Here is a 40,385-nt window from a genome sequence, read left to right as displayed (position 1 = left end):
CGGTTCCGCAACCGGAGGCGGCGGAGGCGGCGGCGCTTCCGCACCGAAGTTGAAGATCACGCTCGCGAGCAGCGAGTGGCTGCGGAAGCGGCCATCATATGCCGATCCGTCCACACCAACAACATCAAGCGCATCCGTGTTGAAGTAGCGATACTTCAAGCCCAGATCGACATTGTCACTGATCGCCTTGCGGACACCCGCGATGACCTGCCACGCAAATCCGGTGTCGCTGTCGTCGACAAAATCAGTTCCTTGATCAACAACTTGATAGATGTCGGCCTTGACGCGGGCGATACCCACGCCGCCACCGACATAGCCGTTCCAGCCATCGTCGTCGCCGAAGTCGAACAGCCCGTTCACCATGAAGCTGAGCGCGCTCGTGGTGCCGCCCGCGTCAGAGAACGATCCGCTGGCTGCCGTTCCGCTGCCCGGAACCGCAAGGCCCGTCAGCGTCACTTTGTCGAGCGAAGCTTTCTTGAAGCCCAGTTCGAACTCGGTACGGAAACCGCCGAAATCATATCCGACGATACCATCGACGTCATACCCCATCTTGTGCTTGACGGTGACGCCATTGCTCGTTTCGACACCCTGCGGGCTGGTCACGTCGAAATCGATATTCTCGATGAGCAGCGCACCGCCCTCGATACCTGCATACCAGGCCTTGTCGCGCGCGAGCGCCGGGCCCGCAAGAGCGGTGCCGGCCAGCGCCAAGACTACGGCGAGTCTACGCATTGAAATCCCCTTTCTCAGTCTCCACGAACTTCCATGGAAGTCGCCTTAACGATCTATATCACGGAAGTATCCCGCGCAACCGAATATAGCCCTGAAATGTTGCATAAATATCGCACATTGCTGCAGATTTTGGCGCTTTGAGTGGGGTCATGACGTCAGTAAACCTTGTTCGCGAAGGTAGCTGAGCAGGCTCGCCAGCACGGCTCGCGCCTCGATATCGATCACGCTTCCGCCCGCCGGTGCCTCAATCGCAACCGGGGGCTCGGTCAGCATCACGGCGCCGCCGATTCTGAGGCCGGCGACCGGCAGGGCGGCGTTCCACACCCCGCCGCCGAACACGGCGAGGACGGCCTCATCCGCGATCCAGCACAGCATCCCTTCCGGCGGCGGCGCAATCACCCACGCGCCGTCCCAGTGCGCGAGCGCGCCGGCGTGCCCCGCCCACGCGCCCGTCGCGTCCGTGCCGACGATCCACGTCGTGTCCGGCGCAGGCAATGCGGGCGGCACCGTAAGTGTGCGACTCTCCGCGCACAGATGGACAAGGCGGTCGAGGCCATGGATCGCGGTGTTGTGCGTGAGTTCTTTCTGGGCCTGCCCGGTGGGCATGACTATGCTGCGCGCCCCGCAGCGCATCCGGGTCCTCCGCCGAATAAAGGAAGCCCTTCGCGCCCGTCGGCCACGAAAGCCGCCGCAGCGAGGGCTCGAACTGCGGGCGCCAATCCGCACGCACGCGGAGCAGGCCGGATTCGCCTTCCACCATCACGGCGCGCGCTTCATGCAGCGTCGTCCCGACAATGGCGATGCGCGCGCCGCCGTTTCGCGCCGCACGCTGCACCCATTCGGCGCCCGTGCGCGTCTTGCCGAAGCCGCGGCCCGCCATCACCAGCCACGTGTGCCAATCACCCGGCGGCATGACCTGCGAAGACCGTGCGCGCCAATACCAGCTTCCGACCAGCGCGTTGCGATCTTCAAGGTGGATCCCCTCCAACGCCTCGGCGAACTCTGCGGGAGACATCGCCTCCAGCCGCGCTTTCAGGTTCGGCGGGGTCATGCGTCGGCGTCTCCGCGCCGCGCCTCGATCGCGGCGGCACGCGCTTCGACGGTGCGATACAGCGCTAGCGCGTCGTCCTCCGCCTCCCCCCCCCTCTTCGCCCACGATCATCGCATAGGCTTGCGGCCTGCGGCGGCTCAGCATGAACATCAGCAGCCGGTCCGAATATTCACGGATCGTCACCGGCGTGCCGCTGCCGCGCACCACGGTTTTTTCCACGCCGTTGCGGATGCGATCAAAGGCGATCGCCTCCAGTTCATCCATCGCGAGCGAAAGCGCGTCGTCCCAGGCCCGCGCGAAGTCGGCATCGCGGCGGCGCAGTGCATAGACACCGCATGTCGTCTTGCCCGTCGCCGCCACGGCGCGGCGCACATTCGCCGTTTCCGCCAGCGTTTCAAGGAAGATGCCGCGCCGCTTCGCCGTCCATCCGTCATGCCGCTGGGATGCGCGGCGCGCCGGCTTTTTCGCCGGTGTCGTTTTCGTCATCGGGGTCTTTCACAGGAGAAGCCGCGCCGAGCCCCGACATGAAAACGGCTCCGAAGGGCCTGAACCCCCGGAGCCGCAATTCCTCAGCGTGTCTGATCTCTAGCGAAGAGCGGTTCGCTCGTCAAGCATTATTTTGCCTATTTGGTTATTTTTGGTCCTTATGGTCGCACCCGGGTTGTAACATCTCGGCGGCTGGGCCACCTCCCGCGTCGATCCTGATATGTCGTTCATCGGATCGTAATTTTATGCGCTGTAAGAGGAGCTTACCGGGGCCGGGCAAAAGAGGTTGAAATGAAAACGATCATCGTCTGCGCCTGCCTTCTGTTCATCGCCGCCGTCGGCGCCATTGCGATTCCGCCGCACGCGGGCGCGATCGCCTCCACGCCGCCTGCCGCCGCAGACGCTGCCGCTCACACCCGGTAATAGTCCGCCACGCGGTCCAGCCCCAGGCACAGCACCACCTTTCCGGCGCGCGCCGGCCCGCCCATCGCCCGTTCCGCCGTTTCCAGCCCCTCGCCCAGGCACACCGTACGCGTCAGCACGTCGGCAAGGCCTTGCCCCGCGTGCGCGAGCGCCGCGTCCACGCGCGCTTTCGCGCCGATCTGCGCCGTCGTCGGATCGGACGCGGGCGCGTTGCGGGCGCCCTTCGCCACCGGCCCCGCGTCCCACGCCATCGTCACGCGCGGGCCCCGCGCGGCGATCATGAAGTCGCGGCGCAGGCGCACGCCCGCCTCGAACTGGCGGTCGCTGATCTTGCCGCGCGCGTGCAGCCACGCGATCGGCTCCTCGGCGCGGTTCGCGTGCCGCGCGCCTTCGGTGGCCGCGCGGCGGTGCGGCGGGCTGTCGATGCTGTTCACGATCATACGGTTACGGGTTTCGGGCATGGCGCTCCCTCGCGTTCAGTTGCGAATCGCCCTTGCCATCGCGTGTCCGCTGTAGGACAGTGAAAAATAACCCAATAGGATAATTCGATGCTCACACGCATCCGCGAGGTTCGCAAGGGCAAGGGCCTCACGCTGGCGGACGTCGCCGAACGCTGCCGCCCTGCGACCACCCCGCAAACCATCGGCCGCCTCGAAACCGGCACCCGCACCGTATCGGTCGGCTGGCTCAACCGCATCGCCGCCGCGCTCGGCGTCGAAGCTGCCGAGCTCGTCACGCATCCCGAACGCCCCGACGTCCCCGTCGCCGCCCTCCTCGCCGCAGACGGCGCGCGTGCGCCGACGATGCCGCAGACGCTGCTGCCGCCCCGCCCCTCCGGCGCGATGATCGCCGTGCAGGTCGTCTCGGGCATCGGCGACTACCGCACCGGCGATTCGATCTGGTGCGAACGGCTTGCCCCGGCCGATTTCGAGCGCGCGCGCAACCGCGACGTGCTCGTCCCCCGCCCCGCCGGGCGCTTCGTGTTCGGCCGCCTCGTCGATCTCGATGGCCAGCGCCTCGCCATCCTGCCGCTGGTCCCCGGCGCGCGGCAGCTCGTCGTCTCCGAAACCCCCTGGCTCGCGGTCGCGGCAACATTGGTACGCCCACTTTAGGGAGTATGCGCCCGAAGGCGCCGCCGCTAACCGCGGCGCCGAAAGGAACCCTTCATGCTCGATACCGCCCGCCGCACCGCGTTCGACGAGGATCACGCCCTCTTCCGCGACAGCGTCCGCAAGTTCTTCGACCGCGAACTCTATCCCAACCTCGACCGGTGGGAGCACGAGGGCATCGTCGACCGCAACTTCTGGCGCGCCTGCGGCGAAGCGGGTCTACTTTGCCCGCAAGTCCCTGAAGAATATGGCGGTCTCGGCCTCGACTACCGCTACAACGCCGTCATAGGGGAGGAACTTTGCTACGCCGGCTCCTCGGCAGGCATCACCCTCCACTCCGACATCGTCGTCGACTACATCATCAACTACGGCTCCGAAGAACAAAAGCGCCGCTGGCTCCCCGGAATGGTCTCCGGCGAGGTCATCACCGCGATCGCGATGACCGAACCCGGCGCCGGCTCCGATCTCCAGGGCGTGAAGACAGCCGCGAAGCGCGACGGCAACCACTATGTCGTGAACGGCTCCAAGACCTACATCACCAACGGCCAGAACGCCGACCTCATCATCGTCGTCGCCAAAACGGACCCGTCGCAAGGCGCCAAGGGCACCTCGCTCATCCTCGTCGAAGCCGACCGCGAGGGCTTTGCGCGCGGCCGCAACCTCGACAAGATCGGGCAACACTCCGCCGACACCTCCGAGCTGTTCTTCAACGACGTCCGCGTCCCGATCACCAACTGCATCGGCGAGGAGAACATGGGCTTCATCTACCTGATGAAGCAGCTCCCTCAGGAGCGTCTCCAGATCGCGCTCTCCGGCCAGGCGGTCGCGCAGCGCGCGTTCGACGAAGCGGTCAAGTTCACCAAGGAGCGCAGGGCGTTCGGCAAGACCGTGTTCGATTTCCAGAACACCAAGTTCACGCTCGCCGACCTCGCGACGAAACTGCAGGTGGGCTGGGCGCATCTCGACTGGGCGCTGAAGCGCCACGTCGAAGGCAAGCTCACCGCCGCCGAGGCTTCCGCCGCCAAGCTCTGGCATACCGAGCTACAATGGGATGCGTGCGACCTCTCGCTCCAGCTTCACGGAGGCGCGGGCTACATGAACGAATACCCGATCGCCCGCCTATGGCGCGACGCGCGCGTACAGCGCATCTACGGCGGCACATCGGAAATCATGAAGGAAGTCGTGAGCCGCGCCATTTAGGCGGCGCGGCTAGAAACTCTCTTCGGCGTAGATCCGCGAGAGATCGCCCCTCCAGCGGCCGTGATAGGCCTCGAGCAAACGCTCGGCGGGAGTTTTGCCGCTTTCGACAATCTCGAACAGCGGCGCGAGGAAGATCGCCTCGCTGTCGCCCGAACTGTTGAGCCGCGCCCGACGTGTCAGCCCGGCTTCGGCGATGGCGAGGATTTCCTTGCCGAGCTGCTGGAACGTGCGTCCGCGCGGCCCTTTCGCCTGCAGCCCCAGTCTCGGCACCTCCTCGCGAATGCGGTGATGATCCTCGATCGACCAGTGCTTTACCGCGTCCCACGCCGCATCGAGCGCGATGTCGTCGTAGAGCAGCCCCACCCAGAAGGCAGGCAGCGCGCAGATACGGTTCCATGGGCCGCCGTCCGCGCCGCGCATCTCAAGGTAGGACTTGAGACGCACTTCCGGGAAGGCGGTCGAGATATGATCGTTCCAGTCACCGAGCGTGGCGCGCTCACCCGGCAGCGCATCGAGCTTGCCGTCCATGAAGGCACGGAAATCCTGGCCCGCGAGATCAACGTAGTTGCCGTCGCGCACGGCGAAATACATCGGCACGTCGAGAATATAATCGGCCCAGCGTTCGAAACCGAAGCCGTCTTCGAACACAAACGGCAGCATCCCCGTGCGCGCTGCATCGGTGTCGGTCCAGATATGGCTGCGATAGCTGAGAAAGCCGTTGGGCTTTCCTTCGGTGAAGGGCGAGTTCGCGAACAGCGCCGTCGCTAACGGCTGCAGCGCGAGGCTGACGCGGAACTTCTTCACCATGTCCGCCTCGCTCGAATAATCGAGGTTGGTCTGAATGGTGCAGGTACGCAGCATCATGTCGAGGCCGAGCGATCCGACGCGTGGCATGTGGCGCAGCATGATTGCATAGCGCCCCTTGGGCATGATCGGCAGTTCGTCGCGGCGCTTGTCCGGCCACATGCCGAGCCCGAGGAAGCCGAGGCCGAGTTCGTTGCCGACCTCCTGCACCTGCCGCAGGTGGCGCCCGGTTTCGGCGCAGGTCTGGTGGAGGTTTTCGAGTGGCGCGCCTGAAAGCTCGAACTGTCCGGCTGGTTCGAGGCTGACGTTCCCGTCGTCCCCCGCTAGGGCAATGACATAGCCGTTCTCCTCGACCGGTTCCCAGCCGAAGCGCGTCATCGCCATCAGGAGGTCTCGGATACCGCCCTGCTCGTCATAGGAGGGCGCGCGGTGATCGCTGGTGCGATACACGAACTTCTCGTGCTCAGTACCGATTCGCCAACGCTCCGCGGGCTTGCTGCCGCGCTCGAAAACGCTCAGCAAATCGTCTTTTGACTCGATAGGAAGGGCATCCCCTTCACCGGCCTTGCGCGTGCTCATGGCGAGCGCTTAGCCGTCCGCGCGGCCGCGCGCCAGAGAGGAAATGAGCGAGGCTCAAGCTCCTCGCCAATCCCCCGCAAGTGCCTGCCAGATCGCGACCGCCGCTGCTGCTGCCGTGTCGGCGCGGAGTATGCGGGGCCCGAGTGAAACGCGCACGCACTGTGGCAGTGCCCGGATGGCCGCGCGCTCCGCATCATCGAACCCGCCCTCGGGGCCGATGAGGATTGCTGCGGGCGCAGCAACGCCGGGCAGCACCTCCGCGACCGATTCGCCACCTTCCTCGTCGCAGAAGATCAGCGCGCGCTCCGCTGGCCAATCCGCAAGCAGCGCCACGAGCGGAACGGGACCGCCAAGCTCGGGCAAGGCCGTGCGTTCGCATTGTTCGGCGGCCTCGATCATGTGGGCGCGGAGGCGGTCGAGTTTCAGGTTACCCACAACGGTTCGGCGCGTGGTTGTCGGGACGAGCCGCGCGACGCCCAACTCGCAGGACTTTTCCGCGAGCCAGTCGATACGCCCTGCTTTCAGCGGCGCGGCGCAGAGCCAGAGGTCCGGCACCACCTCGCGCGGCTTCAGCAACGCCTCGGCGCGCACCACCACCTCGCGCTTGCCGATGGTGGTGATCACTGCCTGCCACTCGCCCGTGCGGTCGTCGAACAGCCTGACACCGTCGCCTTCGCGCAGCCGCATCACGCGCGTCAGATAATGCCCGGCTGCCGAAGCTAGCGGCAATATCTTCCCCGCACCCAGCGGCGTGTCCACGAACAGGCGGGGGCCTGCCTTGCTTGACAATGATCGATCACCCATGCTGACCCGCTAGCATGGAGACCCCGCCCCTGACCACGCCGGAGCCGAACGATCGCGCGACGCCCGATGCTGTTGCCGGAAGCTGGGTCGAAATGCTGCCGCGGTCGTGGAAGCCGTACGCCCGGCTGGCGCGGGCGGACCGGCCGATCGGCGCGTGGCTGCTGTTCTGGCCTTGCGCTTGGGGCACGGCGCTGGCGGGCGGCCTTCCGCAGGAAACATATCTGCTGCTGCTGTTCCTGATCGGATCGTTTGCGATGCGCTCGGCGGGCTGTGTCTACAATGACATCATCGACCGCGATCTCGACGCGAGTGTCGAGCGCACCCGTGACCGTCCGCTCGCCAGCGGTAGGGTGTCGCTGAAGGCCGCTTGGGCGTTGCTCGTCGGCCTGTCGCTCGTCGGCCTCGTCGTCCTGCTCCAGCTCGGCGGGTTCGCACAGCTCGTCGCGCTCGGCTCCTTGCTGCTGGTGAGCGCCTATCCTTTCATGAAGCGCATCACGTGGTGGCCACAGGCGTGGCTCGGCCTGACCTTCAACTGGGGGGCGCTCGTAGGCTTCGCAGCAATCGCCGGCGACCTACCGCCCGCAGCGCTCGCGCTCTATGCGGCGGGCGTGTTCTGGACGCTCGGCTACGACACGATCTACGCGCTTCAGGACATCGAGGACGACGCGCTCGCGGGCATCAAGTCCTCGGCGCGGCGGCTCGGCGGCGATGTGCGCGCGGGTGTCGCGATCTTCTATGCCGTCACGGTCGTCCTGCTCGCCACCGCGCTCTGGCTCGCCGCGCCGGAACGACCGCTCGTGCTTGCGGCGCTGCTCCCGGCAGCGCTCCATCTGCTGTTGCAGGTCCGTGATCTGCGCTGCGCCGACACAGCGGGCGCACTGCGCTTATTCCGTTCGAATACGTTGACGGGCACGCTGGTGTTCGTGGCCTGCCTCGCGGCGGGACTTTGACGGACGCGTGCCGAGCGCCTATGCGCGGCAACCATGCTTGATCCGAACGCCGCGCTCGACCGCCTCGACCACGCCATCGCCCGCGCAAAGGCGCTCGGCGCCGATGCTGCAGACGGGGTCTACTTTGGCGACATGTCGTCGAGCGTGCATGTCCGGCTTGGCGAACTTGAAGACATCGGCCGCTCGGAGGCCGAGGAAATCGGCATTCGTGTTTTCATCGGCCAGCGCAGCGCCAACGTCTCCTCGTCCGATCTCTCCGCCGCCGCGCTCGCCGCTGCTGCCGAGCGTGCGGTCGCGATGGCGCGTGAGGCGCCCGAGGATCGCTACGCGGGCCTCGCCCCCGCCGAGCGGCTGACGAAAGGGCCTTGGCCCACACTGGACATCGACGACGGCGCGGACATCCCGGTCGAGGCGCTAAGGGGCCGCGCGCTTGCGGCCGAGGAAGCCGCCCGCGCCGTGGAGGGTGTCAGCAATTCGCAGGGCGCGTCGGCCAGCAGCGGTCGCGCGGTCTATGCGCTCGCCACTTCGCACGGTTTTGCAGGCGCCTATTCGGGCAGCTCCTACGGCGTGTCAGCCTCGATCATCGCCGGATCGGGCGACGCGATGCAGCGCGACTACGCCTATCACAGTGCGCGGCACGATGCCGATCTCGAAGCGCCCGAAGCCGTGGGCCGCCTTGCGGGCGAGCGCGCCGTCTCGCGTTTGTCGCCCGTGAAACTCGCGACCGGCGCAATGCCGGTGGTGTTCGATCCACGTGTCGCGGGCTCGCTGCTTGGCCACCTTGCGGGGGCGATCAGCGGGTCGACGATCACGCGCGGGACGAGCTTCCTCAAGGATTCGCTGGGGCACGACATCTTCCCGCAGGGCGTTACGGTCGTGGACGACCCGCTGCGCGTGCGTGGGCTCCGCTCCCGGCCGTTCGACGGCGAGGGCCTGCCGACCGCGCGCACGCGGCTCATCGACAGCGGGTGCCTCACCGGCTGGCTGCTCGACAGCGCCTCGGCGCGGCAGCTGGGCAGCAGCCCCTCCGGCCACGCCTCGCGCGGCGTCTCGGGCCCGCCCGGCGTTTCCACGTCGAACCTCTACATGGAGGCGGGCGAGCTCAGCCGCAGCGCACTCATCGCCGACATCCGCCGCGGTGTGCTCGTCACCGAACTCATCGGCCAGGGCGTCAATGGCGTGACCGGCGACTACAGCAGGGGCGCGGCGGGGTTCCTGATCGAGGACGGCGAGATCGCGGGCGCGGTCGCCGAGATTACCGTCGCGGGCAACCTCAAGTCCATGTTCCTGAACCTGACGCCGGCGGACGACCTCGTGTTCCGCTACGCCGTAAATGCTCCGACGCTGCGCATCGAGGGCATGACGGTCGCGGGCGCCTGAGACTTCACAAGTAGAGGAAGTAGTCGGACGGCGGTCGAATCTGCGGCCGGCTTTCCTATTCCAACACCTTCGGGACGCCGAGGCGGGGAATCGCGCGGGCGGGGCAATCGTCCATCACCACCTTGAGACCGGCGGCCTCCGCCTTCGCGGCGGCATCTTCGTTGATGACGCCGAGTTGCATCCACACTGCTTTCGCGCCGATCGCAATGGCTTCATCGACGACCGGTCCGACCGCATCGGAGCGGCGGAAGATATCGACCATGTCGACAGGCTGGGGAATATCCGCAAGCGAAGCGTAGACGGTTTCGCCATGAAGCGTGGCGCCCGCAAGCGTCGGGTTCACCGGGATGACGCGGTAGCCGCGCCCCTGCAGATAGGCCATGACGCCGTGGCTCGGGCGGTCCGGGCGATCGGATGCGCCGACCATCGCGATTGTGCGGGTGGTCGTCAGCAGGTCGCGAATCTCGTCAGCGGCCACGTTCGGTCTCCTTCAATGTATCCAGCACCTGAACGGCGATGCGGCGGAAGGCGTTCCCCGCCGGATCATCGCGAAGGGCAACGGGCGTGCCGGCGTCGCTCGCCTCGCGGATGCCGATTTCAAGCGGGATGCCGCCGAGGAAAGCGATGCCCATCGTCCTCGCGGCCTCCTCCGCGCCGCCATGGCCGAAGATGTGGCTTTCATGGCCGCACGCGGGGCAATGGAAGGTCGACATGTTTTCGATCATGCCGAGGATCGGCACGCCGACCTTGCCGAACATCGCGACCGCCTTCTTCGCGTCGATGAGCGCGAGATCCTGCGGCGTCGAGACGATCACCGCGCCCGCGAGCGGAACCTTCTGCGCCATCGTGAGCTGGATATCGCCCGTGCCCGGCGGCAGATCGACGACGAGCACATCGAGCGGTCCCCACTCGGTTTGCGTCAGCATCTGCATCAGCGCGCTCGACGCCATCGGCCCGCGCCAGACGACAGCACGATCGGGATCGGTCATCGCGCCGATCGAGACGGCCTTCAAACCGTGCACCTCGGCGGGCTGGATGAGCTTCTCGCGCAGCGTCAGCCGCTCCTGCCGCCCCATCAGCATCGGCACGGACGGGCCGTAGATATCGGCGTCGAGCAGCCCGACGCTGAGCCCCTGCGACGCCAGCGCAACGGCGAGGTTCGCCGCGACGGTGGACTTGCCGACGCCGCCCTTGCCCGAGCCGACGGCGATGATGTGGCGGATTTCGGGAAGCGGCGCGGGTGCGGTCGGGTGTGGCCCCTGCGGCGCATCGCCGCGTTCGGCCGTGGTGATGATGCGCGCACCCTCGACGCCCGGCACAGTGCGCAGCGCGGCTTCGACGCGCGCCTCCAGCGTCTTCGCGTCGTGCGGCGAAAGTCCGTCCACGGCAAGCACCAGCCCGGCCTGCGCGCTTCGGAGCACGATGCCCGAAACACGCCCGGCGCTTACGATATCCTTGCCCGATACCGGGTCCGCAAGCCGCTCAAGCGCCGCGCGCAACAGGTCTTCACCCGCCATTTTCACTCCTTGCCGGTCAGCATGTCTCGCAAATGCGCGGAGGCGTCCGTATATAGGCTGCTCATTGGAAGCAATCGACGGGTAGCGAATGCCTTGGGAGAACAACAGTAACAATTCCGGGCCCTGGGGCAGCGGCAGCGGCAACGGTCCGCGCAACCCCTGGGGTGGCGGGTCGGGCGGCGGCTCCGGCGGCGGTGGCAATCGCGGCGGCGGCAGCGGCGGACCCGATTTCGACGAGTTCATCCGCCGCAGCCAGGAACGGCTTCGTTCCGGCCTGCCCGGCGGCTCCAAGGGTGGTTCGATGCCGTGGGGCTATGTGATCCTCGGCATCGTGCTCGTCTGGATCGCGTTTACGTCGTTCTACCGCGTGGTGCCCGAAGAACGCGGCGTCGTGCAGCGCTTCGGCGCCTATTCGCGCACGACGGGGCCGGGTATGCACTTCAAGCTGCCCGCACCGTTCGAAACCGTGACCAAGCCCGCGGTTGAAACCGTCTCCACGATCGACATCGGCACGGTCGACGCCTCCAGCGAGAACCTGATGCTGACGGGCGACCAGAATATCATCGACATCGCCTATGCAATCCGCTGGAAGATCAAGGACCCAGTGCAGTACCTGTTCCAGCTTGCCGAGCCCGAAACCACGATCCGCGAGGTCGCCGAATCGGCGATGCGCGCGGAAGTGGCGCGCGTTCCGCTCGACGCCGCGATCGGCCCGCAGCGCGCGCAGATCGCCGAGCAGGTGCGGGTGCGCACGCAGGAAATGCTCGACAGCTACAAGGCCGGTATCGACATCGTCGGCGTCGACATCAAGCAGGCCGACCCGCCCGCCGCCGTCGATACGGCGTTCAAGGACGTGTCTGCCGCGCAGCAGAACGCCGAGCAATATCTGAACGAGGCGCGCCGCTATTCCCAGTCGCTGCTTTCGCTGGCGCAGGGGCAGGCCGCCGCCTTCGACGCGGTGTACGAACAATATCGGCTGGCTCCGGAAGTGACGCGCAAGCGCATGTATCTGGAGACGATGGAGGAGGTGCTGGGCAAGGTGGACAAGACGATCATCGAAGCTGACGGCGTCGTCCCCTATCTGCCACTGCCGGAGGTGCGAAAACGCGCCGTTGCGAACGCGACGGGAGACGCGCAATGACCCTGCGCAACCCGATCGCGCTCGTCGGCCTCGCCTTCCTCGCGCTGATCCTGATCACGACGTCGCTGTTCACCGTTTCCGAATCGCAACAGGCGATCATCGTGCGCCTCGGCAAGCCCGACAGGATCGTCAACCGGTATAATCCGAACGACCCCTTCGGCGCGACGGGCGCCGGGCTGACGCTGAAGGCGCCGTTCATCGAAAACGTCGTGTGGGTCGACAAGCGCATCCGCGATCTCGACATGCCGCAGCAGGTGGTGCTTTCCACCGATCAGCTTCGCCTTGTCGTGGATGCCTTCGCACGCTTCCGGATCGTCGATCCCCTGCGCATGTACCAGACCGTGCGATCGGAAGACCGCGTCGCCGACGAACTGTCTCGCATTCTCGGCTCCCGCCTGCGCAACGAGCTTGGCCGGCAGACCTTCGCAACGCTGCTCAGCCCCGAACGCGGCCAGCTGATGGACACGATCCAGGAGGCGGTGAACCGCGAAGCACGCCGCTACGGCGCCGAAATCGTCGACGTGCGCATCAAGCGCGCCGACCTGCCGCCTGGCGATCCCTTGCAGTCCGCGTTCCTGCGGATGCAGACAGCGCGCCAGCAGGAAGCCGAATCGATCCGTGCGCAGGGACGCAAACAGGCGCAGATCATCCGCGCCGAAGCCGACGCCGAGGCATCGCGCGTGTATGCGCAGTCCTTCGGCAAGGATAAGGACTTCTACGCCTTCTACCGCGCGATGCAGGCGTATCGGACGACGTTCAACGACGGCAATGCCAGCGTGATTCTCTCGCCCGACAATGAATTCCTGCGCGAGTTCCAAGGGGTCCGCGGTCGCTGATCCGTATGGGAAGCGATCTCCTTGCGGCGATCGGCCTCGCGCTCGTTCTGGAGGGCGCGGCCTATGCGCTGTTTCCCGATGCGATGCGAAGGGCGGCCGCGATGCTGTTTGCGCAGGGAGAAAGCACGGTGCGTATTGCCGGGCTCGGCGCAGTGATCGCGGGTGTCGCGATCGTCGCGGCGGTTCGGTTACAGGGATGAAGACAATAGGGGCTGATTGTATTGACGCCGGGCGGTGCTTACATGGCGTCAACTTGAGGAGACGAGATACGTGCGTATCGCATTAGCCATGACCGGCGCGGCTGTTCTGTTTGCCAGCGCCGCTACACTTGCCCTTCAGGAACCGGGCCACGCCCAGCAGACGGCGCAGGAATCGCTGAGCGCGCAGCCGCTGGCTGCCCCCGGCGGCGCACCCGGCAGCTTCGCGGACCTCACCGCGCGCCTGCAACCCGCGGTGGTCAACGTTTCGACCACGCAGGAGATCGAGGTCGGCCGCCTGCGCGGCATCCCACGCCTTGCGCCCGGCACGCCGCTCGACGAGCTGTTCCGCCGCTTCCAGGAACAGCAGCAGGACGGACAGGAACCCGAGACGCGCGAGGCGCAGTCGCTCGGCTCCGGCTTCATCATCTCGCCCGACGGCTATGTCGTCACCAACAACCACGTCGTCACCGGGCGCGGCGGCACCGAGCCCGTCGACAAGATTACCGTGACGCTTTCCGACCGCACCGAATATTCGGCGCGCATCGTGGGCCGCGATCCGCTTTCGGACCTCGCGCTGCTGAAGATCGAGGGCAAGGACCTGCCCTATGTGCGCTTCGGCCAATCCGAGCGCGTGCGCGTCGGCGACTGGGTGATCGCGATCGGCAACCCCTTCGGCCTTGGCGGCACGGTGACGGCGGGCATCGTCTCGGCGCTCCACCGCAACATCCAGGCGGGGCAGTACGACCGCTACATCCAGACCGACGCCTCGATCAACCAGGGCAACTCGGGCGGGCCGATGTTCGACCTTGCCGGCAACGTGATCGGCGTGAACACGGCGATCTTCTCGCCGACCGGCGGCAATGTGGGTATCGGCTTCGCGATTCCCGCGGAACAGGCCTCCCCCGTGATCGACCAGCTGCGTTCGATCGGCCGCGTGCGGCGCGGCTATCTCGGCGTCAGCATCCAGCCGGTGACGCCTGAAATCGCCTCCGCGCTCGGGCTCCAGAAGGATCGCGGCGAGATCGTCGCCAGCGTCGAGAACGACGGCCCGGCGAAGAAGGCGGGCATCCTTGCCGGCGACGTCATCACACGCGTTAACGGCCAGGAAGTCACCGTCGACAACACGCTGTCTTCGATCGTCGCGAACAGCGGCATCGGCAGCCGCGTGCCGATCGAGCTCTATCGAAAGGGCAAGCGCCAGACCGTGCAGGCGACGCTCGTGGAACGTCCCGCCGAGATCGCTGTCGCGGGCGGCGACGACGCGGCCCCGGGTGACGACAAGGCGGCGAACGAGGCCACGGCCTCGGCGCGGCGCAGCCTCGGCATCACGCTTGCCGAACTGACGCCGGAAGTGCGTCGCCAGCTCGGCGTGGATAGCGATGTCGAAGGTGTCGTGATCGCCAGCCTCAACCGCAACAGCGACGCCGCCAAGCGTGGCCTGCAGCGGGGCGACGTGATCCTTTCGATCAACCAGCAGCCGACGAAGACGCCCGCAGCCGCTGCCGCCGCCGTGGACGCGGCGCGCAAGGCCGGGCGCGATACGGTGGTGCTGTTCGTGAAGCGCGGCGCACGCCCGCCGCAGTTCATCGGCATCGCGATGATGGGCAAGGACGAGGACTAAGCCCCCAACCCTTTGCACGGAAGCGCAAACCCCGGCCCCGACACGTTCGCGGCCGGGGTTTTGTTTTCCGGCTTCCCGTTTTCGCGCGACATGCTTTACTTGACGGCAGGCGGACAGGGAGCTGGCAATGGGAACGATCTTCGTCGGTGCGGCGGGTGAAAAGCGGCTCGAACTCGACCTGAAACGCGCCAACCGGCACGGGCTGATCGCGGGCGCCACGGGCACCGGCAAGACGGTGAGTTTGCAGATCCTTGCCGAAGGCTTCTCCAAGGTGGGCGTGCCCGTGTTCATGGCCGACGTGAAGGGTGATCTCGCGGGCCTCGCGATGCCAGGTTCCGCCACGCACAAGGCGCACGACGCCCTGCAGAAACGCGCCGCCGGAATGGGCCTTGCCGACTATGCCTATGAGGCCTTTCCGGTCGTGTTCTGGGATCTGTTCGGCGAGCAGGGGCATCCGGTGCGAACCACCGTCTCCGAGATGGGGCCGCTGCTGCTCTCCCGCCTGATGGGGCTCAACGAAACGCAGGAGGGCGTGCTCACCATCGCGTTCCGTATCGCCGACGAGGAGCAGCTGATGCTGCTTGACCTCAAGGACCTGCAATCGATGCTGACATATGTGGCGGACAACGCCGCGACGATCGGCACGCGCTACGGCAACGTCACCAAGGCGAGCGTCGGCGCGATCCAGCGGCAACTGCTGGTGCTGGAGAACGAGGGCGGCGCGCGCTTCTTCGCCGAGCCCGCGCTCGACGTGAAGGACTTCATGCAGGTGGCAGGCGACGGCAGGGGCCAGGTGAACATCCTTGCCGCCGACAAATTGATGCAAAGCCCGCGGCTCTATTCAACCTTCCTGCTGTGGCTGCTCTCCGAACTCTTCGAGGCGCTGCCCGAGGTGGGCGATCCCGACCAGCCGAAGATGGTGTTCTTCTTCGACGAGGCACACCTGCTGTTCGACGAGGCCCCGAAGGCACTGCTCGAGAAGATCGAGCAGGTCGTGCGGCTCATTCGTTCGAAGGGTGTGGGCGTGTATTTCATCACGCAGAACCCGATCGACGTGCCCGAAGGCGTCGGCGGGCAGCTCGGCAACCGCATCCAGCACGCGCTGCGCGCCTTCACGCCGCGCGACCAGAAGGCCATCAAAGCGGCGGCCGAGACGTTCCGCGTCAATCCGGGGCTCGACGTCGTGACCGCGATCACCGAGCTGAAGGTCGGCGAGGCGCTCGTCTCGCTGCTCGATCGCGACGGCGCACCCGCGCCCGTGGAGCGCGCGCTCATCCGCCCGCCCTGCTCGCGGCTCGGGCCGCTCACCGAGCAGGAGCGCAAGGTGATGATCGCAAGCTCACCGTTCGCGGGGCGCTACGAGGAGACGCTTGACCGCGAATCGGCGTTCGAGATTCTGAAGGGCCGGGCGGAGCAGGCGCTTGAAGATGCAGAGGCAGAAGCCGAAACGAAGGCCGAAGCGAAAGCGACGGGGGGACGCGGCGGCAGCTGGTCGAACAGCATCCTCGGCAAGATCGCGGGCGCAGTGATCGGCGCCTTCGTGGCGAAGAAGGCGCGCGATTTCGGGGACAGTCTGGCGGGCAAGAAGCCCTCGCGCCGCAGCGCGTCGGCGACGTCAACCGCCGTCGGAACCGCAGGCAGCCAGATCGGCTACGAGATCGGCAAGGCGATCGCGGGCCCGATGGGCGGACGCATCGGCCGCGGCGTGCTCGGAAGCTTCAGCCGCGGGATGGCGAAGAAGTTCGGCTGACGATCAGCCGTTGATCGAGACGTTTGCCGTCGCCGGATCGGTATTGGCGGGCTGCGCGTCGATGATCGTTTTCAGGAGCGCGCCCTTGTTGACGACCTCCGTGGCGGGATCACCCGCCGTGGAGCGCGCCGAGGGATCGGGACGCGCGGCGCCCGCGTCGTCAAGCAGCTTCTGCTCCCCCGCCGATTTCGGCGCAGGGCGCACGCCGGGGCCGAACAGCGCTTCCATCGCCTGCGTCTGCGCATCGGTTTCCATCGGGCGCGGGGCGCCGGGGCGCGGCGGCGCGAGGTTGTAGTCGGGCGGCACGACGAGGGGCGCGGAGCGGCCGATGGCGAACTCGTCCGGCGCGTCGCGCCCGAAGATGCCGCTGCTGCCGCAGGCGGAAAGTCCAAGCGCCGTGATCGCCGCGAGCGCGGCGCGCGTCAGGGAAGACATGCTTTTCAACTCCACTTCATTCTGCTGCCGCAGGCTTGCGTTCGAAGAACGCGCGCAGCAGCAGGATTGCGACACCTATCGTAATCGCCGCGTCGGCGACATTGAAGACGTAAAAGCTCCACGCGCCGACATGGACGTGCACGAAATCGACGACATAGCCGAAACGCACGCGATCGACGATGTTGCCGAGCGCACCGCCGAGCACCAGCGCGAGCGCGAGGATGTCGATGCGGTTCGTTTCCTTGCGCATCCACCAGGCAACGCCCGCCGCGATGAGCGCGGTGACGGCGGTGAGAATCCAGCGCTCCTTGGCGCCGTCCGCCTGGAGGAGGCCCATCGAAACGCCGCGATTTTCCACCCATGTGAGGCTGAGGACCGGCAAGAGATTGATGCTGCCCTTCGCCTGCAGGCCCAGCCCGGCGATGATCCAGAGCTTCACGAGCTGATCGACGACGAAGATCGCCGCCGCGACGAGATAGCCCTTCGCCGCGCTCACGCGAGAACCTCGTCGCAGCGCACGCAAAGCTCGGTGGCTGGATCAACGTCGCCGGTGTGGCGCCAGCAGCGGGCGCATTTTTCGGCCTCGGTGCGAGCAATGGAGATTTGCTCTGTACCGGGTACAAGAAGAACCTTGCTCACGATAAACAGCTCAGCAAGATCGTGGGTCTCCATCCCGGCTAGTATTGCCCGAATGTCCGAGAGCTTCACCTCGGCTTCATTGCTAGAGCGAACAACCTTTTCGCGTCGCAAGGGCTCGATAGCCTCCGTGACTTCCGAACGAATTTCACGAAGTTCGTTCCATTTCTTCCCAAGCGCCGCGTCCAGCCACGCCGCATCGATCTCCGGCCAATCGAGCAGGTGGACCGAGCCATCTTCGCTGGGGAAGCGGGCCTGCCAGGCTTCTTCCGCGGTGAACACGAGCACGGGCGCGAACCAGCGGGTGAGCGCGTGGAACAGCGTGTCCATCACCGTGCGGCAGGCGCGTCGTTTCGGTGACGTCACGGCGTCACAATAGAGGCTGTCCTTGCGCACATCGAAGTAGAAGGCGCTGAGGTCGTGGACGCAGAACGCCTGCAAAGCCGTCACGTAGCGCGTGAAATCGTAGTCGTTCACGCAACCGCGCAGCTCGTCGCTGAGTTCCGCGAGGCGGTGCAGCACCCAGCGCTCCAGCTCCGGCATGTCGGACGCCGCGATGCGCTCGGCCTCGTCGAAGCCGTCGAGCGCGCCGAGGAGGTAGCGGAAGGTGTTGCGGATCTTGCGGTAGGCATCGGTCATGCCGCGCATGATTTCCGGGCCTATCCTGTGATCCTCGCGCCAGTCGACGTTCACCGCCCACAGGCGCAGCACATCCGCGCCGCTTTCGCCGATCACCTTGTTGGGATCGATGGTGTTGCCGAGGCTTTTCGACATCTTGCGGCCCGACGCATCGAGCGTGAAGCCGTGCGTGACGACCGCATCATAGGGCGCGCGGCCGCGCGTGACGCAGGATTGCAGCAGCGAGGACTGGAACCAGCCGCGATGCTGATCCGACCCTTCGAGATAGAGATCGGCGGGCCAGCGCAGATCGGGCCAGCGGCCCGATTCGAGCACGAAGGCGTGCGTGCAGCCCGAATCGAACCACACGTCGAGAATGTCTCCGATGCGCTCGTAATCGTCGGCCTTGTACGCGTCTCCGAGGAAGACCTGCGGATCGGTGCCCGTCCACGCGTCGACGCCCTCGGCGCGAACCGCCGCGACGATGCGGGCGTTCACGTCCGCATCGACGAGATATTCGCCCGTCTGCCGATGCACGAACAGCGTGATCGGCACGCCCCACGCGCGCTGGCGCGAGAGCACCCAATCGGGCCGCCCGGAAACCATCGCGCCGATGCGGTTCGCGCCGCGCTCCGGCACCCAGCGCACGCGCTCGATCTCCGCCATCGCGGTTTCGCGGAGCGTGCGGCCCTCACCCTGCGCGCTGCGGATGTCCGCTTCGGTCTTGCAGAGCGGGATCTGACCGTCGATCGGCTTGTCCATCGGCACGAACCACTGCGGCGTGCAGCGGAAGATGACCTTCGCCTTGGAGCGCCACGAGTGCGGGTAGGAGTGCTTGTAGTCGGCGGAGGCCGCGAGCAGGCCGCCGACCTCTCTCAGAGCCGTGCAGACGGGACCGTCCGGCGCGTTCACCTTGTAGACGTGATTGCCACCGACGACCGGCCAGTCCGCCTGATAGGTGCCGTCCGGCCCCACCACGAACTTCGGCTCGATACCGTTGGCCTTGCACAGCCAGAAATCGTCCTCGCCGTGGTCCGGCGCCATGTGGACGATGCCCGTGCCGGTGTCGGTGGTGACGAAATCACCGGCGAGGAGCGGGCGGGGCTCGGCGAAAAAGCCGCCGAGATGGTGCCACGGGTGGCGGGCGACGGCGCCCGAGAGGGCAGAGCCTTTGCCAGACCACAGCTCTTCATAGCCACCGATTCCGGTCCGTTGTGACACCTCTTCAAGGAGCGGGCGCGCTACAAGGACCACCGGCGGCACATTCGGCGTTTCCGCGCTATCGCGAACTGCCCAAGAAACGCGAAGCGCTACATATTCAACATCCGGGCCATAGGCGAGCGCCCGGTTCACCGGGATCGTCCACGGGGTCGTCGTCCAGATCACCGCATAAGCGCCGACCAGCTCCGGCGCGTTCGGCGCCTCGGTGATCTCGAACGCCACGTCGACCTGCGTGGAGACGATGTCCTCGTACTCGACCTCCGCCTCGGCGAGCGCGGTCTTTTCCACGGGCGACCACATCACCGGCTTCGCGCCGCGATAAAGCTGGCCGCTCTCCGCCACCTTCAGCAGCTCGGAAACGATGGTCGCTTCCGCCTGGAAATCCATCGTGAGGTAGGGATTGTCCCAATCACCGTTGATGCCGAGGCGCTTCAATTGCTCGCGCTGGCGGTTCACCCAGTTCTGCGCGTAGGCGCGGCATTCGGCGCGGAAGGCCTTGGGGTCGACCTCGTCCTTGTTCTTGCCCTTCTTGCGGTATTCTTCCTCGACCTTCCATTCGATCGGAAGCCCGTGGCAGTCCCAGCCCGGAACGTAAGGCGCGTCACGCCCAAGCAGCGTCTGCGTGCGGACGACCATGTCTTTCAGCACGTGGTTGAGCGCGTGGCCGATGTGCATGTCGCCGTTCGCGTAGGGCGGGCCATCGTGAAGGACGAACTTTTCGCGGCCTTTCCGCTCGGCGCGGAGGCGCTTGTAGAAATCCAGCCCCTGCCAGCGCGCAAGCCATTTCGGCTCTGCATCGGCGAGTCCGGCCTTCATCGGGAAATCGGTCTTCGGCAGGAAGACGGTGTCGCGGTAGTCTTTACGGGTATCGTCGTTCATATCGGGCATACGCCCTAGAGGAGAGCGGCGCGCGCGTCCACGATATCCTTGGCGATCTGCGCCTTCAGCGCCTCGAGGCTCGCGAGTTTCATTTCGGGGCGGAGGTGCGCGATGAGCTGGGTCTCAATGGTCTGCCCATAGAGATCGCCCGCATAATCGAACAGGTGGACTTCGAGCAGTTCCTTGGGCGGCGTGAACATCGGCCGGATGCCGAGATTCGCGATGCCATCCACCACGCGCCCGTCTTCGAGCCGGCAGCGCGCGGCATAGATGCCGTAGGCGGGGCGGACGTATTCGGCGCCGATCACGACGTTCGCGGTCGGCACGTCGATCGTGCGGCCGCGCTTGTCGCCATGCTCCACGATGCCGCGAATGGCAAAGGGGCGGCCCATCAGCGCCGCAGCCTCGCGGCAGTGGCCCGCCTGCAGCGCGGCGCGCACGCGCGTGGAGGAAATGATCGCCGAACCTTCATCGCGCACCGGCACGACGGTTTCGGGGATGAGGCCGTGGGCGCTGCCCAGTTCGAGGAGCTTCGCCGGATCGCCGCTCGCGCCGCGGCCGAAGGTGAAATCCTCACCGGTGACGGTGCCGGCAAGGCCGAGGCGCCCGACGAGGACGCCCGAGACGAAATCATCGGCAGGAAGCGCCGCGAAGGCGGCATCGAAGCGCAGCACGACGGCCGCATCCATGCCGAAGGCTTCGACCAGATCGAGCTTCTGATCCACCGTCGTCAGCATGAACGGCGGCAATTGCGGGCGGAACAGGCGTGCGGGGTGCGGATCGAACGTTACGACGAGCGCGGGTAGCCCTTCGGCGCGTGCACGCGCCAGCGCCCGGCCCACGACCGCCTGATGGCCGATGTGAAAACCATCGAAATTGCCGATCGCCGCGATGCCGCCGCGAAGCGCGTCGGGCAGCGGCGCATCCCCCGTGATGCGTTCCATGCGCGCTCTGCTATCCCGCCCGGCTTAACGCGGCAAGGTGGCGCGGAGGACGCGAAGCACGTTGCCGCCCATCGCCTTCTCAATTTCGGCCTGCGTGAAGCCCTGATCGAGCAGCGCCTGCGTGACCGCCGGGAGATGCGCGGCATCGACGCCAACGGTCGTCGCGCCGTCCCAGTCCGACCCAAGGCCGACGTGATCGATGCCGACCAGATCGCGCACGTGCCGCATCGCGCGCGCGGTCGCCTGCGGGGTCGGCTCGCACACGGCGGCATCCCAGAAGCCGATGCCGACGACGCCGCCGGTTGCCGCGATGCCGCGGATTTCTTCGTCGGTGAGGTTGCGGTTGGTGTTGCACGTCGCCTTGACGCCGCCGTGGCTGTAAACGACCGGCTTCGTCACCAGTTTGAGTGCCTCCGCGACGGTCTTGTGGCTGGCGTGGGCGAGATCGACGACCATGCCCTTCGCCTCCATGCGGCGGATGACGTCGCGACCGAGCGGGGTGAGCCCACCCTTTTCAAGCCCGTGCATCGAGCCCGCGACCTCGTTGTCGAAAAAGTGCGTGAGGCCCGCCATGCGGTATCCGGCATCGAAGAGCACATCGACGTTGCCGAGCTTGCCTTCGAGGTTCTGGAGCCCCTCGATCGAGAGCAGCGCGCCGGTCGCGGTCCTGTCGGCCAGCAGCGCATCGAGATCGCGCACGGTCTGCACCAGCGTGTAGCCCTTGGCGCGCTGCATCCGCTCGGCGTGCCAGAGCGAGCGCTGGAGCAGCGAATCCCATGTGCGCGGCGGCTGCAGCTGCGCGATGGCGAGCATCGTGATGGTGTCGGTGTCGGCGCCGTTCGACTCGTAATTCTGGCCCTTCGGCGACTTGGTGACGGAGGAGAAGACCTGCAGCTTGACGTTGCCGTCCTGTAGCCGCGGCAGATCGACATGGCCGCGCTCGGCACGCGCTTCGGGGTCGCGCTTCCAGAGCAGCGTGTCGGAGTGGAGATCGGCGATCACGAGCCGGTCATGCAGCGCCTGCGCGGCGGGGCTGACGGTCCATTCGCCCGAACCCGCGATGCGGTTCATTGACCGCTCCGCGATGCCGGGCGCGAGGCCGAAGAAGAGGATGACGGCGAGCACGACCAGCGCCGCCACGATCCACGGCCAGCGCCGCCTGCGCACCTTCGCCTTTGCCATCAGACCTTCTCCAGCGTCACGAAATCAAAGGCGGGGTGGGTTTCCCCCGCCGGATGAACGTCGCGGAACGTCTCACGCCAGCGCGCCGGATCAAGCTCTGGAAAATAGGTATCGCCTTCGGGCTCCGCGTGGATTTCCGTGAGCTCGATGCGCGTGGCGAAGGGGAGCGCCTGCGCGTAGATCTCCGCGCCGCCCACCACCATGATCGCGTCTGCGCGCGTGCGCGGATCGAGGCCGGCGGCGGCGATCGCCTCGGCGAGATTCGGGACCACCGTCACACCCTGCGGCTGCCATCCCGGCTGGCGCGTGAGCACGATATTGTGCCGACCGGGCAACGGCTTGCCGATCGACTCGAAGGTCTTGCGACCCATGATCACGGGCTTGCCGACCGTGATCCGCTTGAAGCGCTTCAGGTCTTCGGAAAGGTGCCACGGCATCGCGCCGTCCTTGCCGATCACCCGGTTGTCGGCACGCGCGACGACGAGGACGATGTCCGGCCGGTACGCCCTGGTCACACCGCCACCGGCGCCTTGATGTGCGGCTGCGCTTCATAGCCGACGAGTTCGAAGTCTTCGTAACGGAAGCCGAAGATGTCTTTCACGTCCGGGTTGATGCGCATTTCGGGGAGCGCCATCGGGCGGCGCGTCAGCTGCAGGTCGGCCTGATCGAGGTGATTGAGGTAAAGGTGCGCGTCGCCGAAGCTGTGGATGAATTCGCCCGGCTTCAGGCCCGTGACCTGCGCCATCATCTGCGTGAGGAGCGCGTAGGAGGCGATGTTGAACGGCACGCCGAGGAACACGTCGGCGCTGCGCTGGTAGAGCTGGCAGGAAAGCCGGCCTTCGGCGACGTAGAACTGGAACAGGCAGTGGCAGGGCGGCAGCGCCATGCTGTCCACCTCCGCGACGTTCCATGCCGACACGATGAGGCGGCGCGATTCGGGATTGCGGCGGATCATCTCGACGAGGTTCGCGATCTGATCGATCACGCGCCCACCTGGCGCTTCCCAGCGGCGCCACTGCTTGCCGTAGACGGGGCCGAGCTCGCCTTCGCTGTCCGCCCACTCATCCCAGATCGAGACGCCGTTTTCCTTCAGGTAGCGGATGTTGGTGTCGCCGGAGAGGAACCAGAGCAGCTCGTGCGCGATCGATTTCAGGTGCAGCTTCTTCGTCGTCAGCATCGGGAAGCCGTCGGCGAGATCGAAACGCATCTGGTGCCCGAACACGCTGAGCGTGCCCGTACCGGTGCGGTCGCCGCGCTCCGTGCCGTGACGGCGGACGCGGGCGAGAAGGTCGAGATATTGCTGCATGGCGAGAGATATACGACGCCCCGAGCCGCTTGGCGAGAAAAGACACAAATCCTTCAAAAATAAGGACTTGCCAAATCATTGCGAACCGTTTTCATTACGGATGCGTTTCTGAACGGGGGGATCGTTCAGCATTGGTGGATGCATATGTCTGGCTGGCCGGATACTGGCTGCTGACGCGAGAGCTGCTGCTTCTCGCGGCGGCGGGCGTTGCCGTTTCGAGTCTCGACGACCTTCTGTTCGACATTCTCTATTTCGCGCGGGAGCTCTGGCGGCGGCTCACCGTCTACCGCGTCTGGGCGCGCGCGGACGCGAGCTCGCTCGCGGGACCCGAGGCCGGCGCGCCGATCGCGGTGTTCGTGCCCGCCTGGGATGAGGCGGACGTGATCGGCCAGATGCTCGCGACGTTCACGCGCACGATGCGACATTCACGCTACCGGATCTTCGTCGGCGTCTATCCGAATGACGCCGGCACACGCGCGGCGGTGGACGCGGTCGGCGATCCGCGCGTTGAAATCATCGTCGCGCCGTACCCCGGCCCCACGACCAAGGCCGATTGCCTGAACGCGATCTGGCGCGGCATGGAGGCGTATGAGCGGGCGCATGGCGTGCGCTTCAAGGCGGTCGTGCTGCACGACGCCGAAGACGTGGCGCACGCGCGCGAACTCGATGTCATCGACTATCTGATCCCCGCAAAGGCGATGGTGCAGCTTCCGGTCGTGCCCTTCGCGGATCCGCAGTCGCGCTGGATCGCCGGGCATTACCTCGACGAGTTCGCCGAGAGCCACACCAAGGACATGGTGGTGCGCGAGGCGATCGGCGCCGCGCTGCCCGCCGCGGGCGTCGCGTGCGGGTTCGAGCGGGAGATGATGGGCCAGATTGCAGACGCGCTGGGCGGCGCGCCGTTCGATCCCGATTCGCTCACCGAGGATTACGAACTCGGCCACCGCATCCACGCGCGCGGCGGCAAGGCCGTGTTCGTGCGCATTCCGGGTACGCGCGGCGAGCCGCACGTGACGACGCGCGAACATTTCCCGGCGACGCTCGAAACGGCCGTGCGGCAGAAATCGCGCTGGCTGCTCGGCATCGCGCTCCACGGCTGGGACCGGATCGGCTGGCAGGGCGGGATCGCCGCGCGCTACATGCTGCTGCGCGACCGCAAGGCGCTGCTGAACGCGCTCGTCGTGGTCGTCGCCTACGTCGCGGCCATCGCCTACGCGGCGGCGATCGTGCTGAAGGGGACGGTACCCGACGCGCGCGCGCTCCCCGCGGTCGTCGAACGCGGCGCGGGGCTGGACTGGCTGCTGCGACTCACGACCGCGCTTCTCGTCTGGCGGCTCGCGATGCGGATGATGTTCACCGGACGCCAGCATGGGCTTGCCGAAGCGCTTCGCGCGCTTCCCCGCGCCTTCATCGCCAACATCGTGAACGTCCTCGCTGCCCTCCGCGCCTGTCGGCTCTATGTCGGCGGCCTCATCAGCAAGACGCGCCCGGTCTGGGAAAAGACCGCGCACCGTTTTCCGCAAATCGTGGCGGAGGAATAGATGCGCCCCGTTCGCGCATTCGCGGTCATGGCCGCCGCGCTCGCGCTGTGGTCGACGTGGCGCTTCGAGGCGGCACGCGAGACCTTTGCCGCCATGCTCGCCGCGCACGCCCGGCCTGCTCCGGCGGCGCGTCCACGGGCGCTGAAGCGTCTCGTGGTCAGCCCACGCGCAGACATCGCGGCCGCCTCACCGGCCGGGACACCTAGTATGCTGCCGGTTCGCGCGCTCCGCCCAGCCCCATCCGTCGGCGTCTTGCCGGACCCTGTCGCCCTGACAGAAGTTGCCGGAAACGTCGCACAGGTGGTCGCATCTGTTCCGGTGAGACGCGACGCCCCGACAGCCCATGATTTCGCAGCCTCGGGCTACACCGCGCTGGCGCTGGGGGACCGCCGCACCGCGGCACGGCAATTCGACGCGGCGCTCGCCGCCGATCCGGGCCACGCCAATGCCGCGCTCTGGCAGGCTGAACGCGCGGCGCTACACAAGGCGTGGCGTGTCGACGCCTACAGCCTGGTCCGAAGCGGCGGCGCGGGCTTCGCTAGCGACCGTCCGCTGCTCGGCGGGGGCCAAAGCGGCATCCGGCTCGGCTACACGCCCGGTCCGCTGGCGCGGCGACCGATCGAGCTCTTTGGCCGCCTCGCGATCGCGCACGACTGGCTCGACCTCAAAGGCCGCAGCGCCCAGGGCGCCCTCGGCGCGGCGTGGATGCCGCTGGGGCGCGACGGGCCCGCTGTCAGCGGGGAACGGCTGATCGCGATCGGCCGGGAGGGACGGAATGCGTGGGCCATCCGCGTGTCCGGCGGCGCGTGGCGCGCAGCGGACGCGAAGCTTCCGATCGATCTCAGCGCCTATGCCGAAGCCGGTGTCGTCGGCGCGAGCAGCCGGGACGGGTTTGCAGGCGCGCAGGCACTCGCGCTCTACCCGGTCGCAGCGCGCGAGGGGACGCGGATCGGGCTCGGCGGGGCCGTGTGGGGCAGCGTGCAGGACGGGGGCGGCCGCACGGCATCGCGCCTCGAATTCGGACCAGGCGCGCAACTTTCGCAGCGGATCGGCACGGGCACGATCGAGCTGCGCGGCGAATACCGGTTCCGCGTCGCGGGCGATGCCGCGCCGGATAGCGGCCCGGCGCTCACCATCGCGACACGGTTCTGAACCTATTCGGCAGCGACGCCGGCGACCTCCTCGATATTCCTGCGACGCGCGTCGAAATCCTCGGCGATTTTCTCGTCGTTCGCCTGCAGCGCCTCGACATCAACGTTCACATAATCGAGCACACCCATCTGGGCATAGCCGCGCTGCACGGTCTCGCCCCACAGGCCGATGTCGGCAACGACAGGCACGATGCGGTTGAAGAGGTGGTTGCGAAAGTTGCGCGCGCCCTCGCTCTCATCCGCCCAGGCCACACACTCGGCGACATTGAGCCCGAGAGTCTCGTAGACTTCGCGCGACTGGAACCGATCGCGCATGTGGTAGCACGCCTCGACGAGGAACTCCTCGCGCTCCTTCCTCTCGGCCGCTGTCAGGTGCGGATAATATTCGCGCAAGGTCAGGCGGCCGAAGGCGACGTGGCGCGCTTCATCCTGCATCACATAGGCGTTGACGGCGCCGGCGAGCGGCGAAGTGGACATGTCGCGGATGCCCGCGAACGCAGCGAGCGCGAGCCCTTCGATCACCACCTGCATGCCGAGGTAGGTCATGTCCCAGCGCTTGTCCTCGAGCACCTGTTCGAGCAGCGTCGCGAGCGGACCGGTGATCGGATAGCTCATGCCGATCTTCTCGATCAGGCGCTTGTAGGCTTCCACGTGCCGCGCCTCGTCGATGGTCTGCGTGGAGGCGTAGAACTTGGCTTCAAGATCCGGCACCTGCTGCACGATCTTCGCCGAGCAAATGAGTGCGCCCTGCTCTCCGTGCAGAAACTGCGAGACGGACCACGCCTGCATGTTGCGGCGCAGTTCGATGCGCTCCTGCTTCGACATCTTCTCCCACATCGGCGAGCCGAAGATGCCGATGGTCTGCTCCGGCATTCCCTGCGGGTTTTCCCAATCGAGCTCCTGCGACCAGTCGATGCGTTCGGCCGCATCCCACTGCATCTTCTTGCCCTTGGCATAGAGGCTGAGGAGATCGTCCCGATCGTCGGAATATTCGAAATCGAAAACCGTCTGGAACTCCTGCGCGACGTTCCAGGTCGGGCCGCTCGGCGTCAGCTGGTACAGGTCCAAAAAAGCCATGACGTGTCCTCTTCCCAATGGATCATGTGTTATCGTTGGCAATCCTGCGCCGCGCCTCCAGCTGACGGAGGATTTCCCGTGTCCGCATCAGGCTCAGCATTTCGTTGATGGTGGAGATGCCGCGCTCGGCCATGGTCAGCGCTTCCTCGTCGCTGATCTTGCCCGCCGTGTTCTCGAAGAACAGGCGCATCTCCTGTCCCACGAGCCATTCGACGAACTGCGCGTACAGGACGCCGCTGCCGATAAAGCCGCGCTCCTCGGTGAAGCCGATGGCCTTCAGCTCCTTGAGGCAGCGCGCCACAGCGAGATCACGAGGCCCGAAGCGCCCATCGCGATCGGGGCAAAGCACGCCGTCCTCCACCACGCGGCCGAGCTCCTCGATCGTGAAGCCGGTCTGGGCGGCAAGCTCTTCGAGCGTCGCGCCCTCGCCGCCGGTATCGAGCCGGGCGCGCAGCATGGCGTCGAGATCGGGGAAAGCGTCGGCGTGCAGCCAGCGGTCGCCGTCTTCGCCATCGAGCAGCGTGCGGATGATCGCGAGCGGCAGGAAGCGTTCCTCCTGCAGGCGCTTGATCGCCTTCAGCCGCGCGACGTGCATGTCGTTGTAGAAAGCGCTGTTCGCGCTCGCACGATCGGGTTCGGGAAGCAGGCCTTCGCGTATGTAGAAGCGGATGGTTTCCCGCCCCACGCCCGTCAGCCGTTCAAGTTCGCGCATACGCACGCCGTGCATCTCCCTCCTGAGCGCGACTCGGAAGCTATCAGATTTTACGGAGTTGTCATACGCAAAATCTGATAGGGTCGCCGTTCTGCCCTATAGGGCATCGTGGAAGATGATCCCGAGGGTTCGCCGCTCGCCGCGTTCGATGCTGGAAACGCCGTGGCGCAGCTGTGTTCGATACGCGCCGCGCGGACCCTGCCGCGGACGGTCGCGCACCGGCAGGATCGTGATCGCGCCCTGCGGCGCCAGCACCGCCTCGCAGCGCGACTGACGGCGCGGCCGGTTCTCCACGATGACAAGCGCGCCGCCATCGAAATCCACCCCCGGTCGATCGAGCTGAACGACCGCCTGCAGCGGGAAATGTACCGGGCCATAAAGATCCTGATGCAGGCAGTTGTAGTCGCCGGGTCCGTAGCGGAGCAGCAGCGGCGTCGGCCGCATCTGCCCGGCGGCGCGGCAGCGTTCGATGAGTTCCGCGTGCGTCGGCGGCCAGTCAGCCGGCAGGCCGAGGCGCTCCGCCCAGCCGTTCGCGATGCGTGCGAGGTGCGGATAAAGCGCCTCGCGCAGCGACGCGACGGCGGGCGGCAGCGGGTGGGCGAAGTAGCGGTAACTTCCCCGTCCATAACCATGCCGCGCCATCACCACGGTACTGCGGAACGCGGCGTCGTCGTTGAAGCTCTCCGCCAAAGCAGCGCAGGCGTCGGCATCGAGCAGCGGCGGCGTTACTGCGTAACTGCGCTCCTCCAGCATGGCTTCAAGCGCGTTCCAGTCGAGCGCGATCGTCATGCCGCACGGCCCTTCTTCCGCTCGGCGTCCAGAAGCGCGCGCTTCCGCTCCACGCCCCAGCGATAACCGCCGATCCCGCCGTCGCCGCGCAGAACACGGTGGCAGGGGACCAGAACGGCGACCCGGTTCGCGCCGCAGGCGGATGCCGCAGCGCGGACGGCGCTGGGCGCACCGATCCCGGCGGCGACTTCGGCATAAGAGACGACGCTGCCGCGCGGCACGCTGAGCAGGAAGCGCCAGACCTTCATCTGGAATGCCGTGCCGCGCAGATCGACAGGGATATCGGGATGCGGCGCGCCTTCCGCGAGATGCGCCCGAAGCGCATCGATCCAGGCATCGAGCTGCGGCGACGCGGCGGCATCCGAGGGCGCGATGTCGGCGCGCGGGAATTCGGCCCGCAGCCGCGCGACGAGGGCGCTTTCATCGTCACCGAAATCGACCGCGCAAACGCCTCGCATCGTGGCCGCCATCAGCAGCAGGCCGAGGCCGGTCGGGCGGCACGCCCATGCGATCGTCTCGCCTGCGCCGCCCGCGCGGTAGGCGGCAGGGGTCATGCCGAGATGGCCGTCCATCCGCTCGTAGGCGCGGCTCGTCGATCCGAAACCGGCCTCGAAGATCGCGCCGGCAACACCGTCGCCCTCCTTCAGGCTCGCCTTCAGCCGCTTCATCCGGAGCGCGATCTGGAACGCTTTCGGGCTGACGCCGATCACTGCCGTGAACGCCCGCTGCACCTGGAAGCTGCTGAGCCCCGCGATCTCCGCGAGGTGGGCGAGCGGCAGCGGCGTGTCGACGTGCGCCTCGATATAACGGGCGAGCGATGCCATTTTCTCCGCCGCCGGATCGCGCCCCTCGAGCGCGCCGGGGCGGCAGCGCAGGCACGCCCGGTAGCCGTCCGCCTCGGCAGCCGTACCGCTTAGATAAAAGCGCACGTTCTCGCGCTTCGGCGTCCGCGCCGGGCACGACGGGCGGCAATAGACCCCCGACCGTTTCACGGCATAGACGAACCGCCCGTCGAACGCGCGATCCCGCCGCACGACGGCATCCCAGAATTGCGACTGATCGGCCAATTCCGTTTCCATGATCTTCTGCTCCTCCTTTTCGGACAGGCCCGCAAGCTAGGCGAGCCGGAAGCGGCAGACGTTCCGATCCTTGCAGCGATACGCACGGCCCAAATTTTGTCTCGATACAGGCGCATGTTGGCAGCAAAGGTGGTGGCGGGCGACTCCCCGCTGGGTTAGTCAGGACGGCATGGACATCTATCTCCCGATCGCCGAACTCAGCGTCAATTCGCTGGTGATTGTGGGGTTCGGCGTGCTGGTCGGCTTCATGTCCGGCATGTTCGGCGTCGGCGGCGGCTTCCTGACCACGCCGATGCTGATCTTCTACGGGATTCCGCCCGCGGTCGCGGTGGCATCGTCCGCCACGCAGATCACCGGATCGAGCGTCTCCGGCGCACTCGCGCACTGGCGGCGCGGCGGCGTCGATCTCAAGATGGGTGCCGTCCTCGTGGCGGGCGGCATCGTGGGCTCCGGGATCGGCTCCTACGTGTTCAAGCTGCTCCAGAAAATCGGCCAGATCGATATCACCATCTCCCTGATCTACGTGGTGTTCCTGTCGACGATGGGCGGGCTGATGCTGGTGGAATCGTGGCAGACGCTGCGGCGCGCGCGCGCCGGTGAAATCCGCCGCGTGAAGCTGCACCCGCACATCCCGTTCATCGCGGCGCTGCCGTGGAAGATGCGCTTCTACAAGTCGGGCCTCTACATCTCCCCGCTTGCGCCGTTCGGCATCGGCGTGGCTGTGGGCATCCTCACCTTCATCATGGGCATCGGCGGCGGCTTCATCATGGTGCCGGCGATGATCTACCTGCTCGGCATGTCCGTCTCGGTCGTGGTCGGCACCTCGCTGTTCCAGATCGTGTTCACGACCGCCGTGGTCACGCTGCTCCACGCCGTACAATCGAAAACGGTCGATATCGTGCTTGCGCTGATGCTGCTGGTCGGCGGCGTCATCGGCGCGCAGATCGGGGCGCGCATGGCGCAGCGCCTGCCGCCCGAAAAACTGCGATTCGGGCTCGCGCTGCTCGTCGTCGCGGTGGCGATCCGCCTGCTTGTCGGCCTGACGTGGACGCCGAGCGAGCTTTATTCGGTCTTTGCCGAATGAAGCGATTCTGGCTGCCCCTATTCTTTCTGCTGCTGTCGGCGGCGGCGCCGCCGCGGCTGATCACCGATATCAGCCACAGCAAGATCGACATCGTCTACAGCTTCGCGGGCGCCGAACTGCTGATCTTCGGTGCGATCCAGTATCCGGGCGGGCAGACGCCCGACGAGCGTCCCGACATCGCAGTGATCGTGCGCGGACCACCGGAGGCGGTGACGGTGCGGCGCAAGGCGCGCGTCGCGGGCATCTGGATCAACACGCGCGCGGTGCGCTTCGAGACGGCGCCGTCGTTCTACAGCGTCGCAACGACGCGCCCGATTTCGAAGCTGGTCAACGACGAGACGGCTGCGATCTACGAGCTGGGCCTCTCGCACCTGCAGCTTTCGCCGGTTTCGAGCGATGCCAGCGATATTCGCACGTTCGAGCAGGGCTTTCTCAGCCTGCGCCGCCGCGAGGGTCTGTATTCCGATGATGCGCAGGGAGTCGAACTTACCGAAAACGTGCTCTACCGCGCCCGCATCCAGATTCCGAGCCAGGTGCCCGTGGGCAATTACACGGTCGAAATCCACCTGATCGACGAGGGCAAGGTGGTGGCGAGCGCGATGCGCGAGATCAGCATCGACAAATCCGGCTTCGAGCGGCAGGTCTCCGTCGCTGCCGAGGAGCACAGCTTCTCCTACGGGATGCTCGCGGTCGTACTGGCGCTGCTGCTCGGCTGGACCGCCGGGCTCTTCACGCGGCGATAAACGCTTCTTTATCCCTTCGCTGTTACACCGCTGCGGCAAAGCCTTATCGCAGTGAAGGAGTACGTCTTGGATCAGTCGTTCATGCCGGTGAGCGCGTCGTCGGCCGATGGTCACAACGTCTTCATGCAGCCCCAGAAGGCCGCAAGCCTGCCCAGCACGTGCGTGATCGGCCGCGTGCGCGAGATCGCCGGCGGCTCCGCGATCTGCAGCCTCGACCCGACGCAGCTGAAGGCGATCACCGGCCACGAGGACACGACCGTCGCCATGTCCGGGCAGGTCGGCAGCCAGGTTAAGATGCGCGTCGGCGACCTCTGGCTGCTCGGCAACGTCCGCGACATGCGCATGGACGAGGCAGGCGCGACCATCTTCTCGCACATCGACTTCCTCGGCGAAGGCCCCGAAGACCCCGCGACCGGATCGATGAAGGCGTTCCGCCGCGGCGTGACGCGCTATCCCGTGCCGGGCGACGATGTGTTCACCGTCTCGCGCGCCGACCTCGTGCTCGTGTTCGCCGCCGAAGACCGCCCGCACATCGAAATCGGCACCGTCTACCCCACCGAGGACGTGCGGGGCTCACTGCTCATCGATGCGATGCTCGGCAAGCACTTCGCGCTGCTCGGCTCCACGGGTACGGGTAAATCGACGAGCGCCGCGCTGATCCTGCACCGCATCGTCGAGAAGGCGCCCAAGGGCCACATCATGATGCTCGATCCGCACGGCGAATACGCCGCCGCGTTCAGCTCGAACGGCATGATCTTCAACGTCGACAACCTCAACCTGCCGTACTGGCTGATGAACTTCGAGGAGCACTGCGAGGTCTTCATCACCACCGACGGTGCCGAGCGCGAGCGGGATATGGACGTGCTGGCCAAGTGCCTGCTCGCCGCACGCTCCAAGAGCCGGATCGCCGAATCGCTCGGGAAGATGACGGTCGATTCGCCCGTGCCCTACCTGCTTTCGGACCTGCTCGGCGCCATCAACGCGCAGATGGGCAAGCTCGACAAGGCGAGCGATCTCGGCCCGTACATGCGCCTGAAAACCAAGATCGAGGAGCTGAAGGGCGATCCGCGCTACGCATTCATGTTCAACGGCCTGCTCGTTTCGGATTCGATGGCGCCGTTCCTTTCGAAGATTTTCCGGCTTCCCGCGGAAGGCAAGCCGATCTCGATCGTCGACCTGTCGGGCGTGCCCTCCGACATCGTGACCGTGGTGGTCGCGGTGCTCGCGCGCATGGTGTTCGACTATGCGATCTGGGCACGCCGTGAACCGCAACGCCCGATCCTGCTCGTCTGCGAAGAGGCGCACCGCTACGTGCCGTCAGACCGCGAGACGAAGGGCGTCGCGGTTCGCAAGGTTCTCGAACGCATCGCCAAGGAAGGCCGTAAATACGGCGTTTCGCTGGGCCTTATCACGCAGCGCCCATCGGACCTTGCCGAAGGCGTGCTGTCGCAGTGCGGCACGATCATCTCCATGCGTCTCAACAACGAACGCGACCAGATGTACGTGCGCAACGCGATGCCGGAAGGCGCACGCGGCTTCCTCGATTCGATCCCGGCGCTCCGCAACCGCGAATGCATCATCTGCGGCGAGGGTGTTTCGATCCCGATCCGCGTCCGGCTCGACGACCTCGCGCCGCAGCTTCGCCCCGCATCGGACGATCCACTGTTCAGCCAGCTCTGGACCGAGGAAGGTGACGAAGCCGGAATCCTCAGCCGCACCATCCATCGCTGGCGCGGGCAGGGTCGCGGCTAACGAACCTCTTTCATCGCCCGCCAGCACGGGTCCCACGTCGGTTCGGGGCCGAAGCGGGCGGCGAGGAAATCGACAAGCGCGCGCACACGCGCGGTCGCGCTGCGGCCGGGCGGCATGACGGCATAGAGGCCGGTTTCAGCCGGTGCCCAGTCGGCGAGCACGATCTCGACGCTTCCCTTCGCGATCGACGGGGAAGCGATGAAGGTGGGCAGCATGGCGATGCCGAGACCGGCTTCCGCCGCCGCGAGCAGCATCTCGCCGCTGTTCGCACGGAGCCGTGTGCGGCCCTTCACATATTCGCTGCGCCCGTCGATTTCGAACCGCCAGGCTTCCGAGGGGGCGACATTCGCATATTGGAGCACGTCGTGATCCGCGATCTCGCGCGGATGCAACGGCGTTCCCATCCGCGCGAGATAGGCGGGGCTCGCAATCGCGACGGCGCGGATCGGGGCGAGCTTGCGCGCGATGAGCGTCGAATCGGCTAGCTGGCCGATGCGGACGGCCAGATCGAGCCCTTCGCCGATGATGTCGGCACGGCGGTCGTCAAAAGCGATGTCGAACTCGACGCGCGAATGCGCGGCCGCGAATTCGGCGAGCACGGGCGCGAGATAGGCGAGACCAAACGAAAGCGGTGCGGACAGCCGTATCGGCCCCGCGATCTCGGCCATCGCCGCGGCAACCGCATCGCGCGCGGCTTCAAGACCGGCGATCGCCTCCCGCACGCGGCCGAAATAGTCCACGCCGACATCGGTCGGCCGCGCGCCCTGCGCGCTGCGCGTCAGCAATCGTGCACCGAGCGCGGCTTCAAGCCGGGCGACGCGGCGGCTGACGATCGACTTCGAGATGCCGAGCCGCTCCGCAGCGCGGCTGAAGCTGCCGGTTTCGACGACCGCGACGAGCGCCGCGATATCGGAAAGGTCGCTCGACTGTTCCATTTCATGCAACTCCGGTGTTCGTGTTGCTGCGCTATCGGCAACACCGGTCGCACATTAGCTAGGGGTCTGCAACCGAGAACAAGGACCAGACCCATGCAGAATATTCTTGTCGTGCAAAGCAGCGTACTCGGCGACGCATCGGCGTCGCGGGGCCTCATCAATGATTTCCTCACCACCCTGGGAACGCGTGCAAACGTTACGACCCGCGACGTCGGCACCAACCCATTACCGCATCTTTCGGGCACCACGCTCGGCGGTTTCAGCGGCGCGGATGGCCCGGAAGCCACCGCCGAACGCGCGCTTTCCGATGAACTGATCGCCGAACTTCAGGCCGCGGACGTCCTCGTGATCGGCGCGCCGATGTACAATTTCGGCATCACATCGAACCTCAAGAGCTGGTTCGACCGCGTGCTGCGCGCCGGCGTGACCTTCCACTACACGGCGGAAGGGCCTGTCGGTTATCTTTCCGGCAAGCGCGTCATCGTCGTCGAGACGCGCGGCGGCTTCTACAGCGAAGGCGACGGCAAGGCGCTCGACGCGCAGGAACCGCACATCCGCGCCATGTTGAACTTCATCGGCATCACCGACATCACTTTCGTCCGCGCCGAACGCCTGGCGATTTCGCCCGAAGCGCGCACGGAATCGATCGCCGCTGCGGCCGATGAACTCAAAAAACTCGGTGCAGAAGGGTTCGCGCTGGCTGCGTAGCGTTTAGCCAGTAAACCCCACCTCGCTCGGCCCGCGCTCAGCCTTGAGCCGGGCCGAGACCTTTTCGGCCTGACGCATCACGCGCAGGATGTTGCCGCTGGCGATCTTCGCAAGATCGGCCTTCGAATAGCCCCGCTTCTGCAATTCGGCGAACAGCGCCGGGTAGTCCGCGACCGTGCCGAGCCCCTGCGGGTAGCTCGAAAGCCCGTCGAAATCCGAACCGATGCCGATAACGTCGATCCCCGCCACCTTGCGGATATGATCGATATGATCGGCGATCAGCGCCACGTTCGCGTGCGGCTGCGGATTGGCCGCGCGCCAGTCGGCGAGGCCCTTCTCGACGAGATCCGGCCGGTCCGGATGATCGTAGCCGAGCCGCGCCTTTTGCGCGGCCTGCTCGCGTTTCCACGCCGCCACGTTTTCCGCCACCGCATCCTCGGCGAAGAACACCATGATGACGCCTCCATTGTCCTTGAGGCGAACGAGCACGTCGTCCGGCACGTTACGCGGCCGATTCTGCACGGCTTTTGCCGCCGAATGGCTGAAGATAACCGGTGCGGCACTCACGTCGAGCGCGTCGTGCATCACCTTCGGCGTGACGTGGCTGAGATCGACGAGCATGCCGAGGCGATTCATTTCGCGCACGACCTCCTTTCCGAAGGGGGCGAGGCCGTTGTGCCTGGGCGCATCGGTAGCGCTGTCGGCCCACGCCGTCGTCTTGCCGTGCGTCAGCGTCATGTAGCGCGCACCGAGCGCGTGGAACTGGCGAAGCACGCCGAGCGAATTGCCGATCGAATGGCCGCCCTCCACACCGAACAGCGACGCGATCTTGCCCGCCTTCATGGCGCGCTCGAAGTCGTCGACGGTGCTGGTTTTGACGAGCATCGACGGGTTCGCGTCGATCAGGCGCTGCATGATGTCGATCTGGTCGAGCGTCTGGCGAACGGCTTCGGGGCCTTCGGTATCGGCGGGTACGTAAACCGACCAGAACTGGCCGCCGACGCCGCCCGCCTTCATCATCGTGAAATCGGTGACGACCTTGCCGCGCAGCCGTTCCGGCAGGTTGCGAAAATCGAAGTCGCTGGTACGGCTGCCGTTTTCCTGACGCAGCGCCCACGGCAGATCGTTGTGACCATCGACGATGGGTGCCGGCACCGCGGATGGCAGCGATTGGGCGTGGGCGGTGGTGGCAAGGAGGGCGGCGGCGAAAGCGACACGAAGTGTTTTCATCCCGCTTTCGTAACCGCAAAGCCTCAGACGGTGAAGCTCTCTCCGCAGCCGCAACTGCCCTTGGCGTTCGGGTTTTCGAAGACGAAGCCGGCAGTGAAATCGTCTTCCTTCCAGTCCATGCGGCTGCCGATCAGGTAGAGCAGCGAGCCGCCATCGACGAACAGGGTGCCGCCGGGCGTTTCGATGCGCTCGTCACCCGGCTTCGCCTCGGTGACGTAATCGATGCTGTAGGCAAGGCCCGAGCAGCCGCGCCGGGGCGTCGACAGTCGCACGCCGAGCGTGCCTTCAGGCGCGCGCGCCATCATCGCGGCGATGCGCGCGTTGGCGTTCTCGGTGAGCGCGATGGGCGCCGGGCGTTCGCGGACGATTGTGCTCATAGCATTCCAAGCTCCAGCTTCGCCTCGTCGGACATCTTCTGCGGGTCCCACGGCGGATCCCAGACGAGGTTGACCTCTGCCGAGCCGACACCGGGCACGCTGCCGACGCGGATTTCCACTTCGGCGGGCATCGATTCGGCGACGGGGCAGTGCGGCGTTGTGAGCGTCATGGTGACGACGGCGTGATCGTCCACGATGTCGACGCCGTAAATGAGCCCGAGATCGTAGATGTTCACCGGAATTTCGGGATCATAGATTTCGCGCAGCGCCTGGATGACCTGATCGTAGACGCTGCCACCCGGAGCGCCGGGATCGGGCGCAGCGGGCTTCTGGCTGAGAAAGCCTTCGAGATAATCCGCCTTGCGCCGCGCTTCCTGAAGCACGGGGCGTTCCGGCGCCGAAGGCGCGGCGTCGACGTTTTCGACCGTGTAGGGCCGCGTGTCCTCGCTCATCCAAAAATCCTCTTCACCCGCGCGATGCCGCGAAGCAGCCGCTCGACATCGCTTTCATCGCTGTAAACACCGAAGCTGGCGCGCGCCGTGGCCGGCACGCCGAGCGTGTCCATCAGCGGCTGGGCGCAGTGATGCCCGGCGCGGATCGCGACGCCTTCTTCATCCAATATGGTGCCGATGTCGTGGGGATGCACCCCTTCCATCGCAAAACTGACGATGCCGCTGGAATCCTCCGGCCCGAACAGGCGCAGCGAATTGACCTTGCGCAGCTCTGCGCGCGCGAGGCCCGCGAGGTGCCGTTCGTGCGCGTCGATGGCGTCCAAACCGATCACCGACACATAATCCATGGCGGCGGCGAGACCGACGGCGCCGACGATATGCGGCGTGCCTGCCTCGAAGCGGGTGGGCGCGGGCGCATAGGTGGTCTTCTCAAACGTCACCGTCTCGATCATCGAGCCGCCGCCTTGCCATGGCGGCATCGCCGAAAGGATGTCACCGCGCGCCCACAGCACGCCGATGCCGGTGGGGCCGTAGAGCTTGTGGCCGGAGAAGGCGTAGAAATCCGCGCCGAGCGCCTGCACATCCACGCTCATGCGCGGCACCGCCTGGCAGCCATCGACAAGCAGCTTCGCGCCGACAGCGTGTGCGGCACGGGCGATGCGGGCAATATCGGCGACCGAGCCGAGCACATTCGAGACGTGGGCGACGGCGACGAGCTTGTGCGCGGAGGTGAGCATCGCTTCCAGCGCATCCTCGTCGATACGGTGATCGGCGGTGAGCGGCGCGACGTCGATCTCGATGCCGGTGCGGTCGCGGAGAAGCTGCCACGGCACGATGTTCGAGTGATGCTCCAGCCGCGAGAGCAGGATGCGGTCGCCGGCCTTGAGAGTGATCCCCCACGTCTGCGCGACGAGGTTGATCGCCTCGGTCGCGCCGCGCACGAAGACGATCTCGTTCGGGCTCGCGGCGTTGATGAAACGCGCGGCGGTATTCCGGGCCGCCTCGAAACGCTCGGTCATCGTCGCCGATCGCGCGTAGACGCCGCGATGCACGGTGGCGTACTCGGGGCCGTAAGCGGCTGCGACGGCATCGATCACGGCCTGCGGCTTCTGCGCGGTGGCGGCAGAATCGAGATAGGCCCAGTCGCTGACACCGGGAAAATCCGTGCGGCGCGAGACGGTGATGGGCGTCAGCGCGTTCATGCGAGCTGCTCCAGCGCGCCGAGCGCGGCGGTTTCGAGCGTTTCGCGCCCCTCTGCATCGTCCATGCCCGCGAAGGCATCGGCGAGGAAGGCCTGCAACAGCAGACGCCGCGCTTCGGAAGGCGGCAGACCGCGGCTGGTGAGGTAGAAATACTGCGTCGCGTCCAGCTCGCCGACGGTGGCGCCGTGCGCACACTTCACGTCGTCGGCGAAGATTTCAAGCTCGGGCTTGGCATTCGCCGTCGCGGTGCGATCGAGTAGCATCGCCTTCACCGATTGCGCGGCGTCCGTCTTCTGCGCGCCGCGATCGACGGCGACCTTGCCGAGATAGGTGCCGGTGGCCTGGCCCGCGAGCACGGTGCGCACGGTCTGGCGGCTGGTGGCGTTCGGGGCGGCATGGCGGACGTGGGTGACGATTTCGAGCGTGGTCTTGCCGCCCGCGACCTGCGCGGCGCCGAGTTCGAAATGCGATCCTTCGCCGAGCGTGATGTCGAGCGCGACGCGGCCATAGCCGCCGCCGACGTTGAGGATGTGGATGTCGAGGCGGGCGCCGTCTGCGATGGTGACGGTCCAGTCGCGCACCGAGACGGGCTGCGCAGCGTCTGCCACGAGCGTGAGCGCGCGGGCTTCGCCGGCAGGAACGGCGATGGTTTCGGACTGGACACCGGCGGGCCAGACCTCGCCGAGCGCCTCAAGGTCGCTGTAGCGCCAGGCTTCGTCGCGGCGGGTTGGGAGCGCGAGGGCGTTCACGCCGCCAGCTCTCCGTAACCCTCGCGTTCGAGCGCGTGCGCCAGCTCCGGCCCGCCGGAGCGGACGATGCGGCCGCCGGAGAGGACGTGCACCTTGTCCGGCTTCACATAGTCAAGCAGGCGCTGGTAGTGCGTGATGAGCAGGAAGCCGCGCTCGGGCGAACGAAGCCGGTTGATGCCGCCCGCGACCGTCTTCAGCGCATCGATGTCGAGGCCGGAATCGGTCTCGTCGAGCACCGCGAACTTCGGGGCGAGCAGCGCCATCTGCACCATCTCGTTGCGCTTCTTCTCGCCGCCCGAGAAGCCGACATTCACGCCGCGCTTCATGTGATCCATCGTGAGATCGAAGGCATCCGCCTCGGTGCGCGCGAGGCGCATGAAATCGGCGGCCGAAACGTCCGGCTCGCCGCGCAGCTTGCGCTGGGCGTTCAATGCAGTGCGCAGGAAATTGAGATTTGAGACGCCGGGAATTTCGACCGGATATTGCAGCCCGAGGAAGAAGCCGGCGGCGGCGCGCTCGTGCGGCTCCATGGCGAGGAGGTCCTTGCCGTCGAACGTCACCGAGCCCGAGGTGGCCTCATAGCCTTCGCGGCCGGCGAGCACGTAGCCGAGCGTCGACTTGCCCGAGCCGTTCGGGCCCATGATGGCGTGAACCTCGCCGGCGCCGACTTCGAGCGTCAGGCCCTTGAGGATTTCCTTGTCGCCGACGTTGGCGTGGAGGTTTTCAATTTTGAGCATGGCCATCAGCCGACGCTTCCTTCCAGACTGATACCGAGGAGCTTCTGTGCCTCCACGGCGAATTCCATAGGGAGCTGCTGGAGCACCTCCTTCGCGAAACCATTGACGATGAGCGCCACCGCCGCCTCGCGGTCGAGGCCGCGCGACTGGGCGTAGAAGAGCTGGTCGTCGCTGATCTTGCTCGTCGTCGCCTCGTGCTCGATCTGCGCCGAGGGGTTCTTCACTTCGATGTAGGGCACGGTGTGCGCGCCGCATTCGGAGCC

General features: G+C 66.5%; 42 protein-coding genes and 2 pseudogenes. 16 read left to right on the top strand and 28 right to left on the bottom strand.

What is annotated here, in order from left to right; all coding sequences use genetic code 11:
* From H2052_RS16055 to H2052_RS17880, 4 genes and pseudogenes are all read right to left on the bottom strand, one after another.
* Nucleotides 1–732 (bottom strand): outer membrane beta-barrel protein (locus H2052_RS16055; RefSeq protein WP_293783918.1); only part of this gene is annotated, 732 nt, incomplete at its 3' end.
* 147 nt (nucleotides 733–879) lie between these two features.
* Nucleotides 880–1,107, bottom strand: a complete 228-nt coding sequence (locus tag H2052_RS16050) for a hypothetical protein (protein WP_293783915.1) — start codon at nucleotides 1,105–1,107, stop codon at nucleotides 880–882.
* 3 nt (nucleotides 1,108–1,110) lie between these two features.
* Nucleotides 1,111–1,338: pseudogene (locus H2052_RS17885) on the bottom strand (DUF2793 domain-containing protein); the annotation flags it as partial.
* 10 nt (nucleotides 1,339–1,348) lie between these two features.
* Nucleotides 1,349–1,612, bottom strand: a pseudogene (locus tag H2052_RS17880) (terminase family protein); the annotation flags it as partial.
* 948 nt (nucleotides 1,613–2,560) lie between these two features.
* Between H2052_RS17880 and H2052_RS16040 the strand changes: the two are divergent.
* On the top strand, nucleotides 2,561–2,692 hold the full coding sequence (locus H2052_RS16040; RefSeq protein WP_293783912.1) for a hypothetical protein: 132 nt from the start codon (nucleotides 2,561–2,563) through the stop codon (nucleotides 2,690–2,692).
* On the opposite strand, the gene H2052_RS16035 is transcribed toward H2052_RS16040, so the two are convergent.
* Nucleotides 2,680–3,153, bottom strand: coding sequence for a DUF6456 domain-containing protein (locus H2052_RS16035; protein WP_293783909.1), 474 nt, complete (start codon nucleotides 3,151–3,153; stop codon nucleotides 2,680–2,682). The genes H2052_RS16040 and H2052_RS16035 overlap by 13 nt on opposite strands.
* An 87-nt stretch (nucleotides 3,154–3,240) precedes the next feature.
* Here H2052_RS16035 and H2052_RS16030 point away from each other — a divergent pair, with 87 nt between their 5' ends.
* Both H2052_RS16030 and H2052_RS16025 read left to right on the top strand, forming a co-directional pair.
* Nucleotides 3,241–3,804 carry a helix-turn-helix transcriptional regulator gene (locus tag H2052_RS16030; RefSeq protein WP_293783906.1) on the top strand — a complete coding sequence of 188 codons (564 nt, stop codon included), beginning with the start codon at nucleotides 3,241–3,243 and terminating at the stop codon, nucleotides 3,802–3,804.
* A gap of 54 nt (nucleotides 3,805–3,858) precedes the next feature.
* A complete protein-coding gene (locus H2052_RS16025) occupies nucleotides 3,859–5,001 on the top strand; it encodes an acyl-CoA dehydrogenase family protein (RefSeq protein ID WP_293783903.1) in 1,143 nt (380 codons plus the stop codon).
* Nucleotides 5,002–5,010: 9 nt separating this feature from the next.
* Here the strand turns inward: H2052_RS16025 and H2052_RS16020 are convergent, their stop codons facing one another.
* The gene (locus H2052_RS16020; RefSeq protein ID WP_293783900.1) at nucleotides 5,011–6,384 is read right to left on the bottom strand and encodes a glutamate--cysteine ligase; all 1,374 of its coding nucleotides are present in this window, start codon (nucleotides 6,382–6,384) and stop codon (nucleotides 5,011–5,013) included.
* Between the two features lie 54 nt (nucleotides 6,385–6,438).
* Nucleotides 6,439–7,173: a 16S rRNA (uracil(1498)-N(3))-methyltransferase gene (locus tag H2052_RS16015; protein ID WP_293783897.1), complete on the bottom strand. Its 735-nt coding sequence runs from the start codon at nucleotides 7,171–7,173 to the stop codon at nucleotides 6,439–6,441.
* Between the two features lie 29 nt (nucleotides 7,174–7,202).
* Between H2052_RS16015 and ubiA the strand changes: the two genes are divergently transcribed.
* Nucleotides 7,203–8,138: a 4-hydroxybenzoate octaprenyltransferase gene (ubiA, locus tag H2052_RS16010; protein ID WP_293783894.1), complete on the top strand. Its 936-nt coding sequence runs from the start codon at nucleotides 7,203–7,205 to the stop codon at nucleotides 8,136–8,138.
* Between the two features lie 33 nt (nucleotides 8,139–8,171).
* Nucleotides 8,172–9,518, top strand: a complete 1,347-nt coding sequence (locus H2052_RS16005; RefSeq protein WP_293783891.1) for a metallopeptidase TldD-related protein — start codon at nucleotides 8,172–8,174, stop codon at nucleotides 9,516–9,518.
* Between the two features lie 55 nt (nucleotides 9,519–9,573).
* Here H2052_RS16005 and H2052_RS16000 read toward each other — a convergent pair whose 3' ends face one another.
* Nucleotides 9,574–9,945 (bottom strand): CoA-binding protein, encoded by a 372-nt coding sequence (locus H2052_RS16000; RefSeq protein ID WP_293783937.1) that lies wholly within the window; start codon nucleotides 9,943–9,945, stop codon nucleotides 9,574–9,576.
* Nucleotides 9,946–9,985: 40 nt separating this feature from the next.
* Nucleotides 9,986–11,035: an Mrp/NBP35 family ATP-binding protein gene (locus H2052_RS15995; protein ID WP_293783888.1), complete on the bottom strand. Its 1,050-nt coding sequence runs from the start codon at nucleotides 11,033–11,035 to the stop codon at nucleotides 9,986–9,988.
* 88 nt (nucleotides 11,036–11,123) lie between these two features.
* On the opposite strand from H2052_RS15995, the gene hflK reads away from it, so the two are divergent.
* From hflK to H2052_RS15970, 5 genes are all read left to right on the top strand, one after another.
* A complete protein-coding gene (gene hflK / locus H2052_RS15990) occupies nucleotides 11,124–12,176 on the top strand; it encodes an FtsH protease activity modulator HflK (RefSeq protein ID WP_293783885.1) in 1,053 nt (350 codons plus the stop codon).
* Complete coding sequence (locus H2052_RS15985; RefSeq protein ID WP_293783882.1) at nucleotides 12,173–13,012, top strand: protease modulator HflC; 840 nt, start codon at nucleotides 12,173–12,175, stop codon at nucleotides 13,010–13,012. The genes hflK and H2052_RS15985 overlap by 4 nt, the downstream gene beginning before the upstream one ends.
* A gap of 5 nt (nucleotides 13,013–13,017) precedes the next feature.
* Nucleotides 13,018–13,212 (top strand): DUF2065 domain-containing protein, encoded by a 195-nt coding sequence (locus H2052_RS15980; RefSeq protein ID WP_293783879.1) that lies wholly within the window; start codon nucleotides 13,018–13,020, stop codon nucleotides 13,210–13,212.
* A gap of 70 nt (nucleotides 13,213–13,282) precedes the next feature.
* Complete coding sequence (locus H2052_RS15975) at nucleotides 13,283–14,833, top strand: Do family serine endopeptidase (protein ID WP_293783876.1); 1,551 nt, start codon at nucleotides 13,283–13,285, stop codon at nucleotides 14,831–14,833.
* Between the two features lie 127 nt (nucleotides 14,834–14,960).
* Nucleotides 14,961–16,583 carry a helicase HerA-like domain-containing protein gene (locus tag H2052_RS15970; protein ID WP_293783873.1) on the top strand — a complete coding sequence of 541 codons (1,623 nt, stop codon included), beginning with the start codon at nucleotides 14,961–14,963 and terminating at the stop codon, nucleotides 16,581–16,583.
* A 3-nt stretch (nucleotides 16,584–16,586) separates the two neighbouring features.
* Here the strand turns inward: H2052_RS15970 and H2052_RS15965 are convergent, their stop codons facing one another.
* The 7 genes from H2052_RS15965 to H2052_RS15935 are packed head-to-tail and all read right to left on the bottom strand — an operon-like array spanning nucleotide 16,587 to nucleotide 23,804.
* Complete coding sequence (locus H2052_RS15965; RefSeq protein WP_293783870.1) at nucleotides 16,587–17,018, bottom strand: DUF3035 domain-containing protein; 432 nt, start codon at nucleotides 17,016–17,018, stop codon at nucleotides 16,587–16,589.
* 16 nt (nucleotides 17,019–17,034) lie between these two features.
* Nucleotides 17,035–17,514, bottom strand: coding sequence for a signal peptidase II (gene lspA / locus H2052_RS15960; RefSeq protein ID WP_293783867.1), 480 nt, complete (start codon nucleotides 17,512–17,514; stop codon nucleotides 17,035–17,037).
* On the bottom strand, nucleotides 17,511–20,372 hold the full coding sequence (gene ileS / locus H2052_RS15955; protein WP_293783864.1) for an isoleucine--tRNA ligase: 2,862 nt from the start codon (nucleotides 20,370–20,372) through the stop codon (nucleotides 17,511–17,513). The genes lspA and ileS overlap by 4 nt, the downstream gene beginning before the upstream one ends.
* Before the next feature lie 14 nt (nucleotides 20,373–20,386).
* Nucleotides 20,387–21,316 carry a bifunctional riboflavin kinase/FAD synthetase gene (locus H2052_RS15950; protein WP_293783861.1) on the bottom strand — a complete coding sequence of 310 codons (930 nt, stop codon included), beginning with the start codon at nucleotides 21,314–21,316 and terminating at the stop codon, nucleotides 20,387–20,389.
* A gap of 24 nt (nucleotides 21,317–21,340) precedes the next feature.
* Nucleotides 21,341–22,498 carry a dipeptidase gene (locus H2052_RS15945; RefSeq protein ID WP_293783858.1) on the bottom strand — a complete coding sequence of 386 codons (1,158 nt, stop codon included), beginning with the start codon at nucleotides 22,496–22,498 and terminating at the stop codon, nucleotides 21,341–21,343.
* Nucleotides 22,498–23,013: a dihydrofolate reductase gene (locus H2052_RS15940; RefSeq protein WP_293783855.1), complete on the bottom strand. Its 516-nt coding sequence runs from the start codon at nucleotides 23,011–23,013 to the stop codon at nucleotides 22,498–22,500. The genes H2052_RS15945 and H2052_RS15940 overlap by 1 nt, the downstream gene beginning before the upstream one ends.
* Nucleotides 23,010–23,804 carry a thymidylate synthase gene (locus H2052_RS15935; RefSeq protein WP_293783852.1) on the bottom strand — a complete coding sequence of 265 codons (795 nt, stop codon included), beginning with the start codon at nucleotides 23,802–23,804 and terminating at the stop codon, nucleotides 23,010–23,012. Before H2052_RS15935 ends, H2052_RS15940 begins: the two co-directional genes overlap by 4 nt.
* A 134-nt stretch (nucleotides 23,805–23,938) precedes the next feature.
* Between H2052_RS15935 and H2052_RS15930 the strand changes: the two genes are divergently transcribed.
* Both H2052_RS15930 and H2052_RS15925 read left to right on the top strand, forming a co-directional pair.
* Nucleotides 23,939–25,345, top strand: coding sequence for a glycosyl transferase family protein (locus tag H2052_RS15930; RefSeq protein WP_293783934.1), 1,407 nt, complete (start codon nucleotides 23,939–23,941; stop codon nucleotides 25,343–25,345).
* On the top strand, nucleotides 25,346–26,497 hold the full coding sequence (locus tag H2052_RS15925) for a hypothetical protein (RefSeq protein ID WP_293783849.1): 1,152 nt from the start codon (nucleotides 25,346–25,348) through the stop codon (nucleotides 26,495–26,497). It abuts the gene before it with no gap.
* A gap of 2 nt (nucleotides 26,498–26,499) precedes the next feature.
* Here H2052_RS15925 and H2052_RS15920 read toward each other — a convergent pair whose 3' ends face one another.
* The 4 genes from H2052_RS15920 to ada all read right to left on the bottom strand — a co-directional run bounded on the left by H2052_RS15920 (nucleotide 26,500) and on the right by ada (nucleotide 30,153).
* Nucleotides 26,500–27,573 carry a diiron oxygenase gene (locus H2052_RS15920; RefSeq protein ID WP_293783846.1) on the bottom strand — a complete coding sequence of 358 codons (1,074 nt, stop codon included), beginning with the start codon at nucleotides 27,571–27,573 and terminating at the stop codon, nucleotides 26,500–26,502.
* 22 nt (nucleotides 27,574–27,595) lie between these two features.
* Nucleotides 27,596–28,285 carry a MerR family transcriptional regulator gene (locus H2052_RS15915; RefSeq protein WP_293783931.1) on the bottom strand — a complete coding sequence of 230 codons (690 nt, stop codon included), beginning with the start codon at nucleotides 28,283–28,285 and terminating at the stop codon, nucleotides 27,596–27,598.
* A 96-nt stretch (nucleotides 28,286–28,381) separates the two neighbouring features.
* On the bottom strand, nucleotides 28,382–29,074 hold the full coding sequence (locus tag H2052_RS15910; RefSeq protein ID WP_293783843.1) for a 2OG-Fe(II) oxygenase: 693 nt from the start codon (nucleotides 29,072–29,074) through the stop codon (nucleotides 28,382–28,384).
* Nucleotides 29,071–30,153, bottom strand: coding sequence for a bifunctional DNA-binding transcriptional regulator/O6-methylguanine-DNA methyltransferase Ada (gene ada, locus H2052_RS15905; protein WP_293783840.1), 1,083 nt, complete (start codon nucleotides 30,151–30,153; stop codon nucleotides 29,071–29,073). The genes H2052_RS15910 and ada overlap by 4 nt, the downstream gene beginning before the upstream one ends.
* A 169-nt stretch (nucleotides 30,154–30,322) precedes the next feature.
* Between ada and H2052_RS15900 the strand changes: the two genes are divergently transcribed.
* From H2052_RS15900 to H2052_RS15890, 3 genes are all read left to right on the top strand, one after another.
* The gene (locus H2052_RS15900; protein ID WP_293783837.1) at nucleotides 30,323–31,237 is read left to right on the top strand and encodes a sulfite exporter TauE/SafE family protein; all 915 of its coding nucleotides are present in this window, start codon (nucleotides 30,323–30,325) and stop codon (nucleotides 31,235–31,237) included.
* Nucleotides 31,234–31,980, top strand: coding sequence for a TIGR02186 family protein (locus tag H2052_RS15895; protein WP_293783834.1), 747 nt, complete (start codon nucleotides 31,234–31,236; stop codon nucleotides 31,978–31,980). The genes H2052_RS15900 and H2052_RS15895 overlap by 4 nt, the downstream gene beginning before the upstream one ends.
* A gap of 123 nt (nucleotides 31,981–32,103) precedes the next feature.
* The gene (locus tag H2052_RS15890; protein ID WP_293783928.1) at nucleotides 32,104–33,732 is read left to right on the top strand and encodes a DUF87 domain-containing protein; all 1,629 of its coding nucleotides are present in this window, start codon (nucleotides 32,104–32,106) and stop codon (nucleotides 33,730–33,732) included.
* Here the strand turns inward: H2052_RS15890 and H2052_RS15885 are convergent.
* Entirely contained in the window at nucleotides 33,729–34,667 is a 939-nt protein-coding gene (locus H2052_RS15885) for a LysR family transcriptional regulator (RefSeq protein ID WP_293783831.1), read from the bottom strand. The two genes, H2052_RS15890 and H2052_RS15885, sit on opposite strands and share 4 nt — an antisense overlap.
* 93 nt (nucleotides 34,668–34,760) lie before the next feature.
* Between H2052_RS15885 and H2052_RS15880 the strand changes: the two genes are divergently transcribed.
* Nucleotides 34,761–35,375 (top strand): NAD(P)H-dependent oxidoreductase, encoded by a 615-nt coding sequence (locus tag H2052_RS15880; RefSeq protein ID WP_293783829.1) that lies wholly within the window; start codon nucleotides 34,761–34,763, stop codon nucleotides 35,373–35,375.
* Nucleotides 35,376–35,378: 3 nt separating this feature from the next.
* Here H2052_RS15880 and H2052_RS15875 read toward each other — a convergent pair whose 3' ends face one another.
* The 7 genes from H2052_RS15875 to H2052_RS15845 form a co-directional block, all read right to left on the bottom strand.
* Nucleotides 35,379–36,605: a dipeptidase gene (locus H2052_RS15875; protein WP_293783827.1), complete on the bottom strand. Its 1,227-nt coding sequence runs from the start codon at nucleotides 36,603–36,605 to the stop codon at nucleotides 35,379–35,381.
* A 23-nt stretch (nucleotides 36,606–36,628) separates the two neighbouring features.
* Nucleotides 36,629–36,982, bottom strand: coding sequence for an iron-sulfur cluster assembly accessory protein (locus H2052_RS15870; protein ID WP_293783824.1), 354 nt, complete (start codon nucleotides 36,980–36,982; stop codon nucleotides 36,629–36,631).
* Entirely contained in the window at nucleotides 36,979–37,434 is a 456-nt protein-coding gene (locus H2052_RS15865) for an SUF system Fe-S cluster assembly protein (RefSeq protein ID WP_293783821.1), read from the bottom strand. The genes H2052_RS15870 and H2052_RS15865 overlap by 4 nt, the downstream gene beginning before the upstream one ends.
* The gene (locus H2052_RS15860) at nucleotides 37,431–38,636 is read right to left on the bottom strand and encodes a cysteine desulfurase (protein WP_293783818.1); all 1,206 of its coding nucleotides are present in this window, start codon (nucleotides 38,634–38,636) and stop codon (nucleotides 37,431–37,433) included. Before H2052_RS15860 ends, H2052_RS15865 begins: the two co-directional genes overlap by 4 nt.
* Nucleotides 38,633–39,385 carry a SufD family Fe-S cluster assembly protein gene (locus tag H2052_RS15855; protein WP_293783815.1) on the bottom strand — a complete coding sequence of 251 codons (753 nt, stop codon included), beginning with the start codon at nucleotides 39,383–39,385 and terminating at the stop codon, nucleotides 38,633–38,635. The genes H2052_RS15860 and H2052_RS15855 overlap by 4 nt, the downstream gene beginning before the upstream one ends.
* The gene (gene sufC / locus H2052_RS15850) at nucleotides 39,382–40,122 is read right to left on the bottom strand and encodes a Fe-S cluster assembly ATPase SufC (protein ID WP_121051633.1); all 741 of its coding nucleotides are present in this window, start codon (nucleotides 40,120–40,122) and stop codon (nucleotides 39,382–39,384) included. The genes H2052_RS15855 and sufC overlap by 4 nt, the downstream gene beginning before the upstream one ends.
* Before the next feature lie 5 nt (nucleotides 40,123–40,127).
* Nucleotides 40,128–40,385 (bottom strand): SufD family Fe-S cluster assembly protein (locus H2052_RS15845; protein ID WP_293783812.1); only part of this gene is annotated, 258 nt, incomplete at its 5' end.

This window comes from Sphingosinicella sp. (assembly GCF_013911755.1).
In the GTDB taxonomy this organism is placed as follows: Bacteria; Pseudomonadota; Alphaproteobacteria; order Sphingomonadales; family Sphingomonadaceae; genus Sphingosinicella.
The sequence above is the reverse complement of the archived record's forward strand: the minus strand, read 5'-3'. Positions and strand labels throughout refer to the sequence as shown.

Excerpts from the sequence above, each read along its gene's own strand:
- H2052_RS15950 (WP_293783861.1), bottom strand. The coding sequence starts at position 21,316 with ATGGAACGCATCACGGGGGATGCGCCGCTGCCCGACGCGCTTCGCGGC.
- sufC (WP_121051633.1), bottom strand. The coding sequence starts at position 40,122 with ATGCTCAAAATTGAAAACCTCCACGCCAACGTCGGCGACAAGGAAATC.
- H2052_RS15925 (WP_293783849.1), top strand. The coding sequence starts at position 25,346 with ATGCGCCCCGTTCGCGCATTCGCGGTCATGGCCGCCGCGCTCGCGCTG.
- H2052_RS16030 (WP_293783906.1), top strand. The coding sequence starts at position 3,241 with ATGCTCACACGCATCCGCGAGGTTCGCAAGGGCAAGGGCCTCACGCTG.
- H2052_RS16050 (WP_293783915.1), bottom strand. The coding sequence starts at position 1,107 with ATGCTGTGCTGGATCGCGGATGAGGCCGTCCTCGCCGTGTTCGGCGGC.
- H2052_RS15895 (WP_293783834.1), top strand. The coding sequence starts at position 31,234 with ATGAAGCGATTCTGGCTGCCCCTATTCTTTCTGCTGCTGTCGGCGGCG.
- H2052_RS15900 (WP_293783837.1), top strand. The coding sequence starts at position 30,323 with ATGGACATCTATCTCCCGATCGCCGAACTCAGCGTCAATTCGCTGGTG.
- H2052_RS15945 (WP_293783858.1), bottom strand. The coding sequence starts at position 22,498 with ATGGCAAAGGCGAAGGTGCGCAGGCGGCGCTGGCCGTGGATCGTGGCG.
- H2052_RS15890 (WP_293783928.1), top strand. The coding sequence starts at position 32,104 with ATGCAGCCCCAGAAGGCCGCAAGCCTGCCCAGCACGTGCGTGATCGGC.
- H2052_RS15965 (WP_293783870.1), bottom strand. The coding sequence starts at position 17,018 with ATGTCTTCCCTGACGCGCGCCGCGCTCGCGGCGATCACGGCGCTTGGA.
- H2052_RS15870 (WP_293783824.1), bottom strand. The coding sequence starts at position 36,982 with ATGAGCACAATCGTCCGCGAACGCCCGGCGCCCATCGCGCTCACCGAG.
- H2052_RS15880 (WP_293783829.1), top strand. The coding sequence starts at position 34,761 with ATGCAGAATATTCTTGTCGTGCAAAGCAGCGTACTCGGCGACGCATCG.
- H2052_RS15875 (WP_293783827.1), bottom strand. The coding sequence starts at position 36,605 with ATGAAAACACTTCGTGTCGCTTTCGCCGCCGCCCTCCTTGCCACCACC.
- H2052_RS15985 (WP_293783882.1), top strand. The coding sequence starts at position 12,173 with ATGACCCTGCGCAACCCGATCGCGCTCGTCGGCCTCGCCTTCCTCGCG.
- ileS (WP_293783864.1), bottom strand. The coding sequence starts at position 20,372 with ATGAACGACGATACCCGTAAAGACTACCGCGACACCGTCTTCCTGCCG.
- H2052_RS15860 (WP_293783818.1), bottom strand. The coding sequence starts at position 38,636 with ATGAACGCGCTGACGCCCATCACCGTCTCGCGCCGCACGGATTTTCCC.
- H2052_RS16005 (WP_293783891.1), top strand. The coding sequence starts at position 8,172 with ATGCTTGATCCGAACGCCGCGCTCGACCGCCTCGACCACGCCATCGCC.
- H2052_RS16020 (WP_293783900.1), bottom strand. The coding sequence starts at position 6,384 with ATGAGCACGCGCAAGGCCGGTGAAGGGGATGCCCTTCCTATCGAGTCA.
- H2052_RS16025 (WP_293783903.1), top strand. The coding sequence starts at position 3,859 with ATGCTCGATACCGCCCGCCGCACCGCGTTCGACGAGGATCACGCCCTC.
- H2052_RS16035 (WP_293783909.1), bottom strand. The coding sequence starts at position 3,153 with ATGCCCGAAACCCGTAACCGTATGATCGTGAACAGCATCGACAGCCCG.
- ada (WP_293783840.1), bottom strand. The coding sequence starts at position 30,153 with ATGGAAACGGAATTGGCCGATCAGTCGCAATTCTGGGATGCCGTCGTG.
- H2052_RS15970 (WP_293783873.1), top strand. The coding sequence starts at position 14,961 with ATGGGAACGATCTTCGTCGGTGCGGCGGGTGAAAAGCGGCTCGAACTC.
- H2052_RS15980 (WP_293783879.1), top strand. The coding sequence starts at position 13,018 with ATGGGAAGCGATCTCCTTGCGGCGATCGGCCTCGCGCTCGTTCTGGAG.
- H2052_RS15995 (WP_293783888.1), bottom strand. The coding sequence starts at position 11,035 with ATGGCGGGTGAAGACCTGTTGCGCGCGGCGCTTGAGCGGCTTGCGGAC.
- hflK (WP_293783885.1), top strand. The coding sequence starts at position 11,124 with ATGCCTTGGGAGAACAACAGTAACAATTCCGGGCCCTGGGGCAGCGGC.
- H2052_RS15885 (WP_293783831.1), bottom strand. The coding sequence starts at position 34,667 with ATGGAACAGTCGAGCGACCTTTCCGATATCGCGGCGCTCGTCGCGGTC.
- H2052_RS16000 (WP_293783937.1), bottom strand. The coding sequence starts at position 9,945 with ATGGTCGGCGCATCCGATCGCCCGGACCGCCCGAGCCACGGCGTCATG.
- H2052_RS15935 (WP_293783852.1), bottom strand. The coding sequence starts at position 23,804 with ATGCAGCAATATCTCGACCTTCTCGCCCGCGTCCGCCGTCACGGCACG.
- H2052_RS15920 (WP_293783846.1), bottom strand. The coding sequence starts at position 27,573 with ATGGCTTTTTTGGACCTGTACCAGCTGACGCCGAGCGGCCCGACCTGG.
- H2052_RS15915 (WP_293783931.1), bottom strand. The coding sequence starts at position 28,285 with ATGCGCGAACTTGAACGGCTGACGGGCGTGGGGCGGGAAACCATCCGC.
- H2052_RS15865 (WP_293783821.1), bottom strand. The coding sequence starts at position 37,434 with ATGAGCGAGGACACGCGGCCCTACACGGTCGAAAACGTCGACGCCGCG.
- ubiA (WP_293783894.1), top strand. The coding sequence starts at position 7,203 with ATGGAGACCCCGCCCCTGACCACGCCGGAGCCGAACGATCGCGCGACG.
- H2052_RS16040 (WP_293783912.1), top strand. The coding sequence starts at position 2,561 with ATGAAAACGATCATCGTCTGCGCCTGCCTTCTGTTCATCGCCGCCGTC.
- H2052_RS15910 (WP_293783843.1), bottom strand. The coding sequence starts at position 29,074 with ATGACGATCGCGCTCGACTGGAACGCGCTTGAAGCCATGCTGGAGGAG.